Raw genomic sequence first — 55,136 nt, forward strand, 5'->3', positions numbered from 1 at the left:
CGAGCTGAACAAACGCCGGTACGAGCTGCTGATGGCGGGCGGCGGCAGCGCCGCGCTGGAATGGGACAGCGAAGCATCCGACGGCGGCAGCAAGGCCCGCGCCTGGCTGCGGACCAAGGCCAACTCGATCGAGGGCGGGACCAGCGAGGTGATGCTCAACGTCGTCGCCAAGCGCATCCTCGACCTGCCGGGGGCCTGACCCTTCGCCCCGCGAGCCCGCTGCACCGGGCCCACGAAATTCAAGGAATACTGCAATGCCGCTTTATCACACCGAAGATCAGGCCATGCTGGCGGACACCGCCCGCTCGTTCCTGGCTGACGAAGGCAACATCGCCAAGCAACTGCGCCACTGGCGCGACATCGGCTGCAAGGACGGGTTCGGCCACGCCCTGTGGAAGCAGTTCGCCGAACTGGGGCTGACTGGCGTGCTGGTGGCCGAGGCCGATGGCGGGCTGGGCATGGGCCATGTCGAAGCCGGGATCGTGCTGGAGGAAATCGGCCGCAACCTCACCCCCTCGCCCTTCCTGACCAGCGCGGTGGCGGCGGCAACGGCACTGGGCGCGGGCAGCGATGAACTGCGCGGACGTTACCTGCCGGGCCTGCTGGCGGGCGACAGCGTGTTCGCCGTCGCTATCGACGAAGGGCCAAAGCACCGCCCCGAACGGATCAAGACGCGCGCCGCGCGCGCTGGCAACGGGTTCAAGCTGGACGGCGCGAAAAGCTTCGTCATCCATGGCGGCAGCGCCGACATGCTGGTGGTCGCCGCACGCACCTCCGGCAACGATGACGATGCCGAAGGGATCACGCTGTTCGCCGTGCCCAAGGATGCGGCGGGCCTCAGCCAGGATGCTGTCCGGCTGGTCGACAGTTCGATGGCCACCCACGTGAAGCTGGACGGCGTGCTGGTCGATGCCGATGCCGTGATCGGCGAAGTCGATGGCGGGCGCGATCTGCTGAACAAGGTGCTGGCCGCCGGCCGGATCGGCGCGGCGGCGGAAAGCGTCGGCGTGGCGGGCGGCGCGTTCGACATGACCACCACCTACCTCAAGCAGCGCAAGCAGTTCGGCAAGCTGATCGGCGAATTCCAGGCGCTCCAGCACCGCGCCGCGCACCTGTACTCTGAAATCGAGATTGCCCGCGCCGCGACGATCAAGGCGCAGCAGCTGCTTGATGCTGGCTCGGACAAGGCCGAGCTGATGGTCTCCGTCGCCAAGGCCAAGGCTGGCAAGGCCGCCGGGCTGGCGGTGAAGGAAGGCGTCCAGATGCACGGCGGCATCGGCATGACCGACGAATACGACATCGGCCTCTACATGAAGCGCGACCGCGCGCTGGCCGAGTTCATGGGGGACGTTTACTATCACGCCGAACGCGTCGCGCAGCTGACGGGGTATTGAGCCCACGCCAGTTTACGTCACCCCGGACCTGATCCGGGGTCCCGCTACCTTCCTGCGGCGGGCGAAGAACAAGCGGGATCCCGGATCAAGTCCGGGATGACGGGAAAAGGATAAGCTGATGGACTTCACCAAACTGTTCAGCCTGGAAGGCAAGATCGCGCTGATTACCGGCGGGTCGCGCGGGATCGGCAAGATGCTGCTCGAAGGCTACCTCGCCGCCGGGTGTGAGCGGGTCTACATCACCGCGCGCAAGAAGGCGCAGCTGGATGAAACCGTCGCCGAATTCGAGGCGCAGTATCCCGGCAAGGTGATCGGCCTTGCGGGCGACATCAGCCAGATGGACGGGGTGAAGCAGCTGGCCGAGGAACTCGCCGCCCGCGAGTCCCGGCTGGATGTGCTGGTGAACAATGCCGGGGCCGCATGGGGCGGTGATTTTGACGAATTTCCCGAAGTGGGCTGGGACAAGGTCATGGACCTCAACGTCAAGTCGCTGTTCTTCCTGACGCAAAAGCTGCACCCGCTGCTGAACGCGGCAGCCAGCTTTGACCGTCCGGCCAAGGTCATCAACATCGCCTCGATTGACGGGCTGCGCCCCAATCCGTGGGAAACCTATTCCTATCAGGCATCGAAAGCGGCGGTGATCCACCTGACCAAGCGGATGGCCGCGCGGCTGATCAAGGACAACATCGTCGTCACCTGCATCGCGCCGGGGGCCTACCCCAGCGAAATGAACAAGGCCGCGGCGAAGAATCCCGAAGGCAGCGCCAAGGGCATCCCCTACAAGCGGGTCGGCGTGGCCGAGGATATCGCGGGCGGCGCGATCTACCTGGCCAGCCGCGCGGGCGATTACGTGGTCGGCACCACGATCCCGATCGACGGCGGGATCGTCAACGCGTGGATTCCGGAAACCTTCCAGGACCCGTCGGGCGGGCATTGAGGCCATGAAGCACCGCCTGCGCACCCTCGCCCATCAGGTCTATTTCGGCGAGGGGCCGCGCTGGCGGAACGGTCGCTTGTGGTTTTCGGACTTCTACGCGCACCGCGTCTGCTCGGTCGATCTGGCGGGCGATCTGCGCACGGAGCTGGAGCTTGAAGGTCGCCCATCGGGCCTTGGCTGGATGCCCGATGGTTCGTTGCTGGTGGTGCGGATGGAACTGCGCCAGCTGTGGCGGCGCTGGCCGGACGGGCGGTTTGCCTGCCACGCCGATCTGACCGGCCTTTCCGCGCACCTCTGCAACGACATGGTCGTCGATGCGCAGGGCCGCGCCTATGTCGGCAACTTCGGGTTCGATCTGGACGCGGCAATCCACGCGCGCGGGGCGGAAAGCGTGATCGCCGACCATCCTCAGACCTGTCTGGCACTGGTGCAGCCAGACGGCACCGTCAGCGACGCCGCGCCGGGTGAGCGGTTCAGCTTTCCCAACGGCATGGTCATCACCCCCGATGGCAACACGCTGATCCTCGGCGAAACGCTGGGCGGACGGCTGACCGCGCTGGACATCGGCGCGGATGGCAGCCTGTCCAACCGCCGCGAATGGGCCCCCACCTGGCCGCGCGTGCCCGATGGCATCTGCCTCGACGCCAGCGGCGCAATCTGGATCGCCAACCCGCTCGCCCCCGAATGCGCCCTGATCGCGCCGGGCGGCGAAGTGCTGGATGTGGTCGAAACCGGCGGCCTGCCGTGCTTCGCCTGCATGCTGGGCGGGCCAGAAGGCAAACACCTGTTCATGCTCGTCGCGCCGAGTTCGGACGCAGGCGAAGCGGCAAAGGCCCCGCTGGGCAAAGTGCTGGTGACCGAGGTTGCAGTAAGCCGCGCGGGATTGCCCTGAGGGGCGAGGCATCCGCCAAGCCCTCCTGTCGTCGCCCCGTGCTTGACACGGGGCTAGGCTAACTGGCGGTCATCCGCTGGGGCCCGTGTGATCCAAAGGCTGTGCGAGAAGCAAAGCCTAGCCCCGGATCAAGTCCGGGGCGACGGGGCGGAGCGGCTGCATAGCTCGCCTACTTGCCACAAGCTGCCGTTCCGGAAACGGCAACATTGCGGACATTTCTCAGGTGCGCTTTAATGGCGCGATGGAAATACTCCCTGAGCCGCCCCCGTCTTACGAGCAAATTATCACTCAGAAGCTCGTGGAGTGCGGTCTATCCTCGCGGGGCCTGAAAGTGTCCTACGAGGATGATTTTCAATCTTACGAGATTGTCATCGGTCCATCGGCGAACGCCATGGCAGAAATGTTCTCATGCACTCGCGACGCCGCGGCTGGCGAGATTGTGTCATTCGACGATCAGGAGTTGATGAGCGGGTATCATGCCTTCTTGGCGGAAGGGTATCGCCCGCAAATGATAGCGAGTGCAGAGAGTGAACTTGCCAAGCGCGGCCTGCTCAAGGGGTTTCCCCGTCGCGTAGATTTCGCAAGCGACGCCCTCTTTGCCGAAGCTTTGGAAGAGCACTGCGGCTTGGTGAAAGGAGAGGTAATCCAACCATTCGGCGATAAGCTGGTCGTTCAACCGCCGCCTGAGGCTCTGCGTGACTTCAAGGCCACCATGGAACGATACTCTTGCCTGTATTCCGCGATCCAGTTGGCGAGCGCGAGGGGTGAAGGAAAGTTCGGCTTCGTTGGCAACCAGGCTAGCGCTTTGTCTGACTGACTGTTCGCGATGTCAGCTTCCCCAACACGCCAGCCACACCCCACCACCCTCAGTCCGTCATCAACCCCCGCACAAACCCGATCAGCCCGGTCTGGCGGGCGCGTTTCATGCGTTCGGCGGCGAGGATTTCGCAGACTTTGGCAAAGCAGGCCTCGATATCGTCGTTGACGATGACATAGTCATAGCCGTCCCAGTGGCTGATTTCGGCACGGGCGCGGTCCATGCGGGACTGGATCACTTCGGCGGGATCGGTTCCGCGCCCGGTCAGGCGGCGGCGCAACTCGTCGATGCTGGGCGGCAGCAGGAACACGCGGACGACGTCGGTTTCCATCTTCTGATAAAGCTGCTGCGTGCCCTGCCAGTCGATATCGAACAGGAAATCCTGGCCCTCGCGGATACCGGCTTTCACTTGCGCCTTGGGGGTGCCGTAGCTGTTGCCGAACACGGTTGCCCACTCGAGGAACTGCCCGTCCTCCACCATCCGGTCAAATTCGGCCTGGCTGGCGAAGATGTAATCCTGCCCGTCCACTTCACCGGGACGCGGCGGGCGGGTGGTGACGGATACCGACATGCGGATTTCCGCGTCATGGGCCAGCAGCTTGCGCGCAATCGTAGTCTTGCCTGCGCCGGACGGCGAGGACAGGATGAACATCAGGCCGCGGCGTTGAAGGGTATCGGGTGAAGCCATGCGCCCCAATCGCGCAATGGCACGGGCAGATCAAGTGGCGGGCGTGTCTTTCGCGGTCTTGGCCGCCGTACCCGACTTCGCCGCCTTTGTCGCCTGGCGCCGGTCATAGAGCTTCTTGGCGATCAGCCCGGACCCGACGACAATCGCCCCCGGCACCGATTTGGTCGCCACGCGCAGCGCGACGAACCCGGCCACGCCGGCCAGCAGGTTCTTCTTCCTGCCCGCGGCCTCCGCCGGTTCATCGGGCAGCGCCTTGGCAATCGCGGTGTTGAGCAGGCGTCCGCCGCCCTGACGCAGGATCGTGGCGAGAATCCGGTTCGTCGCCATCGGCCGCCTACTTCTTCTTGCCGAAGTCCACAGTGACGACGTTCGACCCGTCATCGCTACTGATCACCGGCGAATCGTTTTCGGCATCGTCATGCGGCGGCGGCACGTCATCAGGCACGATGGCCTGGAACTGCAGCCCGAAATCGACCGCCGGATCGACGAATGCGGTGATCGCGGCAAAGGGAATGTCCAGCTTGCTGGGAATCTGGTTGAACGACAGGCCCACCGAAAACCCGGTTTCACTGACCGCCAGGTCCCAGAACTTGTTCTGGAGCACAATGGTCATCTCGTCCGGGAACCGTTCCTTCAGGTGCGGGGGGATCACCACGCCGGGCGCCTGGGTCTTGAAAGTGATGTAGAAGTGGTGCGCACCCGGCAAGTTGCCGCCCGCCGCCACAACTTCGCCCAGCACGCGGCCAACCACGGCGCGCAGCGCCTCCTGCACGATTTCGTCGTAGGGGATCAGGCTATCGGGCATATCGTCGCTCATCAGGGGGACAAGTGGCGTCGCGAGGCCACATGGTCAAGGGGAAAGGGGATGCGGCAATCGCGCGAACAAACATTGATTCCTGCGCCGTCCAGCCTATAGGCCCAGCTTATGCGTACTGGCCGGATCGCTCGGAAAACCCACGAAACCGACATTCTCGTCGAAGTGAACCTCGACGGGACGGGGGCGTATGATGTCTCCACCGGGATCGGGTTCCTCGATCACATGGTGGAACAGTTCAGCCGCCATTCGCTGATCGACATCACGTGCCACGTGAAGGGCGACCTTCATGTCGACCAGCACCACACCACTGAAGACAGCGCCATTGCCATAGGCCAGGCGATTGCCCAGGCCCTTGGCGACAAGGCCGGGATCGGCCGCTATGGCGAGGCGCATTCCGCGATGGACGAAGCGCTGTGCCGGGTCGCGCTGGACATTTCGGGCCGCCCCTGGCTGGTCTGGAAGGCCGCGTTCACGCAGGAGCGGCTGGGCGAGATGGATACCGAGCTGTTCGAGCACTGGTTCCAGTCGATCGCTCAGGCCGTGGGCATCACGCTGCACATCGAGTTGCTCTACGGCACCAACAACCACCACATCTGCGAAGGCATCTACAAGGGCTTTGCCCGCGCGATGCGGCAGGCGGTGGAGCTGGACCCGCGCAAGGGCGGCGCAATCCCCAGCACCAAGGGCCAGCTTGGTGGCTGAGATTGTCGCGCTGATCGATTACGGCGCGGGCAACCTCCATTCGGTCGCGAACGCGCTGAAGGCCGCTGGCGCCGAAGGCGTGGCCCTGACGTCCGATCCTGATGTCGTGCGCGCGGCGGACCGTATCGTCCTGCCCGGCGTCGGCAGTTTCCGCGCCTGCGCCGAAGGGCTGCGCGCGATCCCGCACATGGTCGATGCGATGGCCGAGCGCGTGCTGGTGGGCGGCGCCCCGTTTCTGGGCATCTGCGTGGGGATGCAATTGCTTGCCACCAGCGGGGTTGAGCATGGCACCACGCCGGGCCTTGGCTGGATTGACGGCGAAGTCCGCCTGATCGAGCGGACCGACCCGGCAATCAAGATTCCGCACATGGGCTGGAACGATGTCCTGCCCGCGCCCCATGCCCCGCTGATCGAACCGGGCGAGGCCTATTTCCTGCATTCCTATCACTTCGTCCCCGCCGACGGGCACCACGTCGCCGCGATGACCGATCACGGTGGCGGGCTGGTTGCGGCGGTGGCGCGCGACAATGTGGTGGGGGTGCAGTTCCACCCGGAAAAGAGCCAGGCCTATGGGCTGGCGCTGCTGTCCAACTTCCTCGATTGGCGGCCATGATGAGAGAATTGGCATGATCGTATTCCCGGCCATCGACCTCAAGGGCGGCCAGGTTGTCCGCCTGTCCGAAGGCGATATGGACCGCGCCACCGTCTATGGCGACAACCCCGCCGCGCAGGCGCTCCTGTTTGCCGAGGCCGGATCGCAATTCCTGCACGTGGTCGATCTGGACGGATCGTTCGCGGGCCGCGCCGAAAACCGCGCCGCGGTCGAAGCCATCCTTGAGGCGTTCCCCGGCCATGTCCAGCTGGGCGGCGGCATCCGCACCCGCGAAGCGGTAGAGGGCTGGTTCGATCTGGGTGTCAGCCGCGTGGTCATGGGCTCCGCCGCGCTGAAAGACCCGCAGTTCGTGAAGGACATGGCGGCGGAATTTCCCGGCGGGATCGTCGTTGCAGTCGATGCCCGCGACGGCATGGTTGCGACCGAGGGCTGGGCCGAAGTGTCCGACGTGGCGGTGGTCGATCTCGCCCGCCGGTTCGAGGATGCCGGGGTCGCCAGCCTGCTGTTCACCGACATTGGCCGCGATGGTCTGCTGAAGGGCGTCAACATCGACGCCACGGTCGACCTCGCCCGGCAAGTTGATCTGCCGGTCATCGCCAGCGGCGGCGTCAAGGGCCTCGACGACATTCACATCCTCTCGCTCCACGCAGTGGACGGGATCGAAGGCGTCATCACGGGGCGTGCGCTCTATGAAGGCCGGCTCGATCTGGCCGCCGCCATCGCCATGGCCAACCGGGCCTGATCCGATGACTGTCCGCGTCCGCGTCATCCCCTGCCTCGACGTCCGCGACGGGCGTGTGGTGAAGGGCGTGAACTTCGTCGACCTGCGCGATGCCGGTGATCCGGTCGAACAGGCCCGCGCCTATGACGCGGCAGGTGCGGACGAGCTGTGCTTCCTGGATATTTCCGCCAGCCACGAAGGGCGCGGCACGCTGCTTGACGTTGTCCGGCGCACGGCGGAAGTGTGCTTCATGCCGCTGACCGTGGGCGGCGGGGTGCGGAGCGTCGAGGACGCGCGCGCGCTGCTGCTGGCCGGGGCAGACAAGGTCGCGGTCAATTCCGCCGCGGTCAGCCGCCCGGAAGTGGTCGCCGACATCGCGGAAAAGTTCGGCAGTCAGTGCGTGGTCGCCTCGGTCGATGCGCGCCGGACGCCGCGTGGCAACTGGGAAATCTTCACCCACGGCGGACGCAAGGCGACCGGGATCGACGCGGTGGAACACGCGATGAAGCTGGCGCAGCTGGGCGCAGGCGAACTGCTTGTCACCTCGATGGACGGCGATGGGACCAAGGCCGGATATGACCTGGCGCTGACCCGCACCATCGCCGATGCCGTATCGGTGCCGGTGATTGCCAGCGGCGGGGTCGGCACGCTGGACCATCTGGTCGAGGGTGTGACGCAAGGCCACGCCAGTGCGGTGCTGGCCGCCTCGATCTTTCACTTTGGCCAGCACACCATCCACGAAGCCCACGCCGCCCTGCGCGCCGCCGGACTGCCCGCGCGGGGCTGAACCGTCGGCGCTGTTTACACCCGTGTCAGCCGGAAACCCGGTGTTAACCATCGCAAGCCGCCGCCCTGCGTGATCTGACCGCGCTGGCATGGGGTTTGCGTAAACCACTATCCATGAAGGACAAATTCGAGGGTCGCAGCCCAATTCCCGTCCTGGCAATCACCGCGGTGGCGCTCTGCGCGGCCGGGCCCGCGCTTGCGAGCAGTGGTGCCAGCATCCCCGATCCCAGCAACCTGGCCTTGTTCGCCATCGGCGTGCTGGGGCTGATCATCGGTCGGCAGGGTTCACGCAACCCGCCATCGGATTGACGCAGGCTGCGGCTTGACCTTGGCCGCGACGCACCGCATGGCCATGGGCATGGACCGCCCGGATACCCTTGCCCGCCTGGCCGCGACCATCGCCGCGCGCCGCCATGCCGACCCCGCCAGCAGCTGGGTCGCGAAACTCCATGCGCGCGGGGTGCCGGTGATCGCCCGCAAGCTGGGCGAGGAAGCGGTTGAAACCGTGGTCGCCGCGCTCAGCGGCAGCCGCGAGGACCTGGTTGGCGAAGCCGCCGACACGATCTTTCACCTGATGGTCCTGCTCGATGCCAAGGGCGTCGATTTTGCCGAAGTGCTCGCCGAACTCGACCGCCGCGACGGGGTGAGCGGGATCGCCGAAAAAGCCAGCCGGAGTGAATGATGCCAATCGACCCTCGCCTGCCGTACGACGACCAGAACGTTTTCGCCAAGATCCTGCGCGGGGAAATCCCGAACAAGACCGTCTATGAGGACGAATGGGCGCTGGCCTTTCACGACATCAACCCGCAAGCCCCGCTGCACGTGCTGGTGATCCCCAAGGGCCCCTACGTCAGCTGGGACGATTTCTCGGCCCGCGCCAGCGAGGCGGAAATCGCCGGGTTCATCCGCGCCGTCGGCCATGTCGCACGTGAGGCCGGCCTGGTTGAACCGGGCTATCGCCTGCTCGCCAACATCGGCCAGCACGGCCATCAGGAAGTGCCGCACCTGCACGTCCACGTGTTTGGCGGAAGGCAATTCGGGGCCATGCTGCCGCGCTGAGCAAGTGTTTAACCGCGCCAGCGCCCCTCCCCCCTTGCCCTTCGAGTCGCGCAGCGGCTAAACCCGCCGCAATGACGTCACTGCCCGCCCCGCCCTCCGGCCTGATCGATGGCCCGGTGCACCACTTTGCGGTGCGCGCCTATTTCGAGGACACCGATCTGTCGGGCGTGGTCTATCACGCCAATTACCTGCGCTGGTTCGAGCGCGCCCGATCGGATTTCGTGCGGCTGCTGGGGATCGACCAGCGCGCGGTAAACGAGGCGGGCGAAGGCGCTTTTGCCGTCGCCGATCTCACCATCCGCTATGCCGCCCCGGCGCGGCTGGATGACGGCGTGCGGATCGAAACCACTTGCGAGGAACTGGGTGCGGCCAGTTGCCGGATGCACCAGAAGGCCTGGCGCGAGGATGGCACGCTGCTGGCCGAGGCGCGGCTGCGCGTCGGCTTTGTCGCCCCCGATGGCCGCCCGCGCCGGATGCCCGCCCCGTGGCGCGCGGCATTTGCCACGATTTTAATTGAAGGACCGCAATGACTGCTCTCGATATTCTGGCCGCCGCCGGTGCGCCGACGCGCCTTGATCCGGTGAAGCTGTTTCTGGATGCCGATATCGTCGTGCAATTGGTGATGGCCGGGCTGGTGCTGGCCAGCGTCTGGGTGTGGATGATCGTCGTCGGGTTCAGCCTGCGTATGGCTGGCATCCGCAAGCGCTGCGACGCTTATGAGCGCGATTTCTGGAAGGCCGGCAACATCGACGAGTTTCAGGCCGAGCGCGGGAAGGGCGACATCCCTTCCGCCCGGGTCGTCGCCGCTGGTCTCGCCGAATGGCGCCGTTCCACTGCGGGCAAGGTAATTGACCGCGACGGCACCCGCCAGCGGCTGGCCGGGGTGATGGACAGCGCCGTCGCGCAAGAGGCAGACAAGCTGGCCGAGCGGCTGAACTTCCTGGCCACGGTCGGTTCGGTTGCGCCGTTCGTGGGGCTGTTCGGCACGGTCTGGGGGATCATGAACAGCTTTTTCCAGATCGGCGCGCAGCAGAACTCCTCGCTCGCGGTGGTGGCCCCCGGCATTTCCGAGGCGCTGTTCGCCACCGCGATCGGCCTGTTTGCGGCGATCCCGGCGGTCATCGCATACAACCGCTTTTCCCACCGGGTCGACCAGCTGGAAGCGCGACTGCAGCGTTTTGCTGACCGTTTCCATGCCAGCCTGAGCCGCGAGCTGGAGGCGGTCTGAATGGCCTTTTCCGCTCCCAAGCGCCGGGGCCGCAGGGGCCGCGCGCCCATGGCCGACATCAACGTCACGCCGCTGGTCGATGTGATGCTGGTGCTGCTGATCATCTTCATGGTCACCGCCCCGCTGCTCAACGCCGGGGTGCCGATCGACCTGCCCGACAGCAATGCCAAGCCACTGGCGCAGGAGCCCGCGCAAGTGAACCTGTCGATGAGCCGCGATGGCCGCGTCTATATCGACCAGTCCGAAGTCGATCCCGGCACACTGGCCGACCGGCTGGCCGCGCTGCCCAGGGGCACGGACGGCAAGCCGCCGCTGGTGACGCTGCGCGCCGACAAGACGCTGGAATATGGCCGGGTGATGGGCGTGATGGGCGAGCTGAACGCGGCCGGGTTCAATGCAATCTCGCTGGTCACCAACGGTTCAGTTGAGGCGCCCTAGGCTCGATTGATGGCAGTTTCCGCGCTCAACCGCGAAGAACGCATCGGCCTGGCGATTGCGCTGGCCGCGCACGTCGCCCTTGGCGCGGTGCTGATCGCGCGCCCGGCCGCTGCGCCAACGATCCCGCTGCCCGAACGGATGACCGTGACGTTGAGCGAGGATGTGGGGCTGACTTCGACCGCGCCTAGCGTGGCCGATCCCGCGCCTGACGAAGCCCTCGAATTGGGCGAGGCCGCGCCGGAACCCGCCCCCCAGCCCACGCCAGTCCCGCCCCGGCCGGAGCCCAAGGTCCAGCCGAAGCCCGAACCGAAAGTGCAGCCAAAGCCGGTTGTGACCAAGCCCAGGCCGGCTCCGACAGTAGCCGCCAAGCCTCTGCCGCAGCCAACCAAGGCCGCGACCCCGCCCAAAGCGGCACCGAAAGCTGGACCGGCACCAAAGCCCAGCAACGCGCCCACGACTGCACCGAAAGGTGCCACCAGCACGGCACGAACGCCCAACGCCGCCGCGACCCAGCCCGCCAAGGCCGGGGGCAGCCGGATCGGCAGCGATTTCCTGAAAGGGGTGAGCGGCGCGACCGGCAAGCAGGCCACTACCGCGCCGCCCGCCGCCACAGTCGGCCCGGCGGTGCGATCAGCGCTGGCCGGGGCGATCTCCCGCCAGCTCAAGCCGAAATGGGCCGCACCGCAGGGGGTCGATGCCGAGTTGCTGGTGACGGTGCTGTCCTGGGATCTCAACCCCGATGGCACCTTGGCCGGATCACCGCGCGTGGTGCGGCAGGATGGGATCACCGATGCCAACCGCGCGCAGGCCCAGCGCCATGCCGAACAGGCGATGCGCGCGGTGCGGCTGGCCGCGCCGTTCAACCTGCCGCCCGAATATTACCCTGCCTGGAAGCGCGTCAGCGACTTCCGCTTCGACCGAAAGCTATCGCAATGAACCTTCGCCTGATTTCCGCGTTGGCACTCGTGCTGGCCGCGCCCGCCGCCGCGCAGCAATCCCTGCCCACGCCACAGCCAACCGAGCAGGTGCCCGAAGAAGGACTGTCCGGCGCGGTGTCGGACGACAGCGACTGGCAGGACCTGGGCATTGCCATTCCGGCCTTTGCCACCGATGCCGATGTGCCGACCCAGACCAGCGCCGGATCGACCGCGGCGCTGGGGATGAGCCTGGCGCGGGTGATCAACGATGACCTGAAGAACAACGGCCTGTTCAAGCCGGTCGGCCCCGATGCCCTGCCCCGCCCGGCCTTTGGTGAAGTGCAGGCCCCGGCCTATGACACGTGGGCGGGCCGCAGTGCGGAAATGCTGGTGCAGGGCTATGTCCGCGCAGCAGCCGGCGGGCAGGTGACGGTGGGGTGCTACCTCTACGACGTCGCGCTGAAGCAGCAGCTGGCCAAGGCCGGGTGGACCGTCGCCCCCGGGGACTGGCGCCGTGCCGCGCACAAGTGCGCGGACATGGTCTATTCGCGGCTGTCCGGCGAAAGCCCGTTCTTTGACAGCCGCATCGCCTACATCGCGGAAACCGGACCGAAGGACCGCCGGATGAAGCGTCTGGCGATCATGGATTCGGACGGGGCGAACCACCGCTATCTGACTACCGGGCAGACCACGGTGCTGACCCCGCGCTATTCGCCGGATTATCGCTCGATCCTGTATCTCAGCTATTTCAACGGCAGCCCGCGGATCTACATCTACGACCTGGAAAGCAACACCCAGCGGCTGCTGCTGCAATCCAGCAACGCCGTGTTCGCGCCGCGCTGGTCGCCCGATGGCAAGTGGGTGCTCTATTCGATGGCCATTGCCGGCAATACCGACATCTACAAGATGCCGGCGGGCGGTGGTGCGGCGGTGCGGCTGACCGACAGCCCCGGCATCGACATCGGCGGCAGCTTCAGCCCGGATGGCACCCGGATCGTGTTCGAAAGCGACCGGGGCGGCAGCCAGCAGGTCTATGTGATGAATGCGGACGGCAGTGATCAGCGCCGCATCACCTTCTTCGGCGGGCGCAGCGCCACGCCGGAATGGAGCCCGCGCGGCGACCAGATCGCCTTCACCCACATCGCCGGCAATTTCCGCATCGCGGTGATGACCCCGGAAGGGCGGGAAATGCGCTACCTGACCGACAGCTGGCAGGATGAGGCGCCGACCTGGGCGCCCAACGGCCGGATCATCCAGTTCTTCCGCACCACGCGCGGCAGCGGCAAGGCCGGAATCTGGCAGGTCGACCTGACCGGGCGGAACGAGCGCAAGCTGGCCACACCGGTCGACGGGTCGGACCCCGCCTGGGGGCCCCTGCGGCCGTAAGGGAAACGGCCGCACTGCGACCGATTCGCAAGATTGACTCCGGGGGCGTTAACACCGAACCTGCGACTTAAGGAGAAAGCCCGATGACTTCACCCCGCACCATCCGGACCGCGATCCTGCTGCTGGCCAGTTCCGCCGCGCTGGCCGCCTGCGCCAGCAAGGCCCCCAAGCAGTTGCCGCCCGATCCGGGCGCCAACGTATCCACCAACACCGCGCAGGAACCGGTGCAGGGCAACACCATCACCCCCGGCAGCCAGGCCGATTTCGTGGCGCAGATGATGGGCCAGGACACGATCTATTTCGATACCGACCGCTACAACATCGACAGCGCCGACATGACCGCGCTGCAGGCACAGGCGCAATGGCTGGCTCAGTATCCGGGCAAGCGCGCCACGGTCGAAGGCCATGCGGACGAGCGCGGCACCCGTGAATACAACCTTGCGCTGGGCGAACGCCGCGCCAACGCGGCCAAGAACTATCTGGTCAGCGTCGGCATCGACGCCGCCCGCCTCTCGACCGTCAGCTACGGCAAGGAGCGCCCGGTCGCGCTCGGTTCGGACGAAGCGAGCTGGGCGAAGAACCGCCGTGCGGTAACGATCACGATCGACTGACACGAAAAAGGCCGGAGCGGATCGCCGCTCCGGCCTGTTCATTTCGGCCTGTTCACTTCGAATTGCCGGGCAGCGTTACTGCAGCGCGGGCAGCAGGCTGCCAAGATCGGGCAGGCTGGCGGCTTCCGCCGAATAGCCCACCTGCGGGAGCAGGGCGATGTTGCCGCCAACGGAAATCAGGTCGGTGCCCAGCAGGGCGAAAACGGCCATTGCCAGCACCGAAACGGCGGCGGACATGGTCAGCTGCTTGCTCATGACGGTGAACTCCCTGAAGCCAGTGAACCCGATATGGGGTTCGTCGATGATATTGCAATGCACCATTGCGATGTGAAACTTAATACGGGATGAAGGCCATGCTGGCTTGCACCGCCCCGGCCCTTCGGCCTATCGGACAGGCATGAGGCGTTCCGGGCGAACCAATGACTGGGGCTTTCCCCGCTGGCGCGGGTATGAAGGCGCGCGCGATGCGGCGACGATCCGGCTGTGCGACCGGCACGGCTGCACCGAACGCGGCGATTGCCCCGCGCCGAAATCGCCCAACAGCCCCGAACGCTGGATGTTTTGCCAGAAGCACGCGGCCGAATACAACCAGGGCTGGGACTACTTCGCCGGGCTGGATGCCGAGGAAGCCGCCCAGCGCGAAAGCAGCGAGCGCCAAACCCATTCCGGCTACGCCGAATCCGCGCATTATGGCTGGGCCTCCAGCGGCGACGGCACGCGCAGCCGCGACGAGCTGCGCGCGCTGGAAGTGCTGGGCCTGTCGCCCGATGCCGACTTTGACGAAGTGCGCAAGGCCTGGCGAACCAAGGCCAAGAAAGTCCACCCGGACGTGCGCCCCGGCGACAAGGACGCCGCCGATGCCTTTACCGCGCTGCAACTGGCCTATGAAGTGCTGCGCCAGGCCGAAGAACGGCGGGAGTGGCGGGGTTAGGACTTCGTCCTGAACCGCTTGATCGTGCCGGAAAAGGCCAGCACGTTCCGCTCCCCCTCCGCGATCATCCCGCGCACGAACACCAGGCTGCCCCCGGCGCGCACCACTTCGCCGCGCGCGGTCAGCAGCTTGCCCGGTTCCGCCGCACCGACGAATTCGCAATTCATCGTCACGGTCACGCCATGCACCGCCGTGTCCATGCCGCCCGCGATCATGAACAGGGCATAGTCGGCAAACGTCATCAGGGCGCCGCCGTGGATATTGCCGCCACCGTTGCGGTTCTTCGCCTCGGGCATGAACGCGCACTCGATCCCGTCGCCGTCCGGGCGGCAGAAGAACGGGCCGGCGTGTTCCTCGAAGTGATCGACCGGTTCCCAGCGATACCAGCCCGCCCACGGCCCTTCGGTCATCTGCGCCAGGCCCGGACGCAGCGACGGCAGATCGGGCTGAAGCTTGTCATGCGGATGTTCGGACATCGGTTGCGCCTTCAAGGGGGGAAACAGGATCCGCCAGCGCATGCGGGCTGGAGCGGGTAGCGGGAATCGAACCCGCATAGCCAGCTTGGAAGGCTGGTGCTTTACCACTAAGCTATACCCGCGCATCAGCGCTGCTGATCGGACGGCGGCGCTTGCCACCAAGTCCGGTGCGCCGTCAATCACTTTACCGCGCGCGAAAGTCAAGGTCGCCCGCGCCAGCCGCCGCGCTGCTGCCCCGCTGCTGCGGCCCTGCATCAAACCGCCTTGACCAAGTGAACGTTATCAGTTAGGTGAACGTTCACAATCGGCGGTCCTGCACTTGGATCGCACGAGAAACGGGAGGAGAATCGGATTATGAGAGGTTTGCGCGAACTCGCCTTGGGCCGCCTGATGCTGGGTGTTTCCGCCGCCGCGATCGCCATGGCCGCACAGCCCGCGCTGGCTCAGGATGACAGCGCCGCCGCGGCCGAGGAAGGCGATGCGATCGTCGTGACCGGCATCCGCGCCAGCTTGCGCGCCTCACTGGACGTCAAGCGCGAATCGCAGGGCGTGGTCGATGCGATCTCCGCCGAGGACATCGGCAAGTTCCCGGACACCAACCTCGCCGAATCGCTCCAGCGCATCACCGGCGTGTCGATTGACCGCAACAGCGGTGAAGGCTCCACCGTCACGGTCCGTGGCTTTGGCCCGGACTTCAACCTGGTGCTGCTGAACGGCCGCCAGATGCCCGCATCGGGCCTGGGCAGCTGCTGCGAAGCGCCGGCCTCGCGCAGCTTCGATTTCGGCAACCTCGCCGCCGAAGGCGTTGCCGGGGTGGAAGTGTACAAGTCTGGTCGCGCAGCCCTGCCCACGGGCGGCATCGGCTCGGTCATCAACATCAAGACCCCGCGCCCACTGGATCGCCCCGGTTTCAAGGGCAGCATCGGCGTGAAGGGCGTCTACGATACGTCGCGCTTTGAAAGCACGCCGGTCACTCCGGAAATCTCGGGCATCCTGTCGAACACCTTTGGCGATGGCACCATCGGCATTCTGGCGACCGCGTCGTACCAGCGCCGCAAGGCCAGCCAGGCCCAGTTCAACGCGGGCTGGCGCGAAGGCTACCTCGGTTCGGAAAACAACTGGGGTTCGCTGCCGCTGGACGCCAACGACTGGCGCGGCAACTTTGCCCGCACCGAAAACCGCCCGGACCCGACCGACATCTATCAGGTCACCCAGAACGCCGGGTATGACTTCACCGACCTGGACCGCGAACGCATCAACGGCCAGCTGGTGCTGCAGGTGAAGCCCACTGACACGCTCTCGCTGCTGGTCGACTACACTTATTCGCAGAACACCATCAACGCCCGCACCAGCAGCGTCGGGGTGTGGTTCAACCACGATCAGACCAGCAGCAGCTGGACCGACGGCCCGGCCGCCGGCCCGAACTTCTATTCCGAAGCCTTCGCCCCCGGCAAGGACCTGGCGATTACCGGCGCGCTGGCCGCGAACCGTTCGATCAACCGCTCGATCGGCGGCAATCTGGAATGGGACGGCCCCGGCGGGCTGCGCCTCGTCCTCGACGGGCATCACTCGACCGCCGAGAGCAAGCCGACCTCGCCCTATGGCAGCAACATCGCGGTCGGCAGCGCGATCTTCGGCGTGCAGTCGCAGAAGGTGGACTTCACCACCGACATGCCGGTCATTTCGGTCAACATGTATCCGGGCAGCGCGGCTGACAACGCGGTCAACATCCGCCCGGCCGGCAACGCGTTCCGCAATGCCTACATGCGCGACGAGATCAACGAAGTCTCGCTGAAGGGCGGCTATGACTTCGACACCTCGTTCATCAAGAGCCTGGATTTCGGCGCCACCTTCACCGACAACAAGGTCCGTTCGGCCTATGGCTTCATCCAGAGCGACAGCTGGGGCGGCACCCTGTCCGCCGCCGAAACGCCCGACAACCTCTACACCCCGGTGGGTCTGCCCGGCCGTCTGGCGGGCATGAACGGGTCCAACGGGACCGGCATTCTCCAGAACTACTTCAAGGTCGATACCGCGGCCCTAATCACCCTGCTGGAAAGCAAGGTCGGCATCTGCTCGGCCCCGTGGACCGGCAAGGCCGCGCCCGGCACCTGCCTCGCGCAGTTCCAGGCCGACCGCCGCGTGCACGAACAGACGATTGCACCCTACCTGCAATCGACCCACCAGTTCGACCTGTTCGCCAACCCGGCCAACCTGCGCCTCGGCATCCGGTACGAAAAGACCAAGGTCAATTCGTCCGCGCTGGTGCCGATCCCAACCGGCACGTCGTGGGTGGGCGATAACGAAATCGCCATCGTCTATGGCAACGCACAGGACTTCGTGACCCAGAAGGGCGAATACGAAAACTGGCTGCCCGCGATCGATTTCGACATGGAGCCGATCGAGAACGTCAAGCTGCGCGCGGCCTATAGCCACACGATCACCCGTCCGGACTATGCCAGCCTGCAGGGTGGCACCACGCTGGACGCTCCGATCCGCGTGGGCGGCAGCACCGGCCGCAGCGGCAATCCCGGCCTGCTGCCCTACAAGTCGAAGAACATCGATGTCTCGGCCGAGTGGTATTACGACCGCGAAAGCTATGTCTCGGTGGGCTTCTTCCACAAGCGGGTCGGCAACTTCATCAGCAACACCACGGTCAACATGCCCGCGTTCGGACTGACCAACCCGGCGGCCGGTCCGCGCGTGGCCGAAGCGCAGTCCGCGCTGGGGGCGGGCGCCACGACCTCGCAGATCCGTTCGTGGATCGCCGCGCGCTATCCGGCGCTGGTCGATACGGCCACCGGCGGCATTCGCGGCCAGTCGAACGATCCGCTGGTGAACTTCGTGGTGACCCAGCCGGTCAACAGCGACCAGAAGGCCAAGCTGTGGGGCTGGGAATTCGCGATCCAGCACCGCTTTGGTGAAACCGGCTTCGGCACGATCCTGAACTACACCGTGGTCAGGAGCGATACGAAGTTCGACAACACCCAGCGCTACACCGTGCCGCAGTTCGCGGTGAACGGGGTCAGCGACAGTGCCAACGCCGTGCTCTATTATGACAAGAACGGCATCCAGGCGCGTGTAGCCTACAACTGGCGCGACGGGTTCCTGTCGGGCTACGGGTTCGATCCGTACTATGTCGAAGCCTATGGCCAGTTCGATGTCAGCGCGAGCTATGAGTTCCGCAAGGGCATGACCGCCTTTGTCGAAGGCATCAACATCACCAACGCCGACCGTCGCGGTCACATGCGCAACGAGAAAACCGCCTTCTTCGCGGCTCCCGGTTATGCGCGCTATGCGGCTGGCGTGCGGTTCACCTTCTGATCGGCCCAGACCGATCCGCAAGGTGAGTTGAGGACAAGAGCCGCGCTGCCCCCGCAGTGCGGCTCTTTTTCTCTGGCGACAGGCAAATGTCCGGTATGGTCGGGGCGTGATGACGGGTTCGATTCAACGCGTGGTGATTGTCGGCGGAGGCACCGCCGGGTGGCTGGCGGCCGGGCTGCTGGCCGCGCGCCGGCCCGATTTGTCTGTCACCCTGATCGAAGCCCCCGATATCCCGACCATCGGCGTCGGCGAAGGCACCTGGCCGACGATGCGCGAAACGCTGGCCAGCATCGGCATCGCCGAGGAGGAGTTCCTGCGCGAATGCGACGCCAGCTTCAAGCAGGGCTCACGCTTTGACGGCTGGGTCGATGGCACCGCGGCTGACAGCTACCTCCACCCCTTCACCGCCCCGCCGCCGGGGGACATGCGCGACCTGCTGGCCGCGTGGCGGGCAAGCTGCCCGGATGCGCCCTTCGCCGCCGCGATGACCCCGCAGGCCGCCGCCTGCGCGCGCGATCTGGCCCCGCGCCAGCGGGCGATGCCGCCTTATGCTGGCGCGCTGAACTATGGCTATCACCTTGACGCGGGCAAGTTCGCCGCGCTGCTCGCCCGCCATGCCACCACCCGGATGGGCGTGACGCGGATCGCTGCCGAAGTGACCGGCGTGATCGCGGCCGACAATGGCGACATTGCCGCGCTCACCCTGCGCGATCAACCAGCACTGGCGGGCGACCTGTTCCTCGATTGCTCCGGCCAGGCCGCGATCCTGATCGGCGGACATTGCGATGGCGGCTGGATCGACCGCAGCGACGTGTCCTTCAACGACCGCGCGCTGGCCGTGCAGGTGCCGACCGCGCGCGATGCGCCCATTGCCGCGCAGACTGTCGGCACCGCCCATGCCGCTGGCTGGCTGTGGGACATCGCATTGCCCACCCGGCGCGGGATCGGCTGCGTCTATGCCGCGCGCTTCATGGATGAGGAAGCCGCGCGGGCCGTGCTGCTCGACTATGTCCGCACCCACGTTCCCGGCGCTGATGCAGACCAGTTGCAGCCCCGCCAGCTGATTTTCCGCACCGGCCACCGCGAGCGGTTCTGGGATCGCAATTGCCTGGCCATCGGCCTGTCCGCCGGGTTCATCGAGCCGCTGGAAGCATCGGCCATCGTCCTGATCGAACTGTCGCTGAACGCGCTGATCGAAAACTTTCCCGCCAGCCGCGCCGCGATGACGATCCATGCCAGCCGCTTCAATGAACTTTTCCGCTATCGCTGGGACCGCATCGTCGAGTTCCTGAAACTGCACTATGCCCTGAGCCGCCGCAGCGAACCCTACTGGCTGGCCCAGCGCGCTCCGGACACGATCCCGGCCCGGCTGGCCGAACAGCTGGAACTGTGGCGAGACCAGCCGCCGTCCAGCTGGGACTTCCCGCGCGTGGACGAGATCTTTTCCGCCGCCAGCCAGCAATACGTCCTTTACGGCATGGGCTGGCCCGCCCCGCCTGCCGCCGCGCCATCACCCGCCGCTGCTGCGCGGCTGGTCGAAGTGCGCGAGCGCGCCCGCGCGCTGGCCGCCGCACTGCCCGCCAACCGCACCTACTTCACCGCCGCAGCCGCTGCTGCCGCGCCGCACGAAAGACTTGTCCGGACATGAGCAACCACCAGATCCTGAACCCCGCCGATCACGGGACCTTGCGCGTCCACACCGGGGCGGGTGCGCAGTTTGGCGATACGGTGATGGCCTGCCTGACCGTGCCGCTGGAATTCCGCGCGGTGCAGGCCCACTACCCCATCGTGTTCCGCCGCGATGCCGCCAGCGGGCAGTTTTCCGCGCTGGCGATGTTCGGGTTCGACAACGGTGAGAACCTGTTCCTTGAAGGGGACCGCTGGGATGCGCGCTATCGCCCGCTGGCGATGGCGATCCAGCCATTCCTGATCGGCCGGCCGGCCGCTGGGAGCGACACGCCGCAAGTCCACATCGACATGTCCCACCCGCGCATCGACCACGGCGGCGAAGGCACCCGCCTGTTCGACGAGGACGCCCGCCCCACGCCTTACCTCGAAACGATGGCCGGGCGGCTGGGTGATCTGGACCACGGCTACCGCCAGTATCCCGCGTTCTTCGCCGCGCTGGAACGGCACGACTTGCTGGAGCCTTTCACATTGGACGTGCCGCTGGACAACGGCGCGCGCCATTCGCTGGTCGGCTATCACGTGATTGCCGAGGACCGGCTGGCCGCGCTGGATGGCGGCGCTCTGGGCGAATTGCAGCTTGAAGGACAGCTGCTGCCGATCTTCATGGCGGTCGCCTCGCTGGGGCGGTTTGCCGATCTGGTGGCGCGCAAGAATGCACGGGTCGCCCTTGGCTGAAACCGCCGCCTCGCCCCTGAGCCGCCTGCCCGCCGTGGCAGAGCGCAGCGCGGCTGATGCCGCCGCGCTCGACGCCCTGCTGCGCGGCGCGCGTGAGCCATTCGTGCTGCGCGGGCTGGTGGCGGACTGGCCGCTGGTCCGGGCCGGGCTGGAATCCCCCCGCGCGGCCCGCGCCTATCTGCTGGAACGCGCCCGCGAAGTGCCGTTCGCCGTGTCCATCGGCGAACCGGGGCACGACGGACGGATGTTCTATGACGCCGCAATGGGGATGAATTTCCGCATGGCGCGCGGGCGGCTGGCGGATATCTTCGCCGGGATCGACGCCAACGAAGGGCGCGCCGACGCGCCCACCATCTACCTCGCCTCGATCGATGTGCCGGGCCATTTCACCACGGTCGATGCCGAAAACAGCGTCGAACTGGGCGACCGCGACCCGCTTGCCAGCCTGTGGATCGGCACCCCCACCACCATCGCCGCGCATAACGACTTTCCCGACAACCTGGCCTGCTGCGTGGCCGGTCGCCGCCGCTTCACCCTGTTTCCGCCCGATCAGTTCGCCAACCTTTACCTTGGCCCGGTGGACAACACACCCGCTGGCCGCGCGGTCAGCATGGTAGATTTCCGCGCGCCGGACTTTGCCGCCCACCCCCGCTTCGCCGCCGCGTTGGAGCAGGCCCAGGTGGCGGAACTGGAACCGGGCGATGCGCTGTTTGTGCCGTCGATGTGGTGGCACCATGTCGAAGGGCTGGCCCCGTTCAACATCCTGCTCAACTACTGGTGGCGAGACACGCCGCGCTGGCTGGGCCAGCCGCAGGACGCGCTGAACCACGCCATGCTGGCAATTCGCGACCTGCCCGCCGCCGACAAGGCGATCTGGCGCGAACTGTTCGACCACTATGTTTTCGACAACGGGCCGCTCGTTACCGACCATATCCCGGCCGGTGCGCGCGGCGTGCTGGACCCGCTGACCGCCGAATCCGCCGGACGCCTGCGGGCCTTTCTGCTGAGGACCCTGAGCCGATGAAAAGCGAATATACCAGCCGCCGGATCGTGATCGCCGGGGGCGGCACCGCCGGATGGATGGCCGCCGCCGCACTGGCGCGGACGATGGGCCACGCGATCGACCTCACGCTGGTCGAATCCGATGCCATCGGCACGGTCGGCGTGGGCGAAAGCACGATCCCGCCGCTGGTCACCTACAACCGCCTGCTGGGGATCAGCGAGGCCGAATTCATGCGCGAGACGCAGGCCACCTTCAAGCTGGGGATCGAGTTCGAGAACTGGAAGCAGCAGGGCGAGAAGTACTTTCACTCCTTCGGGCTGACCGGGCGCGATCACTGGTCGGCAGGGTTCCAGCATTTCTGGCTGCACGGGCTGACCAAGGGCCACACCGCCAGTTTCGACGATTACTGCCTGGAGCTGAAGGCAGCCCATGAGGGCCGGTTCGCCCACCTGCCCGACAACCGCATGAACTATGCCTATCAGCTCGATTCCACGCTCTATGGCCGGTACTTGCGCAAGCTGGCTGAAGCGGACGGGGCCAAGCGCGTGGAAGGGCGGATCGCGCAAGTCGAACTCGCGCCGGAAAGCGGCAATATCGCCGCGCTGGTGCTGGACGGCGGGCAGCGGATCGAGGGCGACCTGTTCATCGACTGCACCGGCTTTCGCGCGCTGCTGATCGAGGGGGCGCTGCACGTCGGCTATGACGACTGGACGCATTACCTGCCATGCGACGGGGCCATCGCAGTGCAGACCGCCAGCGTCCGCGCGCCGATCCCCTATACCCGCGCCATTGCGCACGATGCGGGGTGGCAGTGGCGCATTCCGTTGCAGCACCGCCAGGGCAACGGCATCGTCTATTGCAGCCGCTATCTGGAGCGTGACGCCGCGCTCGACCGGTTGCTGTCCACTGCCGAAGGCCAGCGGCTGACCGAGCCGAACTTCATCCGGTTCACCACCGGTGCGCGGCGCAAGCAGTGGCACCGCAACTGCATCGCCGTGGGCCTGTCAGGCGGGTTCCTGGAACCATTGGAATCGACCAGCATCCACCTGATCCAGCGCGCGATCCTGCGCCTGATCCGGATGCTGCCGATGGGCGAAGTGAGCGAGCGCGACGTTGCCGAATTCAACGACCAGCAGCTGACCGACATGTATCAGGTCCGCGATTTCCTGATCCTGCACTACAAGGCCACCGAACGCCGCGACAGCCCGTTCTGGCGGCAATGCGCGGCGATGGAAATCCCCGACAGCCTGACCCAGAAGATCGAACTGTTCCGCGAAACCGGCCGCGTGTTCCGCCGCAACGAGGAACTGTTCGCCGAGAACAGCTGGGTCCAGGTGATGATGGGTCAGGGGATCATGCCCAAGGCTTACCACCCGGTCGCCACCAAGCTGAGCGATGCCGAACTGGAGCAGCTGCTGGCCGGCCTGCGCGACAGCGTGGAGAAGACCGTCGCCAGCCTGCCGGAACACCACGCCTATGTGGCGCGCTATTGCGGCGTGGTGGATGCCGCAGCGGCATGATCCGGAGCGGGCTGGCCGTGCTGGCGCTGGCCGTCAGCCATCCCGTCTGGGCTGAAGAGTGGCAGCTCGTCTGGGCCGACGAGTTCGACGGCACCGCCATCGACCCCGCCAAGTGGGGCTTCGAGGTCGATTGCTGGGGCGGCGGCAACAATGAACGGCAGTGCTACACCGCCAGCACCCGCAACGCGGCGGTGGTGGACGGCAAACTGGTCATCACCGCGCGCCGCCAGCGCGCCACCGGCCCCGCCCTGCCCAAGGCGCTGCGCACTGCCGGGACCGATCAGAACGCGGTGGTCAGCCGTGATTTCACCTCGGCCCGCCTGACCACCAAAGGCAAGGCCGCGTGGCGCTATGGCCGGATCGAGGTGCGCGCCAGCCTGCCGCAAGGGCAGGGCACCTGGCCCGCGATCTGGATGCTGCCAGAGGCTGACCGCTATGGCCGCTGGGCCGCATCGGGCGAAATCGACATTCTGGAAGCCGTCAACCTGGGCGTGCCATGCGCGGCCTGCCCCGGCGGGCGGGAAAACACAATCCTCGGCACGCTGCACTTTGGCGGCGTCTGGCCCGCCAACGCCCAGGCCAGCACCGAAGTCCACGCGCCGCAAATGCTGGAGGGCTTTCACACTTACGCCATCGAGTGGCAGCCAGACCGGATCGTCTGGCAGATCGATGGTCGCACTTTTGCAGAGCGGCGTTCCAGCGAATGGTGGTCCGCCGGGTCCACCGCGCCGGGGGCGCCGTTCGACCAGCCGTTCCACCTGATCCTGAACCTCGCCATCGGCGGCAAACTGGCTGAAACGCGAGGGGCTGGCGGCATCTCGGACCGCGATTTCCCCAAGCAGCTGGCGATTGACTGGGTTCGCGTCTGGCAAAAGCCTGCCGACCCGGCTACCGCTGCGGCTGGCGAGGCCAACCGGGGGGGCAAGTAGCGCATGGCGAGGCGGCGGCAGGCTGTCACCATCAAGCACGTGGCTGCGGACGCTGGCGTGTCCCTGCAGACGGTCAGCCGCGTCATCAACAACGAGCCGAACGTCCGTGCCGAGATGAAGCAGCGGGTGCAGGCCTCGATTGACAAGCTGGGCTATGTCCCCTCGATCGCCGCCCAGCGGATGAGCGGATCGCGCTCCTACCTGATCCTCGCCATCAACGACCGCGAACGCACCATTGCCGACTGGCGTGCCCGGCAAGGGACCGACTGGGTCGACCAGATGCTGCTGGGCGGAATGCTGAAATGCGCCGAGCACGGCTATCGGATGATCTTCGAGCTGATCGACACCCATGACGACCATGTCGAGCGCGAACTGCTGGCCGCGATTGCCGCCTTGCAGCCCGATGGCATCATCCTGACCCCGCCGCATTCCGACAATCCCCAGATCGTGGCGTTCCTGGCCGGTCAGAACATCCCGTTCGTGCGGATCGGATCGCACGAGGACGGCGCGGGCATTCCGCTGTCGATGGATGATGAAGGGTCGGCCCGCACCGCCACCCGCTATCTGATCGGGCGCGGCCATGCCCGCATCGGGTTCATCGCCGGATCGGACGAATACAACCTCAGCGGCTGGCGCGTCGATGGCTGGCGTGCGGCCATGGCCGAGGCGAACCTGCCAACCGAGGCGCTGCTGGAAGCGGGCGATTTCAGCTATGCCTCGGGCGAGCGCGCCGCCCGCCGCCTGCTGCAACTGCCGCAGCGCCCCACCGCGATCATTGCCAGCAATGACCAGATGGCACTCGCCACGCTGGAAGTCGCGCGCGATCTGGGGCTGACGGTGCCGGATGACCTCTCGGTCATCAGTTTCGACAACACCCCGCTGGTCCACTTCACCCAGCCGCCGCTGACCGCCATCGACCAGCCGATTGCCGCCACGGCATCGCGCGCGGTCGAACTGATCATCGCCGCACAGAAGGGCGAGGAACGCCCCGCCGAACTGACCGTGATTTCCGCCGATCTGGTCGAGCGCGGCTCGGTCGCCCCGCCGCCCGCCAGCATCCGTTAAGGCCGCGATGCCCCGGTTCCTGCTGCTCTACGCGCTGGCCTGGGCGGGCGCGGCAATTGCCTATGTCCCGTTCCTGTCGATCCTGCTGCCAGTGCGGGTGGCCGGACTGGCGGGCGCGGCGGATGTCAGCTGGCTGGCCTATATCGCCTTTGCCGGAGCGATCGCGGCCAGTGCCGGGCATATCGCGTTCGGCTATTTCAGCGACATCACTGGCAACCGCCGCGGCTGGATCTGCGCGGGCCTGATCCTGTCCTGCACGCTGCTGTTTGCCATCACCCGCGCGCGCGATCTGCCCACGCTGATTGCGCTGATCGTGGGATGGCAGTTGGCGCTGAACATGATGCTGGCCCCGCTGGCGGCACTGGCGGGGGACTGCGTTCCCGATGCGCACAAAGGCCTGCTGGGCGGGCTGATGGCTTTCGCCCCCGGCCTCGGCGCGCTGTCGGGCGCGGCGGTGACCATTCCCGGCCTTGCCTTGCCCGATGCGCGGCTGGCGCTGGTGGCGGGGATTGTGGCGTGCTGCGTCATCCCGGTGCTGCTGGTGCGCCTGCCCCCACGCGTGCCCGATCCGCCCGTTGCCCATGACGCCGGTCCACGCCACCTGTGGCAGGGGGCGATGCCGCGCATGTGGGTGGCGCGGCTAGCCGTGCAGATCGCCGAGGCCGCACTGTTTGCCTATCTGTTTGTCTGGCTCCGCTCGATCGACCCGGCGATGAGCGACAACCAGACCGCCCGGGTGTTCAGCGCCGTCCTGATCCTGTCCGCACCGCTGGCGCTGCTGGCCGGGCGCTGGGCCGACCGGCAAGAGCGTCCGCTGCTGCCGCTGGTGCTCTGTGCCGCGATTTCTGCCTGCGGGCTGGCGGGCATGGCGCTGTCGGGAACGCTGCAAACGGCCATTGCGGCCTATGCCCTGTTCGGAATCGCCAGTTCGGTATTCCTGGCGCTGCATTCCGCGCAAACCCTGCGCGTGCTGCCTCGCTCCGACCGGCGCGGGCGCGACCTGGGGCTGTTCAACCTGACCAACACCCTGCCCTCGCTGATCATGCCCTGGCTGACGCTGGCGCTGGTGCCATGGTTCGGGTTCACCGGGCTGTTCGTGGTCTTCGCCGCGCTGGCGTTGGGCGCGGGCCTGCTGCTTGTGCCACTGGCCCGCCGCACCTGATTTCCCCATTGGCTGGCGACGCTTGATTTTACCGGCGGCGCGTGTCAGAGAGATTTGAGAACGTTCACACAGAGGCGTGAAAGAGGATTCCCATGGTGATCAGGCGCTCGTTTTTTGCGGCAACCCTCGTGCTGGCAGGCTGCGCCGCCCCCGCGCTGGAAAGCGGGCTGGCTGCACAGGCACCCACAACGCCGCAGGTCCGCCCGGAAGCCCGCGCCAACCCCGCCGCCTGGCCCGCCGCGCGCAGCCCCGCCGCGATCACCGATCCCGCGACCGAGGCGCAGATTGCCGCGATCCTGCGCAAGCTGACGCTGGAGCAGAAGGTCGGCCAGATGATCCAGGCCGACATCAGCGCGATCACCCCCGCCGATCTGGCGCGCTATCCGCTCGGCTCGATCCTGGCGGGCGGCAATTCCGGTCCCTATGGTGATGAGCGCGCCGATGCGGCCAAGTGGGGCAAACTGGTCGAAGAATTTCGCGCGGCATCGCGCGCAAGCGGCGCGGGCGTGCCGATCCTGTTCGGGGTCGATGCCGTCCACGGTCATTCCAACCTGCCCGGCGCCACGATCTTTCCCCACAACATCGGCCTTGGCGCGGCCAACGACGCCGACCTGATCGAGCGCATCGGGCGCGTCACCGCTGCCGAAGTGGCCGCCAGCGGGATCGAGTGGACCTTTGCGCCCACGCTAGCCGTGCCGCAGGACTTGCGCTGGGGCCGGACATACGAAGGCTACGCTGCCGATCCGGCGCTGGTCGAGCGCTATGCCACGGCCATGACCATCGGCCTGCAAGGCACGCTGCTGGCCGGACGGCCCCTGCCTGCCAACCGCGTGGCCGCCACCGCCAAGCACTTCCTGGCCGATGGCGGCACCAGGGACGGCAAGGATCAGGGTGACGCCGCGATCAGCGAAAGCGAACTCGTCTCGGTCCACGCGCGTGGCTATCCCGCCGCGATCGATGCCGGCGCACTGACCGTGATGGCCAGCTTTTCCAGCTGGAACGGGGTCAAGCACCACGGCAACCCCACCCTGCTGACCGACGTGCTGAAGGGTCGGATGGGCTTTGCCGGGCTGGTCGTGGGTGACTGGAACGGCCACGGCCAGGTCGCGGGCTGCACCGTGACCGACTGCGCCGCCAGCTTCAACGCCGGGCTGGACCTCGCCATGGCGCCTGACAGCTGGAAGGGCCTGTTCGAAGCCACCCTGCGCGATGCCCGCAGCGGCGCAATCCCGCTCGGCCGGATCGACGATGCCGTCACCCGCATCCTGCGGGTCAAGGCCAAGCTGGGCCTGCTGGGCGATGCCCCGGTCCAGCGCGGCGCTCCGGCACAGGTCGGCGCGCCGGAACATCTGGCGGTTGCGCGCGAAGCGGTCGCCAAATCGCTGGTCCTGCTGAAGAACAATGGCGGCGTCCTGCCACTGCGCCCCGGTGCGCGGGTGCTGGTTACCGGCCCCGGCGCAGACAGCATGGCAATGCAGTCCGGCGGGTGGACCGTGACCTGGCAGGGGACAGACACCAGCCCCGCCGACTTCCCCAACGGCCAGACGATCGGCCGCGCGATTGCCGATGCCGTCGGCGCGGCCGGGGGCAAGGCCGTGCTGGCCACCGATGACGCCGCAACCGCGCAGGCCGATGTGGCCGTGGTCGTATTCGGCGAGAAGCCCTATGCCGAGTATCAGGGCGATATTCCCAATCTCGCCTACCGCTCCCACGCCGGAGAGCTGGAGCTGATCGCCAGGCTGCGCGCGCGCGGGATGAAGGTCGTCTCGGTGTTCCTTTCGGGCCGGCCGATGTTCACCGGATCGCTGATCAATGCGTCAGACGCCTTCGTCGCCGCCTGGCTGCCCGGCACACAGGGCGCGGGCGTGGCCGATGTGCTGGTCGCCGCCCGCGATGGCAAGCCGCCGCGCGACTTCACCGGCCGCCTGCCCTTCGCCTGGCCTGCCGATGCCGCCTCGCCAATTACCGCCCCGCTGTTCCCGGCGGGTTACGGGCTGGACTATAGCCGTGCCAGCACGCTCGGCCCGGTCAACGAAGACCCGCGCGTCGATCTGGCCGCCTCCACCAGCGAGGATGCCTACCTGACGCGCGGCGTCATCCCGTCGCCCTGGCGGCTGGGGCTGGACAGTGCCGTTCTGGCCCGCGCGACGGACCTTTCCGCACAGGAAGACGCACGCCAGTTCCGCTGGACCGCGCCCGGTGCCTTCGCCATCGATGGTCCGCCGGTCAACCTGATGCGCCAGCTCGATGGCGGGTTCGTGCTGCAACTGGACTGGCGGGTCGATACCGCGCCAACCGGCCCGGTCAGCCTGTCGCTGGGCGGCGGCGCGCTCGACCTCGGCCCGGCGCTGCGCGCCGCGAAGCCGGGTGAACCAGTGCTGACCCGCATTCCGCTGCGCTGCTTCAAGGATGCGGGCGGCGATCTTGCGGCGGTCGGCACCCCGTTGCGGCTGCGCGCGGACACGGGCCTCGTCGTGACGATCCGCAACATCCGGCTCGATTCCGCCGGCCTGCCGGTGCCCTGTCCGGCCAAGGCCGCGAACTGACCTAAAGCCGCTATTGCGGGACGGGGGGCGGCGCGCGCATTTGCCCCCATGTCCCGCACGCTTGTCCTGATCCTGGGTGACCAGTTGTCGCCGGCACTGTCGTCCCTGCGCGGGCTGGACCCGGCGCGGACGACCGTGCTGCTGTGCGAAGTGATGGGTGAGGCCAGCTATGTGGGCCACCACCAGAAGAAGATCGCCTTCATCTTCTCTGCGATGCGCCACTTCGCGCAGGAGCTGCGGGGCGCGGGCTGGACAGTCGATTACGTCACGCTGGACGATCCGGCCAACACCGGGACGCTGGTGGGCGAAGTTACCCGCGCCATCACTCGCCATCAGGCAAGCAAGGTACGCGTCACCGAACCCGGCGAGTGGCGCGTGCTGGCGGATCTGCAGTCCCTCACCCCCGTCCCCGATATCCTGCCAGACGACCGCTTCCTGTGCAGCCACGCCGAGTTTCAGGACTGGGCGGAGGGGCGCAAGGCGCTGCGGATGGAGTATTTCTACCGCCTGATGCGCCGCAAGACCGGGCTGCTGATGGACGGGGACGAACCCGCTGGCGGGCAATGGAACTTCGACCACGACAACCGCAAGCGCGCCGCGCCCGATCTGTTTATGCCCCAGCCGCCGCGCCACGCGCCCGATGCAATCACCCGCGACGTGCTCGATCTGGTGGCGCAGCGCTTTGGCAGCAATTTCGGCACGCTGGAGCCATTCTGGCTGCCCGTCACCCGCGCCGATGCAGAGCGCGCCGCGCAGACTTTCATCACCGCCGCCCTGCCCCACTTTGGCGACTATCAGGACGCCATGCTGACTGGGCAGAAGTTCCTCTACCACAGCCTGTTGTCCCCGCTGATCAACGTTGGCCTGCTCGATCCGCTGGCCATGTGCCGGATGGCGGAGGCAGCGTGGCGCGATGGGGCCGCGCCGCTGAACGCGGTGGAAGGGTTCATTCGCCAGATCATCGGCTGGCGCGAATACGTGCGCGGGATCTATTGGCGCGAGGGGCCGGATTACGTCCGACGCAACGCGCTTGACGCTGTTCGCCCGCTGCCCGCGCTATACTGGACCGGACGGACCGGCATGGCCTGCATGGCCGCCGCGATCGGCCAGACGATCGAGGAAGCCTATGCCCACCACATCCAGCGGCTGATGGTGACCGGCAATTTCGCGCTGCTCACGGGCATCGATCCCCACGCGCTGCACGAGTGGTATCTGGCGGTCTATTTCGATGCGTTCGAATGGGTCGAAGCGCCCAACACCATCGGGATGAGCCAGTTCGCCGACGGCGGCCTGCTAGCCTCCAAGCCCTATGCTGCCAGCGGCGCCTATATCGACCGGATGTCGGATTATTGCGGCTCGTGCCGCTACAGCGTGAAGCTGAAAGTGGGCGACAAGGCCTGTCCGCTCAACGCGCTCTACTGGGATTTCATCGCCCGCCACCGCGATCGGTTCGCGGGCAACCCGCGCATGGCGCAAATAGTGCGCACGTGGGACAGGATGGCCGAAACCCAGCAGGCGGCGCTGCGCCAGTCCGCCGCGCGATTCCTAGAGCGACTGGACGAAACCGGCACCGATTTGTGAACGTCAGAAGCTGAATTCACCCTGCCCCGGCGTTGGGGCGGGCTTTGGCGCGCGGCGCTTGCCGGTGGGCGGCAGACCCGCCTTGCGGCTGCCGTGGCGCTGCTGGATACCATTGGCGGTCTGGCGAAAGTCTGCGCCTTTGCGCACTGTATAGATCCGCTCCCGCGCGAACCGCGCCGCCGCGACGTGATCGACCAGCGGGCGCGGATAGGTCACCCCCGGCTCCACCCCCCAGCCGCGCAGCACGGTATCCGGCGCGGTCCATGGCTGGTGCAGGAATTCGATCGGCACGGCCGCCAGTTCCGGCAACCAGCGGCGGATGAACACGCCGTCCGGGTCCTGATCGAGCGACTGCTTGACCGGGTTATAGATCCGCGCGGTGTTCACGCCGGTCGTGCCCGATTGCATCTGCGCCTGCGGGAAATGGATGCCGGGCTCGAAATCCGTGAACAGCCGCGCCAGTTCCTGCGCGGGGCGGCGCCAGTCCTGCCACAAGTGATAACTGGAAAAGGCCATCACCATCGAGCGCATCCGGAAGTTGAGCCACCCCGTCGCGCCGAGCGAGCGCATGCAGGCATCGACGAAGGGAAACCCGGTCTGACCCTGTCGCCAGGCCGCGACCAGCGCTTCGTGCTCCGGCCCGACCGGGCGCAAGTCGGCATAGGCCGGGTGCAGGTTGGTGTGCTCGATCGAGGGCTGGTCTTCCAGCTTCTGGATGAAGTGGCAGTGCCAGTGCAGCCGCGCGATGAATGAGCGGATCGAGCCGGTCCAATGCTTGTCCTCGCGTTCGCTCCAGCGCAGCAGCGCGCGCGTTGCGGCCTGATGGGACTCGCGCATGGAGAGGCATCCGAAGGCGAGGTGGGCGGAAATGCGCGAGCAGGCCTCGGCCCCCTCGAGCGGGCTGGACATCGCGCTGCGATAGAACTGCCCGCGCTCGGTCAGGAACGATCCAAGCAAGGCAATCCCCTCGCGCCGCCCGCCGCGCTGACGGTCGGGGCAGGGATCGTCCGCCAGCCACAGTTCGGCCGCATCGGGCCAGGGGTCTGACGGCAGGATAGCCGGCCGCGTCAACGCGGGCCGGGGCAGGACGGGAGCGGCCATCATCCGGTCCCACCGTGCCGCCCAGCCATCGCGCCGGTTCAACGCGCGCCAGACGCCGTGCTGGCGATGCTCCACCAGTGGCACCCCGGCCTGCCGCGCCCAGCGGCGCACCGCCTTGTCGCGGGCGAAGGTCCATTCCAGCCCAGTTTCCTCGTGCGCGTGGATCTGCGCGATGCCGTGGCGGGCGTGGAGATCGGCCAGCACATGCACCGCATCGCCCGTGCGCCGCACCAGCGCGCCCCCGCAGCCGCGCAACTGCCGGTCCAGATCATCCAGGCATTCCCCCAGGAACGCGAACTGCCGCCCGGACAGCGCGGGTTGCCGCCACAGCTCCGGCTCGACGATATAGAGCGCCAGCACCGGGTGCCCGCTCGCCACCGCGGCGGTGAGCGCGGCGTGATCGTGAACGCGCAAGTCGCGCTTGAACCAGACGACGCTGATCACACCCGGCCCCGTTATACCAGACCGGCGACCAGTTTGGGGATGTGCTGGCGGAAGGCGAAAAAGCCCTTGGTGGCGAGCGGCCAGCACTGCGTGTCCCACGCGCGCCTGACGCGGACCAGCCGGATCGAGACAAGGGCCAGCGCGCGCTCGATCTCGTCCAGCACCGGGGCAGAGGGGCCAAGCGGGGCACACGCCGTGACCACCTCGCTCACCCCTGCGTCCAGCGCCCATGCCGCGACCGCTTCCGGGGCAAGCAACTGCCCCGCCAGACCAAACTGCGCCCCCGCCCGGTCCAGTCCATCGGCCAGCGCCCCGGCAGCGAACCGCCCGGCCGGACTGTCGGCTGACGGCGTGGTCAGCGCGGCGAGCGCGACCACCGTTGCCCCCACCGGCAGCGTTTCGGGCGAGAGGTCTTCCTCGGTCAGCAGCAGGGCAACCCGGTCCGTCGCTGGCACCTGCGCTGGCGGGATCGCGCCCGGCGGCGGGTTGGGTGCGACCATCGGCACAGGCAGAGCCTGTTCATCCAGTTGTCCCGCCGGATCGAACCGCCCCAGCGTGTTCAGGCGGATGTTCTCCGCCCGCGCAAGGTAGTGCTTGCCCGGCGTCTGCAAGCCCGCAACCCAGCGCCACGACAGCGTGTTGGAAGCCGGGTCCGCATCGAGCAGATGCTGCGCCATGAACGCCGCGCCCAGTTCCCACGGCAGGCGCAGGGTAAAGATCCAGATCGAGGCAAACCACATCCGCGCGTGGTTGTGCAGCCAGCCGGTCCGGACCAGTTCCGCCGCCCAGGCATCGAAACAGGCGATTCCCGTCTGCCCGCCCCGCGCCGCCGCCAACGCGGCGCTGTCCGCCCATTCCGCTGAAAGCCGCGCCGCCGCCGCGTGGTAATCCGCCAGCACGCCGGGGCGCAGTTCCAGCCATCCTTTCCAGTAGGTCCGCCAGCAGACCTCCTGAATGAACTTGTCCGCCCGCGCGAAGCCGTGGCGGCGCAGCACGGCGGCGATCACTTCCTCCTCGGTCAGGATGCGGCGGCGAATCCACGGCGACAACGCGGAAACATTGCTGCGATCATCCGGCCCCCGATCGATGTTGCGCAGCCGCGCGTAATCGGCCCCGGCATGGGGCAGGAACTCTGCCAGCCGCTCCAGCGCCGCCGCGCGGGTCGGAGTCCAGTCAGTCAGGCCGGGCATGAGGCCGCCGCCTCTGCCATTGCGCGCGCCAGTTGCTGGCCAGAGAGCCACGCGCATTCCACACGCGGGGCGAGCAGCCAGTCACCGCACGCACCCAGCCCCAGCGCCGGATTCCACAGCGCCCCCCGGCCCAGCGCGGCGCTTTGCGCATAGCGCCAGCGGTGCGCGCTGGCGGTAACCGGTTCAGGCAGGTCCGCACTTAGCGCCCCGGCCAGTTCCGCCAGCAGCCGCGCGGCAATATCGGGCGCGTCGCCTTCCAGATTGGCTTCGGACCAGTCCGGGCTGCCTTGCACCACCCAGGCTTCCGGGCCGGTGCGTCCCGGCTTGGCGCTGTTGCGCGCCGCCCAGCCAATCGCGCCGCAATCGCGCAGGATATCGCGCCCGCCCGGCAGCGGTTCTGCAAAGGTGAACATCGCGGTCCAGCACGGCTGCGAGCGGGCGACCAGAGCCGCGCCCGCCATCTCGAAATCATGCAGCGAGAGGAACGGCAGCGCCTGCTCCGCCGGGATCGCCAGAACCAGAGCATCGAACGGCCCCAGCGGCCCGGCGTCGGTATGAACCAGCCAGCCCCCGTCCTGCCGCACGATCCGTTCCGCCCGCGTGTTCCAGCGCACGTCATGCGCAGAGGCGAGCGCCTTGATCACGGCATTCATCCCCGGCGTGCCGACCCAGGCATCCGCGCCCGCGACTGGCCACGGCGCCGCGACGCCTGCCGCCGCCCACTCTGCCACCTGCTGGCGAAAGCCGGGATCGCGCGCCGTGAAATATTGCGCGCCGTGGTCGAACGCGGCCTGCCCCAGCGGCGTCTCCATCCGCCGGGTCGACATCCGCCCGCCCGGTCCGCGCGCCTTGTCGATCAGCGTCACTGCATGGCCGACGCTGGCCAGCGCGCCAGCGCACGACAGCCCCGCCATGCCCGCGCCGACAATCAGGACGCTGGAAAATGCGCGGGTTGGCGTGGGTTCGGGGCTGGGCATGGGCGATAGTCCTTCAAACGCGTTGCTCCCGCCTTGGCCTTGCCGCCTTCAAGCCGCAACATGACCAAAGGGCCAGCGCTCAGGCTGGCTCCGCCGTTCCCGCAATCGAATCCGCCACCATTTCGCGCAGCGGCAGCCTTGCCTGCATCCGCACCGCCAGCAGCGCGGTGCCGCTGACCTTGCGCTGGACAAACAGCGTGTCGGCGGGCGGAATGTGCCAGGCCGCGCGATCAGCCGCGATCCCTTCGGCATGGCGGCGCACCTGCTCCACGAACGAACGGTCCGCGAAATCGAACAGCCCCGGCTTGCCCAGATGCGCCATCAGCACCGCGATCATGGCGTCGAGGGCGGCGCCGTGGCGTTCCAGCGTGGTGGAAGTGACGAAGCCGACCTCCACCAACGCGGCGCGCAGGGCAGCCTGATCCTCGGCCAGCCCGGCCTGCATCAGCCGGCGATAGGCCGCCGTGGTGGCTGCGGGAACGGCCCGCGCCGCGCCAAAATCCAGCAACACGATCCGGCCGGTGTCCGCCTGCCAGCGATAATTGGCAAAGTTGGGATCGGTCTGCATGAAGCCGAATTCGAACAATTCGCGCAGCACCAGCCCCAGCAGCGCGCCCATCGCCGCATCGCGGGTTTCAGCCGGAGCCTCCTGCAACGTCTCGATGCTCTGGCCCGGCACGAAATCCATCGCCAGCACCCGCCCGGTCGACAGGTCATCCACCGGCGCGGGCAGGACGAAGGCCGGATCGCCCGCCAGCAGCGTGTGATAGCGGCGCATCTGCTCCGCCTCGCGGCAATAATCGGCTTCCTCGTGCAGCTGTCGCTTCGCCTCCGCCAGCAGCGGCGCGATGTCGAGCGAGGCGGGCAGCAGGCTGGACAGGCGCAGCAGCGTGGCGACATTGTCGACATCGGCATCGATGCTGTCGGCCACGCCCGGATACTGCACTTTCACTGCCAGCACGCGCCCATCGGCCATTTGCGCGCGGTGGACCTGTCCGATCGAGGCGGCGGCCAGCGGCGTCGCCTCGAACCGGGCGAACCGCCGCCGCCAGTCCGTCCCCAGTTCTGCCGCCAGCACCCGGTTGAGCTGCGCGGGCGGCATGAAGTGCGCGGAATCGCGCAGCCTGGCCAGGATCGTGGTCAGTTCCGCGGGCAGCAGATCGCCCGCGTCCATGGAAATCATCTGCCCCAGCTTCATCGCCGCACCACGCAGGCGCGACAGCTGCTCGGTCACGCGCGCCGCATTGGCCGGGGTCAGCAGCAGTTGCGACAGCTGCGGCCGCTCCCCCGCCGCCAGCCGCCGCGCCCCTTCGGCCAGCACCCCGCCCGCGATCCCGCCCGCCATCTGCCCGAACGAGGCCAGCCGCGACAGGCGAGCGGAGGGAACCTTGCGATAGCGGGAATCGCTCATGCCAGCAGTCTTTGCAGTTGGGGGCGAACTTTCAGAAACGCCAGATAGGCCCGCTCGAACAGAGCGGCGAACACGGGCAGCCGCGCCAGCAGGCCCAGCGGGCGCAGCAGCGGGATGGCCCGCCACATCGCGGCAAACGCCGCCGCCCCGCTCAGCATCACGCCGTTTTCCTGCGCATGGAACCGCGAGAGCAACACTGCCCGGTCAAGCGGGCACGAGGCGTCGCCCTTTGCCGCGTCGATGAACCGGATGCGCCCGGCCCGGTCCAGCCGCCGCATCAGCGCGATTTCGCGCTGGCACAGCGGGCAGGCGCCGTCATGCCAGACAGTCAGGGGTTCGGCCTCGGTCATGAACTACCCCTAGGCCGCGCGCCCGCAGGCTGCGAGCCGCCTTTTGGACCATGTCCTGCTTCAACGCGCCGTGACCGGTTCCTCGAACATCAGCGACCGCACGTATTTCGCGGGCGGAGAGCCGTACGACAGCACCGTATCGTGATAGCGCCGCAGGGTGAAATCCTTGCCCCAGCGGCGCTCCGCCTCGGCGCGCAGATCCTTGTGTTCCTCGTAGCCGGTGAAATAGCTGAGCAGCTGGACCGAGGTCAGGCTGGCGCGCACCCACTTGCCCGCCGCTTCGCGTTCCTGCTGGAACGCCCCGCGCATCATCAGGTCCATCGCCGCCTCGCGGCCCATCCCCTCGGTATGGATGCCGATGTCGAGCAGCGTGTTGGTGATCGAACGCAGCCGCATTTTCAGCACTGTCAGCGCGAACAGCGGATCGCCGTTCAGATAGCCCGCGTCCTTCATCACCCCTTCGGCATAGACCGCCCAGCCTTCCACGAACGGCCCGGACCACAGGACCGCGCGCAGCGTGCTGGGGCTGCGGTTGGAATGATCGAGCTGGGTGTAATGCCCCGGCATCGCCTCGTGGATGCCCAGATCGTGGATCATGTAGTCGTTGTATTCGGACAGGTAGCTGGTTGCCTGCTCCTCGCTCCACTCCGCCGGAACGGGCGAGACGGCGTAGAAGTTCTGCAAGTGCCGCTCCAGCGGCCCCGGCGGATCGTTGTAGGCGACGGAGTTGCCTTGCTGGAACTTGGGCATGGTGATGACCCGCACCGGCCCGTCTGGCATCCGGATCAGGTTGTTCGCGCGGACGAATTCGGTCGCTTCGGCCAGGGTTTCGCGAGCGCGCTGTTCCAGCTGGTCGCGCGGCGGACGCTTGGCATAGGACAGCGCCAGCGCCGCCTCGATCACCGCCTGCTGCTGCGCGGCGTTGGGCGCATCGGGCATTTCGAGCGTGCTGTTCCTGTCGGCCAGCGCCTTGCGCGACAGGGCGTACATTTCGGCGCGGGTCGCGGCAAAGGCGGCCTCGGCCCGCTGCTTCAGCTGGGGCCGGGTAATGTCGGACAGCAGCGCGAACTGCATCTTCTGGTCGTAGATCTGCGCGCCCAGCCGGAAATCGCCCTTGGCCTGCGGGACCAGCACCGTATCCAGCCAGACCTGCTGCTCTGCCACCGCCTGCTTGAGGTTCTTCAGCGCCGTGTCGAAGCGCGCCCGGTCGGCGGGCTTCAGCACCCCGGCCTGCGGGGCGAGCATCCCTTCGGCGATCTCCACGATCCCGCCGTTCTGGCTGGCGACGACTTCGGCGAACACCCTGGGCACGCGCGCGGGGACCAGCTGGCGGCGGCTTTCACGCAGGAACCGGGGCAGCGCCTCCATCCGCGCGGTCGCGGATTTCAGGCGGACGTCCCACGGGGCAAAGTCGCGCGCGGCTAGGCCATAAAGCGCCCCGGCGGCGATATCGTTGTAAACCTGCGCGTTCCACGCCCAGTCCTGCACCGTGTCCTGCATCCACAGCCGATAGCGCAGCTCGTTCTCCAGCATGGCCGCATCGACCTGATTCTCGCGCGAGAGCTGCGCCCGGTCGATCCGGCCGAGGGCGCCGAGTAACTGCCGCCAAGCTGCGGCGCGGGCGGCGCGGCCCTTGGCGGTCACATCGGGCAGCAGGTGGTCGTGGCGGTGTTCGCCCAGCACCGTCGCCTCGACCGGGGACAGGCGCGTGGACAGGGTGATGAACAGGTCGGCGATGCCGGCGAACTGCGCGTCGGCGGTCTGCGGTTTGGCAACCTGCGCCGCCGGGGCGGCCAGGGCGGGGCTGGCCACCAGTGTGGCGGCGGCAAGGGCAAATGCGGTGCGAAGCGTGGTCATGCCGCGCAGGCTAGCGGGCGATCACGCCGCCGTCGATGGTTTCCCGGACCCGCGCACCAGAACGAGACCAGCGGCGACCAAGGCCATACCGATGGCGTCCAGCGGGCTCAGCACCTCGTCAAACCAAACCCAGCCGACCGCCACCGAGACCACCGGCTGGGTCAGCAGTGCCAGCCCCACCACCAGCGGCGAAAAGTGGCGCAGTGCAAACACCAGCAGCCCCTGCCCGATCAGCTGGCTGGTAATCGACAGCGCGACGACCGGCGTCCAGTCCGTCGGCCAGAACGGTTCGCCCAGCGCAAGCGCCACGCCGACCATCACCGGCAGGCCCGCCAGGCTCGACCAGAACAGCAGGCTCCAACTGCCCAGCGTCTCGCGGCCCTTCTGCGCCAGCAGGATGTAGAAGGTGTAGAGGAACCCGGCGAGCAGACAGAGCAGATCGCCGACCAGCGTGGTGTGATCGATTTCCAGGCTGCGCCCCAGCAGGATCGCGCTGCCCACAATCGCGGCGGCAAAGGCCAGCCATTCGTTCGCGCGCGGCGCGCGGCGCAGCACGAACAGGCCCCACGCGACGATCAGGATCGAGCCGGAATTGCCGAACAGGGTGGCGTTGCCCAGCCGCGTGAGCTCGATCCCCAGATGCCAGCTCGACAGGTCGAGCGCGAAGAAGATCCCGCCAGCCATGACCGCCAGCAAGACCCCGCGCGGCACGCCGCCCAGCCGCTGGCCGTTGGCGCGGGCCAGCAGCGCGAAGAACGGGATCGCCAGCGCCAGTCGCCAGAAACCGGCGGATACCGGCCCGGTATCGGCCAGCCGCACCCACAGCGGCCCCAGCGCCAGCGCCACGTTTCCGCCCAGCAATGCGGCAAAGTGCCACGCGTTCCAGCCCCGATCCGCGCCCGCGGTTGCATTCGTCATGCGGTTGCCTTAGCCGCACGATTAAATTCGCAAAACATATTTGGTGGAGGTTCCATGCACGAAGCCCTGTTCCAGCCGGTCCAGCTGGGCGCAATTTCCGCTGCCAACCGCATCCTGATGGCCCCGCTGACCCGCGGCCGCGCCGATGCGGATGCCGTGCCTAGCGCGCGGATGGCCGAATATTACCGCCAGCGGGCCTCTGCCGGGCTGATCATTTCCGAAGCGACCGCGATCAGCCGCGAAGGCTATGGCTGGCACGCCGCGCCGGGCATCTGGACCCCGGGCCAGACCGAAGCGTGGAAGCCGGTGACCGAAGCCGTGCACCAGGCCGGCGGGAAGATCGTGATGCAGCTGTGGCACATGGGCCGGATTGTCCATTCGGACTATCTGGACGGGCAGGCGCCGCTCTCCGCATCGGCCACCACCGCGCCCGATCATGCGCACACGCCCACGGGCCGCAAGCCGCACGTAGAGGCGCGCCCCGCGACCCTGGATGACATTGCCCGCACCCTCGACGATTACGCCGCCGCCGCCCGCAACGCCAAGGCCGCCGGGTTCGACGGGGTGCAGCTCCACGGCGCGAACGGATACTTCATCGACCAGTTCCTGCGCCTGTCGACCAACCACCGCGATGACGACTACGGCGGCAGCCCGGAAAACCGCACCCGCCTGCTGCGGCAGGTGCTGGAGCGGCTGGTCGCTGTCTGGGGCGCGGACCGGGTATCGGTGCGCCTTTCCCCCAATGGCGATTCACAAGGCTGCGACGATCCCGATCCCGCCGCGATCTTCAGCGAGGCGGCGCGGGTCTGCCAGACGCTCCAGCTGGGCTTTGTCGAGCTGCGCCAGCCGGGGCCGGAGGGCACCTTCGGCCGAACCGACGTGCCCAAGCAGGATGCGCTGATCCGCTCGATCTACACCGGGCCGCTGGTGCTCAACAGCGATTACACCGCCGCCGAGGCTGACGCCGACGTGTCGTCCGGCCGCTGCGACGCGGTCAGCTTTGGCCGTCCGTTCATTTCCAACCCGGACCTGCCCGCACGCATCCGCGCCGGCGCGGAATGGGCGCCCAATGTTAACGTCCCGCAAAGCTGGTATCTGCCAGGAGAGGCGGGTTATATCGACTACCCCGCGATGGACGCGGCGGGCTGAGCGGAGTGCAAGGCAAGATGGCATACCGGTCATGGCTGTTCGTCCCCGGCGACAGCGCCAAGAAGCTGGACAAGGCGGCTGGCACGGCCGCCGATGTCATCATTGTCGACCTGGAAGATTCGGTCACGCCGGACAACAAGCAGCGCGCCCGCGAACAGGCGGTGGAATGGCTGAATGCCCACCGCCGCCAGGTGACCGAGCGGCGGCTGGGGCGCTGGGTGCGGATCAACCCGCTGGACAGCCGGATGTGGCGCGACGATCTGGTGGCGGTTATGGCCGGGGCGCCCGAAGGGATCATGCTGCCCAAGTCCGCCGGGCCGGAATCGGTCCAGCACCTCGCCGCCGAACTCTATGAACTGGAACAGCGCAACGGCGTGCCGACCGGCAGCACCAAAGTGCTGGCGCTGGTCAGCGAAACGGCAGCGGCGGCGATTTCCATCCCGGCCTATGCCACCGCATCGCTGCCGCGCCTCGCCGGGTTGACCTGGGGCGCGGAGGACCTGTCCGCCGCGATCGGCGCCACCCGCAAGCGCGACAAGACCGGCAACTGGACCGACACGTTCCGGTTCGCCCGCACCCAGACCCTGCTGACCGCACATGCGCGCGGGGCGATGGCGATCGACACGCTCCACGCCGACTTTGCTGATGCCAAGGGGCTGCAGCGCGCAGCGGAAGAATCGCGCGCGGACGGCTTTACCGGGATGCTGGCGATCCATCCCGCGCAGTGCGAAATCATCAACGCCGCGTTCACGCCATCGGACGAGGAACTGGCCGAGGCCCGCGCGATTGTGGAGGCATTTGCCGCCAATCCGTCCGTCGGCGCGCTCCAGATCGACCGCCGGATGATCGACCGGCCGCACCTCAAACTGGCGCAGCGCCTGCTGGGGATTAGGGAGTAGGCGCGCTTTCGCCGGCTGCGGCAGGCGCTTCATCCGCCACGGCAGCGGCTTCCTCTGGCGCTTCGCTGGCGGCGGCCTTGGCCTTGTCCCCGCCCTCTGCCCTGGGCGCGAGCGGGGCTTGCGAGCGGACGGAATCGAGCGGAATCATCGCGTCGCTGGCCGAACCGGGCAGAATCTCGCCCGCAGCAGTACCGGCGCCTTCGTCCTTCTTTGACTGGTTGCAGCCCGTCAACGCGGTCAGCACCAGCAGCGCGGTAATCGTGGCAATGCGCATGGGTCCGCTCACTCCTGCCCGCAGGGCTTGTCCAGCGCGGCCAGAAATTCCGGTGCGCGCGCCAGCAATGCCCGATCCCAGGTATCGAAATCAACCGCGACGCCCAGCTTTTGCAGGCTGGTGACGCCAAACTCCTCGATCCCGCAGGGGACGATCCCGCTGAAGTGCGACAGATCGGGCGCCAGGTTTACAGAAAAGCCGTGCATCGTCACCCAGCGGCGGATGCGCACGCCGATGGCGCCGATCTTCGCCTCGCGCCCGTCGGTATCGCGGCACCAGATGCCGATCCTGCCTTCGCTGCGCCAGCTTTCGACACCGAAATCGCCCAGCGTGGCGATCACCCAGCCTTCCAGCGCATGGACGAACCCGCGCACGTCGCGCGCGCGCCGCTTCAAATCCAGCAGGACATAGCCGACCCGCTGGCCTGGGCCGTGATAGGTATAGCGCCCGCCGCGTCCGGCCTCCACCACTTCAAAGCGGGGGTCCAGCAGTTCGGCCACTGCCGCGCTGGTCCCGGCGGTATAGACGGGCGGATGTTCCAGCAGCCAGACCAGTTCACGCGCCTCGCCCGCGGCAATCGCGGCGTTGCGCGCGGTCATTTCATCCAGCGCGGCGCGATAGGGAACGGGCGCGTCATCGCGCCGCCATTCGATCGATTCGGGAAGGCTATCGGGCAACTTGTCCATCACGCGCGTTGCGTGGCGGCAATTGCTGTGGTTATCAAGTGACTTCAACGGGAAGAGGTGCGCAATGCGGTTTGACAGCAATCTGGCATGGAAGGACGCGGCCAGCGCCGTTTCGGCCAATCGCGATGTCCTGCTGGCGCTGGCGGGGGTGTTCTTCGTCCTGCCCAGCTTTGCCTTTGCACTGCTCTATCCCCAGCCGGAACCGCCCGCCGGCGCCGCGCCGGAACAACTGTTCGAACTGATGGGGGCGTTCTATCGCCAGGCCTGGCCGGTCCTGCTGGCCATCGCCGCCGTGCAGATGGTGGGCACCCTGGCGATGCTGACCCTGTTCACCGATCGTAGCCGCCCGACTGTGGGGCAGGCGCTGGCACAGGGCCTGAACGGATTGGTCCCCGTCATCGCAGCACAATTGCTGCTGGGCATGGGACTGGGTCTGGTCGCGCTGATTCCGCTGGTCGCCGCCGGGGCCACGGGCATTCCCGCCGCCGTCGCGCTGGTGATCGTGCTGGCCGGGGCAGTAATGCTGTGGGCCTATATCCGCTCGGCGCTGGTCAGCCCGGCCGTGGTGGTGGACGGGATCCGCAATCCGGTGGCCGCCCTGCGCCGCAGCTTCGCCTTGACCCGGGGCAACGCCGGGCGGATCGCGCTGTTCTTCCTGCTGCTGGTGGTCGCCTTCGTGATCGTCGTGGGGGTGATTTCAGCCTTGCTGGGAATGCTGTTTGAAGTGGTGATCGGCGGGGAAACCGCCACGGCGCTGACCGCGCTGGTATCCAGCGCGGGCGAAGCGGTGATGGCTGTCTATTTCGTGGCGGTGGTCGCCGCGACGCATCGCCAGCTGGCGGGGCCATCGGCAGACGCAACGGCAGCCCGCTTCGAATAGCGCAGCGGGGGCAAAACGGGGGGGAAACGATATGCGCTTCAGTGGCAGCCGGGCCTTGTCGGAGGCTCTACAGATCATGCTGGCCCGGATTGGCCCGCTGATCGCGGTGACGATCATCGGCTATGTCGCGATCTTCGCGCTCAGCGGCGGAGTGCTGGCCAGCATGTTGCCCGCCATGCTCGGCAGCGCGCAGGAGGGCACGGCGCAAACGCCCGACGCCCTGTTCGCACAGTTCGGCGGCGGGATATTCCTGCTCTACATCGTGATCTACGCGGTCAGCTTTGCCCAGCAGGCGGCCTCTTGCCGGCTCTGTTCCGACCGGCACGAAGCCTCGATCGGCGGGGCAATCAGCGCCGGGATCAAGTGCGTGCCGACCCTGTTCGGGGTGGCGATCCTGCTGCTCATTGCCCTGCTCGCGCTGGCGCTGGTGGCCAGCCTGGGCATGGCCGGGATCGTGGCCGGAACCGAATCGGCGGGGCTGAGCTTTGTGCTGGCGCTGCTCATGCTGGCGGGTTTCATCTATGTCTTCGTGCGCCTGTCGATGATCCTGCCGGTGGTGGCCATCGACGATGTCCGCAACCCCATCACCGCCATCGGCAATGCCTGGCGGATGACCGGCGGCAACGTGCTGCGGCTGGTGCTGGTATACCTGCTGGTCCTGGTGGTCATGGGGGTGCTGTTCATGGTGCTGAGCGCGCTGACGCTGGGTTCGTTCAACCCCGGCGCGGCCCCGTCGCTGGGCAACATGGTCGGCTTTGGCGTGCTGATGCTGGTCTATGGCCTGACCGTGGGGCTTTATTTCCTGGCGCTGGTCGCCGCGATCCATCGCCAGCTGGCCGACACTTCGGTCAGCGCGGTGGAAGAGACCTTTGCCTGACCTGCCCGGCAGTCCGGGGTGGCCGGTGGCCGCCCCGGTTCAGTCCTTCCAGCCCCAGTAGAGCTTGCACGGCAGCACATTGAGCGGTTCGAAGCCGGCATCGATGTGGGTAAAATGCCGCGCCATGTAATCGCGCGCGGCAGCCGTGAACTGATAGACCAGAAACGCGCCGCCCGGCCGCAGCACCTTGTGGGTCGCCGCCGCGATCGCTTCACCCACGCCGTCCGGCAGCGTGGAAAACGGCAGGCCCGACAGCACGTAATCGGCATGGTCGTGCCCGTGGGCGCGGATGATTTCCTCGACATCGGCCGCCGACCCCAGCACCGGGATGAAGCGGCTATCGGTGATCGTCGCCTTCAGATAGTCGATATAGAGCGGGTTCGTATCGATCACGATCAACTGCCCGTCGCGCGGCAGGCGTTCCAGCACCGGGCGACAGAATGTGCCGACGCCGGGACCGTATTCAACGAACAGCTTGCACTCGTTCCACTTCACCGGGGCCAGCATCTTGGCAATGGTGAAACGGGATGACGGGATGATCGATCCGACCATCACCGGCTCCTTCAGAAAGCCTTCCAGGAAGACCCCCCAGGGGCCGGCCATCCGCTTGATTCGGCGCGCAAACCGCTGTGGCCAGGCCTCTTGGGCAAGCTCGGTCGTGGTCATGCTGGATCGCTGGTCCCGTAATGGAAACTGTCAGCCCGGTCGTTTGCAAATTTGACCAGCCATTGCAAGGCGCATCGGACCGGACTAGCCACAGCAACGATGACCAGTAGCAACCTGCAACCGGACGCCCCGCCCAACCAGCCGACCACCGCGACCCTGCCGCGCGGGCGGCTGGTGCTGTTGTTCATGGTGATGCTGGTGACGGCCGCGGGCAACACCGCGATGCAATCGGTCATGCCCGCCATCGGCACCGCCCTGAAGGTGGAGGATTTCTGGATCAGCCTGGCCTACACTTGGTCGGCGCTGCTCTGGATGATCTGCGCACCGTGGTGGGCGCGCAAGTCCGACCAGCGCGGGCGCAAGGCGATGATGGCCATCGGGCTGATGGGCTTCATCTCCAGCTTCGGGCTGTGCGGGCTGGCGCTTTATCTGGGATTGCATGGCTACCTTGGCGCGCTGGGCACCCTGCTGCTGTTCGCGTTGTGCCGTTCGCTTTATGGCCTGTTCGGATCGGCTGCGCCGCCTGCGGTGCAGGCTTATGTCGCCAGCCGCACCAGCCGGGCGGAGCGGACGCAGGCGCTCTCGCTGATCTCGTCCAGCTTCGGCCTTGGCACGGTGCTGGGCCCGGCGCTGGCTCCGCTGCTGATCCTGCCGCTGCTGGGGCTGGTCAGTCCATTCCTGGCCTTCACCCTGATCGCGGTGATCGTGCTGATCGCACTGCGGCTGCGCCTGCCCGACGATACCCCCGCCTTTGCCGGGCGCGGCGATGTGATGGCCGCGCCGTTCAGCGCCAATTCCAACGCCAGCCGCCAGTCCGATGATGATGACACCGAAGCCGAAATCGCCGACGCCGCCGCGCCGCCGCCGGACAAGCTGTCGTGGAAGGACAGCCGGATGCGGCCCTGGCTGGTCGCCGGATTGCTGGGCGGGCATGCCCAGGCGGCGGTCATGGGGATCATCGGCTTTCTGGTGCTCGACCGGCTGGGCCTGCGCGCCACGCCAGAGCTGGGTGCGGGGCCGACCGGGCGCATCCTGATGATGGGCGCGCTGGCGACGCTGCTGGCGCAGTGGGGGCTGATCCCGATGCTGAAGCTGGGGCCGCGCGCATCGTGCCTGTGGGGTATTGCCCTGGCCGCGATCGGGACGGGGCTGCTCGCCTTCGCCCACGCCGAACACACCATCATGGTCTGCTTCGCGCTCGCTTCGCTGGGGTTCGGGCTGTTTCGCCCCGGCTTTACCGCCGGCTCATCGCTGGCGGTCAGCCGCGCGGAACAGGGGCAGTCCGCCGGGATCGTGGCCTCGGTCAACGGCGCGGCCTATATCTTCGCGCCGGCCATCGGCGTGTGGCTTTATGGCCATTCGCAGTGGATCGGCTTTGCCGTGATCGAGGCGCTGTGCCTGGCCGTGATCGTGCTCGGCTGGCGCTCGCTCAGCGTTGATGACGGCTTGACCGGCGCGCGCTGAAATCCGCGCCTACAGGATTTCGTGGACCTTTTCCTGCGGACGGCACAGGCGCACGCCCTTGTCCGTCTCAACCAGCGGACGTTCGATCAGCTTCGGCTCTGCCGCCATCGCCGCCAGCACGGTGGCGTCATCGGCCTGCGGCAGGCCGCGCTCCTCCGCATCGGTGCCGCGCAGGCGCAAGCCCTGCTGCGGGTTGATCCCGGCATCGCGATAGAGCTGCGCCAGCTTGTCCGCGCTGGGCGGGTTCTGCAAGTACTCGATCACTGTCACGTCCAGCCCCGGCGTCTCCTGCAGGATCGCCAGCGTCTTGCGCGAAGTGCCGCACGCCGGGTTGTGCCAGATGGTTGCCTGCATGGTTGCCGTTCCTTTCGTGCCAGCCAGTTCTGCCGCGCCTTTGGCACAAAATCGGTCAGCGGGAAATTTGATCCTTGTCAATGAGAGCGATTCGCATTAGCGGCATCATCGTTGTTGCAAATCATTCGCATTAAGGATCCCATGACCCACACCCCGCGCCTTCGCCAGTTCGCCCTTCTCTGCACCAGCGCGCTGGGAACCCTGGGCTGGGCCGCCCCCGCGATGGCCGAAATGGCGGCCGATGCGGCGGATTCGCCGACGATCATCGTCTATGGCCGCCCCGACGGCTACGACACCGAAAAGACCCCGACCGCAACCAAGACCAGCACCCCGCTGGTCGATGTGCCGCAGGCGATGAACGTGATCAGCCGCGAACAGCTGAACGATCAGGGCATCGATTCTCTGGGCGATGCGCTGCGCTTCGTCCCCGGCGTCGTGCTGGGCCAGGGCGAAGGCCACCGCGACCAGATCACCCTGCGCGGGCAAAGCTCCACCGCGGATTTCTTCGTCGATGGCCTGCGTGACGATGCGCAATACTACCGCCCGCTCTACAACGCCGAGCGTGTCGAAGTGCTGAAGGGCGCCAACGCGCTGATCTTTGGCCGGGGTGGCGGCGGCGGGGTGATCAACCGCGTATCCAAGGCCCCCGAATATGACCGCACCCGCGTGGGCGCCAATGCCAGCGTTGACACGTTCGGTGGCTGGACGCTGTCGGCGGACCTCGGCGCGCCGCTGTCCGACACCATCGGCACCCGCATCAACGCCGCCTATGAGGAATTCGACAACCACCGGCAGAACTATGGTGGCCACTTCATCGGCGTGACGCCCACGATCGGCGCACAGCTTGGCGAAGCCACCACGCTGACCGTGACCTATGAATACGCCGAGGATGACCGCCTGACCGACCGCGGCGTCCCCTCGCGCGCGGGCCAGCCGCTGACCGGCTATGACGCCACCTTCTTCGGCAGCGTCGATCTCAACCGCAGCGAAGTGACCGCGCATCTCGCCCATATGCGGCTGGACCACGCCTTTTCCGACAGCCTGAGCGCCAATTTCAACGCCCAGTACGCCCATTACGACAAGTATTATGGCAACGTCTTCCCGCGCGCGGCGGTGACCGCCGCCAATACGGTGGAGCTGACCGGTTACAATAGCACCACGGTGCGCGAAAACGGGATCGTGCAGGGCAATCTTGTCTGGACCGGCGACACCGGCGGAATTGGCCACACCTTGCTGCTGGGCTTTGAAGCCGCAACCCAGGACACCGCCGCTACCCGCGCCGATGCCAGATTTGGCGGTGCGACCGTGACCTCCGTGGCTTTGGCCAAGCAGATCACCTTGCCGAGCGGGATCACGTTTGGCCCGATCACCAGTTCGTCCGTATCCGATGTTCGCGCGCTGTCCGCCTATGTGCAGGACCAGATCGACATCGGTGAGCACCTGAAGCTGGTCGCCGGCCTTCGCTATGACGACTTCCGCATCACCTCCACCAACCGGATCAACGGGTTCAAGGGACAGCGCAGCGACGGCAAGTGGTCCCCCCGGCTGGGCGTGATCGTCAAGCCGCAGGACAACCTCTCGCTCTATGCCAGCTATGCCAAGAGCTTCCTGCCGCAGTCGGGCGACCAGTTCACCGTGCTGGACGCCACGACCCAGGCGCTGGCCCCCGAATCGTTCCGCAATCTGGAAGCCGGGGTGAAGTGGGATATTTCGACCGCGCTGGCCTTTACGCTGGCCGCCTATCAGCTGGACCGCACCAACACCCGCGCGACCGATCCCGTCACCGGCAACGTGGTGCAGACGGGCAAGAGCCGGACCAAGGGCATCGAGGCATCACTGGTCGGGCAGCTGACCGACGGGCTGCAAGTCTCGCTCGGCTATGCCCTGCAGGACGGCGAAATCCGCGCCACCACCACCGCTGCCCCTGCCGGGCGCCGTCTGGCGCAGCTGCCGCGCCACCAGCTGTCGGCCTGGGGCCGCTATCAGCTCACGGACAAGCTGGGGATCGGACTGGGCCTGCTGCACCAGTCTAGCCAGTTCTCCACTATCAGCAGCGCGGTGCGCATGCCCGCCTTCACGCGCCTCGATGCCGGGGTGTTCTATGACGTGTCGGACCGGATCGCGCTGCAGCTGAACGTCGAGAACCTGACCGACGCGGACTACTTCCCCAGCGCGCATACCGATAACAACATCACGGCCGGCGAACCGCTCAATGCAAAACTGACGCTGCGGGTGAAGTACTGAGGGGCGCTGGCCCCTACTCCCCCCGCATCGCCGGAACCGCGCGGGCGGCGTCTTCGGGCGTCAGGCCCGGAGCGGGGGCCGCGCTGATCGTTTCCAGCCGCCGCATCACGCGCCCGGCGCGCTGGATCGCGCGGACCAGCCGGGGATAGACCCCGCATCGGCACAGGTTCGGCACGGCAGCGGCGATATCTTCCGGCGTGGGATCGGCATTGCGCGCCAGCAGCGCGGCGGCCGAAATGGCGATGCCGGGGGTGCAGAACCCGCACTGGATCGCCTGTTCGGCCACCAGCGCCTGCTGCACCGGATGCGACCGGTCGGGCGAAAGCCCCTCAATCGTGGTGACGACCCGCCCTTCCGCTTCGCCCAGCGTGATCAGGCAGCTGCGCAGCGCCGCGCCGTCGACCAGCACCATGCACGCGCCGCAATCGCCCGATCCGCAGCCATACTTGGTCCCGGTCAGGTTCGCGGCGCTGCGCAGGCCCCACAGCAGCGGGGTCTGCGGGTCCATCCGAAATTCGAGCGGACGGTCATTGACGGTCAGGCGGGTCATCTAGCGCGAAATCAGTCGCGCCAGCTGCGGTCGATCTTGTCGATCCGGCGGGTCCACGCCTCGAAATCGCCCTGCCCCGGCAGCTTGCCCGGCACCTGCCCCTGCGCCAGATCGCGCTGGTGGACGGCCACGACCTCGTCCGGCACCAGCACGGGCTTGCCCATCGCCAGCGTCGCCATCTGGATTTCGCACGCGCGCTGCAGCGACCAATGCTGGATGAAGATTTCCGGGATCGAGCGGCCCAGGATCACAGGGCCGTGGTTCTTCAGCATCAGGATGCGCTTGTCACCCAGGTTGGCGAGCAGCCGCTCCCCTTCCTCGGCGCGCACGGTGATGCCTTCGAAATCATGATAGGCCAGCTTGCCGATGAAGTTGCAGGCATAAAAGTTCACCGGTTGCAGCCCGCCTTCCAGGCTGCACACCGCCATCGTCGCGGTGGTGTGGGTGTGGACGATGGCATGGGCCCACGGCACGTGGCGATGGAAATAGCTGTGCTGCACGAACCCGGCCTTGTTCACCGGATAGGGGCTGCCATCCAGCGTGTTGCCATCGATGTCGATCTTGACCAGGTTCGAGGCGCAGACTTCGGAATAGAGCAAGCCGAACGGGTTGATCAGGAACGCGTTATCCTCACCCGGCACGCGCACCGAGATGTGGTTGTAGATCGACTCGGCCCAGCCAAGGTGATCGAAGATGCGATAGCACGCGGCCAGTTCCTGCCGCGCCTGCCATTCTTCCTCGCTGCATTCGATGTTGCGCGCATGCGCGTTCAACTGGGTGGCCATCGGCGTCTCCATCATTTTGTCGTTGAGGCGGCACCGGAGCGGGGGAGCGGGCCGGTGCCGTCTGTTGCGCCAGCAACACTAAGCCAAATCAACGCCCGATGGAAACGCTCAATCCGGCCCAGACCGTGCGGGGCGTGCCCAGGTCGATGGAGCCGCCCTGATTGCGGGTGACGATGGTTTCGTCGGTCAGGTTCTCACCCCGCAGCACCACTGTGAAGCGCGGGCTGAGCGGCACGCGGATCACCGCGTCGAGCGTGGTCGCGGACGGCTGGAGATCGGTTTCCAGATCATCCTCATACTGCGCACCGATGTGCCGCAGCGTGGCCGACAGCAGCCAGCCATCGCGCGGCATCCACGCCACCGTTGCGCTGGCGGCCAGCTTGGCGACTTGCGCGGGACGCTTGCCATCCAGCGCCAGCGAGGCCCCGCTGGCCTGCACTTCGGCATCGGTCAGCGCCAGCGCGCCATCGAACCGGACCGTCCCCAGCCTGGCCGAGGCCGCCAGTTCCACCCCGCGCGAATGCACCGCATCGACATTGCGGCGCTCGCGCAGGTTGGTGCCAATGGTGACGTTGGCGATGGCGTTCTTCACCTTGTTGTCGAACGCGGTCAGGTTCAGCGTCACGCCGTCAACCGGGGCGAGGTCCACGCCCGCCTCGAACCCCAGCAATTCCTCATTCCGCAAGGCCGCATTGGCGCGCGTGGTGACGGGGAACACGGCGAAGGGCCGGTAGAGTTCGTTCAGGGTCGGCTGGCGCAGACTGGTATAGGCCGCCGCCCGCAGCGCCACGCCTGCTGCCGCCTGCACCCGCGCGCCGCCACGCCAGCTGACGTCCCAGCCCGCGCGGTCTGCAAAGATGTTGTTGATGGTGGTCGTCCCGGCAGCGTTCGCCTCGGTGAAGCTGCCATCGCGGATCGTCCAGCGATCGGCCCGGACGCCGCCGGTCAGCGTCAGCGCGTCCAGCGTCCAGCTGTCCTCCAGATAGAGCCCCAGATCAGTGTTGCGCCCGCCTGCGCGGCGGCGCGCGGTGACGAGGCCGGTAACCCCGCTGTAGGCCTCTTCCTGCGTGCGCCCGGTCATGCTGCGCCAGTCCGCACCCAGCCGCACTTCATGCCCGCCGCCCACCGGTGGGCGCAGTTCCAGCTTGCCGCCGATCCCGGTGGCGGGGGTGCGGCGCTGGTGCAGCGTCTTGCGGAAACTGGTGGAGCTGATCACGATATTGGAGAAATCGCGCGCCTGCACATAAGCCAGCGCATCGAACTGCCACGCGCCCCGGCCGACCAGCCGCACGCTGGCGTCCTGCCCGCGCGTGGCGGTATCTGCCCCGGCAAAGCGCAAGGTGCGCTGATCGTCATAGGCCAGCCCCCGGACCTGCAGTTCCACTGTGTCGGTCAGCGGCGCGACCGCGCGCAGCCCTGCCGACCAGCTGTCATAGCGCGCCCGTGCGCTGGCCGCGACGCGCTGGGCCACGGGCGTGGTCCAGAACCCCTGCCCCCGGTCCCAGCGCCCGCTGAGCACGGCAAAGCCCTGCCCCAGTTCCGGTGCGAGCGTGGCGGACAACTCGCTTTCGCCCCGGTCGTTGACCAGCACGCTGGCGTTCAGCAGGTCCAGTTCATCCGCGCCCGCGCTGACCATTTCGATGGTTCCGGCCACCGCCCCCGCGCCGAATGCGCCAGATCCGCCCCCACGCGTCACCAGCACGCGCGACAGGCGTTCGGGCGCGATGCCGGAAAACGGGATGTAGCCAAAGAACGGGTCGGCCTGCGGCACGCCGTCGAGCAGGATCAGCGTGCGGCTGGAGGCATTGCCGCCCAGCCCGCGGAACGTCACCCCTTGCGCGGACGGATTGGCCGAGCGGCTGTCCGAGCGGCGAAACTGCTGAAACCCCGCAGCGGACGCCAGCACGTCCTCCAGCCGCCCCGATGCCGCGCCAGCGATCCGGTCACGCGCGATCGCCTGTACGCCATAGATGCCGTCTTCGGCAGTGCGGTCCAGCCCCTGTCCGGTAACGACGATGGTCTGGTCATCCGCCGTTTCGGCGTGGGCGGAAACCGGCAGGGCGAGAAGGGCGACGGGGATCAGGACATAGCGCATAGCGTGATGCCTTTGCCGCAATCCCCGCGCTTTTCAATGCGGACTTAGGCCAGTTCCATCGAATAGCCGGCGGCGCGCACGGTGCGGATCAGGCTTTCCTCGTCCGGCCGGTCGATCGCCTGGCGCAGGCGGCGGATGTGGACGTCCACGGTGCGCTCGTCGATCTCGCGGTCCATGCCCCAGACGGCGTCGATCAGCTGCTGGCGGGAATGGACCCGGCCCGGCCGTTCCATGAAGTGGCGCAGCAGGCGGAACTCGGTCGGCCCCAGCTTCAGCGTCTCGCCCGCCCGGCGTACGCGGTGGGCGACCGGGTCCAGTTCCAGATCGGCCACTTTCAGCACGTCGCCTTCCAGCGCGGGACGGCTGCGGCGCAGCAGCGCCTCGACCCGGGCGAGCAGTTCACGCGGGGAGAACGGCTTGGTCACGTAATCGTCGGCGCCGGTCTTCAGGCCGCGAATGCGGTCTTCCTCCTCGCCACGCGCGGTCAGCATCAGGATCGGCACGCGGGCGCTGTCCTTGTGGCGGCGCAGCTGGCGGCAGACCTCGATCCCGGACAGGTTCTCGATCATCCAGTCGAGGATGATCGCGTCGGGCACGCTCTCGCGGACCATGACCAGCGCTTCCTCGCCATCGGGCGTGACGCGCACGTCATACCCTTCGGACTTGAGGTTCCATTCCAGCAACTCGGACAGTGCCGCATCGTCCTCGACGATGAGGATCGAGGCGGCCATCAGTCGGCCTTCTCGACCCCGGCAGGCAACTCGCGCGAGGCGTGGTAGATGCCGGTCGCCGCGAAATAGACCATTTCCGCCACGTTGGTCGCATGGTCGCCGATGCGTTCCAGGTTGCGCGCCACGAACAGCAGCTGCGCCGCGCTGGAAATCGTCGCCGGGTTTTCCATCATGTGGGCCACCAGGTTGCGGAAGATGCTGTCGTAGAAGTTGTCGAGCTTTTCGTCGCGCGCGATCACTTCCAGCGCCAGTTCCGCATCGCGCGAACCATAGGCGTTGAGCACGTCGCGGACCATACCCTGGGCGATTTCCGCCATGGCGGGGACCAGGATCAGCGGTTCGAACTTCTTCAGCCGCTCGATCTGGCCGACGCGCTTGGCGATGTTCTTGGCATAGTCGCCAATCCGCTCGACCACACCGGAAATCTTGAGCGCGGCGATCACGTCGCGCAGGTCGTCCGCCATCGGCGCGCGCAGCGCGATCACGCGCACGGCCAGCCGGTCCACTTCTGCTTCCAGCGCGTCCAGCTTGGCGTCGGCCTGGACCACGGTCTGGGCCAGCACTTCATCGCGCTGCACCAGCGCTTCCACCGCGTCGCGGATCGCGACTTCGGCCAGTCCGCCCATTTCGGCGACCAGCCCGCGCAACTGCGCGATTTCGTTATCGAATGCCTTGACGGTATGTTCGGCCATGATCGTTTCCTCAGCCGTAGCGGCCCGTGATGTAATCCTTGGTGCGCTCTTCGCGCGGATTGGTGAAGATGTCCTCGGTCACGCCGTATTCGACGACCGTGCCGAGGTGGAAGAACGCGGTGCGCTGTGACACGCGCGCAGCCTGCTGCATCGAGTGGGTGACGATCACGATCGCGTAGCGTTCCTTCAGATCGTCGATCAGCTCCTCGATCCGGGCGGTGGCGATGGGGTCCAGCGCAGAGCACGGCTCGTCCATCAGGATCACTTCGGGGCTGACCGCGATGGCGCGGGCAATGCACAGGCGCTGCTGCTGGCCACCGGACAGGGCAGTACCGGATTCGGCCAGCCGGTCCTTGACCTCGTCCCACAGGCCGGCGCGGCGCAGCGACTTTTCGACAATCGCGTCCATGTCGGCCTTGTTGCCGGCCAACCCGTGAATGCGCGGGCCATAGGCCACGTTTTCATAGATCGACTTGGGGAACGGGTTGGGCTTTTGAAACACCATGCCCACCCGCGCGCGCAGTTCGACCACGTCCATGCCGCTGGCGTAGATGTCCTGCCCGTCCAGCGCGATCTGGCCTTCCACGCGGCATCCCGCGATGGTGTCGTTCATCCGGTTGAGCGTGCGCAGAAACGTCGACTTGCCGCAGCCCGACGGGCCGATGAACGCCGTCACCACGCCGGTCGAGATGTCGATCGAGACATCGTTGATGGCCTGCTTCGCGCCGTAGAACACGTTCACGTTGCGGGCCGCGATCTTGAGTTTCTGTTCTGTCATGGGGTTACCAACGGGTCTCGAACTTGTTGCGCAGATAGATGGCCAGGCCGTTCATCGCCATCAGCAGCACCAGCAGCACGATGATCGCGGCGGAGGTGTTCTGGACAAAGGCCTGGTCGATTTCGTCCGACCACAGGAAGATCTGCATCGGCATGACGCTGGCCGGATCGGTGATCCCGCCCGGCGGGGTGGCGACAAAGGCGCGCATCCCGATCATCAGCAGCGGCGCGGTTTCACCCAGCGCGCGGGCCATGCCGATGATGGTCCCGGTCAGGATTCCGGGCAGCGCCAGCGGCAGGACATGGTGGAACACCGCCTGCACCGGGCTGGCGCCGACGGCCAGCGCGGCATCGCGGATCGACGGCGGCACCGCCTTGATCGCGTTGCGCCCGGAAATCACGATCACCGGCATCGTCATCAGCGCCAGCGTCATGCCGCCCACCAGCGGCGAGGAGCGCGGCAGGTGCATGACGTTGATGAACACCGCCAGCCCCAGTAGGCCGAAAATGATCGAAGGCACGGCCGCAAGGTTGTTGATCGATACTTCGACCCATTCCACCCAGCGCCGGCCCTTGGGCGCGAACTCTTCCAGATAGACGGCCGCCAGCACCCCCAGCGGGAACGACAGCGCCAGCGTGACGCCCATCGTCAGGATCGAGCCCTTTGCCGCCCCCCAGACCCCGGCGACGGTCGCGTCGGTGGAATCCGATCCGGTCAGGAACGCCCAGTCGATCCCGCCCAGCCCCTGCCGCAGCATGGTGAACAGCAGGAACGCCAGGAACAGCAGGCTGGTGGCGATGGCGACCAGGCCCAGCGCCTTGAACCGGCGCTCTGCCGCATGGCGGCGGGCCAGCCGC

Annotated in this window: 58 protein-coding genes and 1 tRNA gene (2 of these 59 cut by a window edge); 35 read left to right on the forward strand and 24 right to left on the reverse strand. The window is 67.2% G+C overall.

Translation table 11 applies throughout. From position 1 onward, the window contains the following. The 5 genes from IE113_RS12690 to IE113_RS12710 form a co-directional block, all read left to right on the forward strand. A protein-coding gene (locus tag IE113_RS12690; protein ID WP_189542072.1) for an acyl-CoA dehydrogenase family protein crosses the window boundary here: on the forward strand, positions 1–199 show its 3' portion. The gene continues 962 nt to the left of window position 1, outside the view; 199 of the gene's 1,161 nt are visible here — the last part of the coding sequence; its start codon lies off the left edge, out of view; its stop codon occupies positions 197–199. A 55-nt stretch (positions 200–254) separates the two neighbouring features. Further along, positions 255–1,394 carry an acyl-CoA dehydrogenase family protein gene (locus IE113_RS12695; RefSeq protein ID WP_189542074.1) on the forward strand — a complete coding sequence of 380 codons (1,140 nt, stop codon included), beginning with the start codon at positions 255–257 and terminating at the stop codon, positions 1,392–1,394. 118 nt (positions 1,395–1,512) lie between these two features. Further along, positions 1,513–2,331: an SDR family NAD(P)-dependent oxidoreductase gene (locus tag IE113_RS12700; RefSeq protein ID WP_189542077.1), complete on the forward strand. Its 819-nt coding sequence runs from the start codon at positions 1,513–1,515 to the stop codon at positions 2,329–2,331. 4 nt (positions 2,332–2,335) lie between these two features. Continuing rightward, positions 2,336–3,223: an SMP-30/gluconolactonase/LRE family protein gene (locus tag IE113_RS12705; RefSeq protein ID WP_189542079.1), complete on the forward strand. Its 888-nt coding sequence runs from the start codon at positions 2,336–2,338 to the stop codon at positions 3,221–3,223. A 241-nt stretch (positions 3,224–3,464) separates the two neighbouring features. Continuing rightward, positions 3,465–4,040, forward strand: coding sequence for a hypothetical protein (locus tag IE113_RS12710; protein ID WP_189542081.1), 576 nt, complete (start codon positions 3,465–3,467; stop codon positions 4,038–4,040). A gap of 49 nt (positions 4,041–4,089) precedes the next feature. On the opposite strand, the gene gmk is transcribed toward IE113_RS12710, so the two are convergent. From gmk to IE113_RS12725, 3 genes are read right to left on the reverse strand one after another with little or no spacing between them, the layout of a single operon-like run. After that, on the reverse strand, positions 4,090–4,728 hold the full coding sequence (gmk, locus tag IE113_RS12715; protein ID WP_229822380.1) for a guanylate kinase: 639 nt from the start codon (positions 4,726–4,728) through the stop codon (positions 4,090–4,092). A 30-nt stretch (positions 4,729–4,758) separates the two neighbouring features. Next, positions 4,759–5,055 carry a hypothetical protein gene (locus tag IE113_RS12720; protein ID WP_189542083.1) on the reverse strand — a complete coding sequence of 99 codons (297 nt, stop codon included), beginning with the start codon at positions 5,053–5,055 and terminating at the stop codon, positions 4,759–4,761. Between the two features lie 7 nt (positions 5,056–5,062). Further along, positions 5,063–5,545, reverse strand: coding sequence for an SspB family protein (locus tag IE113_RS12725; RefSeq protein WP_189542085.1), 483 nt, complete (start codon positions 5,543–5,545; stop codon positions 5,063–5,065). Positions 5,546–5,653: 108 nt separating this feature from the next. Here IE113_RS12725 and hisB point away from each other — a divergent pair, with 108 nt between their 5' ends. The 13 genes from hisB (at position 5,654) to pal (ending at position 14,006) form a co-directional block, all read left to right on the forward strand. Then, positions 5,654–6,247, forward strand: a complete 594-nt coding sequence (gene hisB / locus IE113_RS12730) for an imidazoleglycerol-phosphate dehydratase HisB (RefSeq protein WP_189542087.1) — start codon at positions 5,654–5,656, stop codon at positions 6,245–6,247. Then, positions 6,240–6,860 (forward strand): imidazole glycerol phosphate synthase subunit HisH, encoded by a 621-nt coding sequence (gene hisH, locus IE113_RS12735; RefSeq protein WP_189542089.1) that lies wholly within the window; start codon positions 6,240–6,242, stop codon positions 6,858–6,860. The genes hisB and hisH overlap by 8 nt, the downstream gene beginning before the upstream one ends. A gap of 13 nt (positions 6,861–6,873) precedes the next feature. Continuing rightward, positions 6,874–7,602 carry a 1-(5-phosphoribosyl)-5-[(5-phosphoribosylamino)methylideneamino]imidazole-4-carboxamide isomerase gene (hisA, locus tag IE113_RS12740; protein WP_189542091.1) on the forward strand — a complete coding sequence of 243 codons (729 nt, stop codon included), beginning with the start codon at positions 6,874–6,876 and terminating at the stop codon, positions 7,600–7,602. A 4-nt stretch (positions 7,603–7,606) separates the two neighbouring features. Continuing rightward, entirely contained in the window at positions 7,607–8,368 is a 762-nt protein-coding gene (gene hisF / locus IE113_RS12745) for an imidazole glycerol phosphate synthase subunit HisF (protein ID WP_189542093.1), read from the forward strand. A gap of 113 nt (positions 8,369–8,481) precedes the next feature. Next, positions 8,482–8,676: a hypothetical protein gene (locus IE113_RS12750; RefSeq protein ID WP_189542095.1), complete on the forward strand. Its 195-nt coding sequence runs from the start codon at positions 8,482–8,484 to the stop codon at positions 8,674–8,676. A 49-nt stretch (positions 8,677–8,725) separates the two neighbouring features. Beyond that, the gene (locus tag IE113_RS12755) at positions 8,726–9,049 is read left to right on the forward strand and encodes a phosphoribosyl-ATP diphosphatase (protein ID WP_189542097.1); all 324 of its coding nucleotides are present in this window, start codon (positions 8,726–8,728) and stop codon (positions 9,047–9,049) included. After that, positions 9,049–9,426 carry a histidine triad nucleotide-binding protein gene (locus IE113_RS12760; RefSeq protein WP_189542099.1) on the forward strand — a complete coding sequence of 126 codons (378 nt, stop codon included), beginning with the start codon at positions 9,049–9,051 and terminating at the stop codon, positions 9,424–9,426. Before IE113_RS12755 ends, IE113_RS12760 begins: the two co-directional genes overlap by 1 nt. A gap of 71 nt (positions 9,427–9,497) precedes the next feature. After that, positions 9,498–9,956, forward strand: coding sequence for a YbgC/FadM family acyl-CoA thioesterase (locus tag IE113_RS12765; protein ID WP_189542100.1), 459 nt, complete (start codon positions 9,498–9,500; stop codon positions 9,954–9,956). Further along, positions 9,953–10,654 (forward strand): protein TolQ, encoded by a 702-nt coding sequence (tolQ, locus tag IE113_RS12770; RefSeq protein WP_189542101.1) that lies wholly within the window; start codon positions 9,953–9,955, stop codon positions 10,652–10,654. Before IE113_RS12765 ends, tolQ begins: the two co-directional genes overlap by 4 nt. Then, positions 10,655–11,092: an ExbD/TolR family protein gene (locus tag IE113_RS12775; RefSeq protein ID WP_229822395.1), complete on the forward strand. Its 438-nt coding sequence runs from the start codon at positions 10,655–10,657 to the stop codon at positions 11,090–11,092. A gap of 9 nt (positions 11,093–11,101) precedes the next feature. After that, a complete protein-coding gene (tolA, locus tag IE113_RS12780; RefSeq protein WP_189542102.1) occupies positions 11,102–12,028 on the forward strand; it encodes a cell envelope integrity protein TolA in 927 nt (308 codons plus the stop codon). Beyond that, positions 12,025–13,395: a Tol-Pal system beta propeller repeat protein TolB gene (gene tolB / locus IE113_RS12785; RefSeq protein WP_189542103.1), complete on the forward strand. Its 1,371-nt coding sequence runs from the start codon at positions 12,025–12,027 to the stop codon at positions 13,393–13,395. The genes tolA and tolB overlap by 4 nt, the downstream gene beginning before the upstream one ends. An 83-nt stretch (positions 13,396–13,478) precedes the next feature. Continuing rightward, on the forward strand, positions 13,479–14,006 hold the full coding sequence (gene pal / locus IE113_RS12790; RefSeq protein ID WP_189542104.1) for a peptidoglycan-associated lipoprotein Pal: 528 nt from the start codon (positions 13,479–13,481) through the stop codon (positions 14,004–14,006). A 75-nt stretch (positions 14,007–14,081) separates the two neighbouring features. Here the strand turns inward: pal and IE113_RS12795 are convergent, their stop codons facing one another. Then, the gene (locus tag IE113_RS12795) at positions 14,082–14,261 is read right to left on the reverse strand and encodes a hypothetical protein (RefSeq protein ID WP_189542105.1); all 180 of its coding nucleotides are present in this window, start codon (positions 14,259–14,261) and stop codon (positions 14,082–14,084) included. 142 nt (positions 14,262–14,403) lie between these two features. Here IE113_RS12795 and IE113_RS12800 point away from each other — a divergent pair, with 142 nt between their 5' ends. Then, the gene (locus IE113_RS12800; RefSeq protein ID WP_189542106.1) at positions 14,404–14,937 is read left to right on the forward strand and encodes a J domain-containing protein; all 534 of its coding nucleotides are present in this window, start codon (positions 14,404–14,406) and stop codon (positions 14,935–14,937) included. Here IE113_RS12800 and IE113_RS12805 read toward each other — a convergent pair. Together IE113_RS12805 and IE113_RS12810 are read right to left on the reverse strand one after the other, a co-directional pair. After that, a complete protein-coding gene (locus IE113_RS12805) occupies positions 14,934–15,413 on the reverse strand; it encodes a PaaI family thioesterase (RefSeq protein WP_189542108.1) in 480 nt (159 codons plus the stop codon). The two genes, IE113_RS12800 and IE113_RS12805, sit on opposite strands and share 4 nt — an antisense overlap. 48 nt (positions 15,414–15,461) lie before the next feature. After that, positions 15,462–15,535 (reverse strand) — tRNA-Gly (locus IE113_RS12810). A gap of 232 nt (positions 15,536–15,767) precedes the next feature. Between IE113_RS12810 and IE113_RS12815 the strand changes: the two genes are divergently transcribed. The 10 genes from IE113_RS12815 (at position 15,768) to IE113_RS12860 (ending at position 30,907) form a co-directional block, all read left to right on the forward strand. Next, positions 15,768–18,737, forward strand: coding sequence for a TonB-dependent receptor (locus IE113_RS12815; RefSeq protein WP_189542110.1), 2,970 nt, complete (start codon positions 15,768–15,770; stop codon positions 18,735–18,737). A 109-nt stretch (positions 18,738–18,846) separates the two neighbouring features. Next, the gene (locus IE113_RS12820) at positions 18,847–20,385 is read left to right on the forward strand and encodes a tryptophan halogenase family protein (RefSeq protein ID WP_189542112.1); all 1,539 of its coding nucleotides are present in this window, start codon (positions 18,847–18,849) and stop codon (positions 20,383–20,385) included. Continuing rightward, the gene (locus tag IE113_RS12825) at positions 20,382–21,101 is read left to right on the forward strand and encodes a SapC family protein (protein ID WP_189542114.1); all 720 of its coding nucleotides are present in this window, start codon (positions 20,382–20,384) and stop codon (positions 21,099–21,101) included. Before IE113_RS12820 ends, IE113_RS12825 begins: the two co-directional genes overlap by 4 nt. Continuing rightward, entirely contained in the window at positions 21,079–22,125 is a 1,047-nt protein-coding gene (locus IE113_RS12830; RefSeq protein WP_189542116.1) for a cupin-like domain-containing protein, read from the forward strand. The genes IE113_RS12825 and IE113_RS12830 overlap by 23 nt, the downstream gene beginning before the upstream one ends. Next, on the forward strand, positions 22,122–23,624 hold the full coding sequence (locus tag IE113_RS12835) for a tryptophan halogenase family protein (RefSeq protein WP_189542118.1): 1,503 nt from the start codon (positions 22,122–22,124) through the stop codon (positions 23,622–23,624). Before IE113_RS12830 ends, IE113_RS12835 begins: the two co-directional genes overlap by 4 nt. Further along, positions 23,621–24,553 (forward strand): glycoside hydrolase family 16 protein, encoded by a 933-nt coding sequence (locus IE113_RS12840; protein WP_189542120.1) that lies wholly within the window; start codon positions 23,621–23,623, stop codon positions 24,551–24,553. The genes IE113_RS12835 and IE113_RS12840 overlap by 4 nt, the downstream gene beginning before the upstream one ends. A gap of 3 nt (positions 24,554–24,556) precedes the next feature. Next, a complete protein-coding gene (locus IE113_RS12845) occupies positions 24,557–25,618 on the forward strand; it encodes a LacI family DNA-binding transcriptional regulator (protein WP_189542121.1) in 1,062 nt (353 codons plus the stop codon). A gap of 7 nt (positions 25,619–25,625) precedes the next feature. Beyond that, on the forward strand, positions 25,626–26,780 hold the full coding sequence (locus tag IE113_RS12850) for an MFS transporter (RefSeq protein ID WP_189542123.1): 1,155 nt from the start codon (positions 25,626–25,628) through the stop codon (positions 26,778–26,780). Positions 26,781–26,872: 92 nt separating this feature from the next. After that, positions 26,873–29,326 (forward strand): glycoside hydrolase family 3 protein, encoded by a 2,454-nt coding sequence (locus IE113_RS12855; RefSeq protein ID WP_189542125.1) that lies wholly within the window; start codon positions 26,873–26,875, stop codon positions 29,324–29,326. A 48-nt stretch (positions 29,327–29,374) separates the two neighbouring features. After that, entirely contained in the window at positions 29,375–30,907 is a 1,533-nt protein-coding gene (locus IE113_RS12860) for a cryptochrome/photolyase family protein (RefSeq protein ID WP_189542131.1), read from the forward strand. A 3-nt stretch (positions 30,908–30,910) separates the two neighbouring features. On the opposite strand, the gene IE113_RS12865 is transcribed toward IE113_RS12860, so the two are convergent. The 7 genes from IE113_RS12865 to IE113_RS12895 all read right to left on the reverse strand — a co-directional run bounded on the left by IE113_RS12865 (position 30,911) and on the right by IE113_RS12895 (position 39,155). Then, positions 30,911–32,452 carry an FAD-binding domain-containing protein gene (locus IE113_RS12865; protein ID WP_229822398.1) on the reverse strand — a complete coding sequence of 514 codons (1,542 nt, stop codon included), beginning with the start codon at positions 32,450–32,452 and terminating at the stop codon, positions 30,911–30,913. Between the two features lie 11 nt (positions 32,453–32,463). Beyond that, positions 32,464–33,642 carry an FAD-binding domain-containing protein gene (locus IE113_RS12870; RefSeq protein ID WP_189542133.1) on the reverse strand — a complete coding sequence of 393 codons (1,179 nt, stop codon included), beginning with the start codon at positions 33,640–33,642 and terminating at the stop codon, positions 32,464–32,466. Beyond that, positions 33,630–34,619, reverse strand: coding sequence for an NAD(P)/FAD-dependent oxidoreductase (locus IE113_RS12875; protein ID WP_189542139.1), 990 nt, complete (start codon positions 34,617–34,619; stop codon positions 33,630–33,632). Before IE113_RS12875 ends, IE113_RS12870 begins: the two co-directional genes overlap by 13 nt. Positions 34,620–34,698: 79 nt before the next feature. Beyond that, entirely contained in the window at positions 34,699–36,030 is a 1,332-nt protein-coding gene (locus IE113_RS12880) for an ABC1 kinase family protein (RefSeq protein ID WP_189542141.1), read from the reverse strand. Further along, a complete protein-coding gene (locus IE113_RS12885; protein WP_189542143.1) occupies positions 36,027–36,380 on the reverse strand; it encodes a thiol-disulfide oxidoreductase DCC family protein in 354 nt (117 codons plus the stop codon). Before IE113_RS12885 ends, IE113_RS12880 begins: the two co-directional genes overlap by 4 nt. A gap of 60 nt (positions 36,381–36,440) precedes the next feature. Continuing rightward, positions 36,441–38,237 (reverse strand): DUF885 domain-containing protein, encoded by a 1,797-nt coding sequence (locus IE113_RS12890; RefSeq protein ID WP_189542145.1) that lies wholly within the window; start codon positions 38,235–38,237, stop codon positions 36,441–36,443. Between the two features lie 21 nt (positions 38,238–38,258). Beyond that, a complete protein-coding gene (locus IE113_RS12895; protein WP_189542146.1) occupies positions 38,259–39,155 on the reverse strand; it encodes a DMT family transporter in 897 nt (298 codons plus the stop codon). Between the two features lie 54 nt (positions 39,156–39,209). Between IE113_RS12895 and IE113_RS12900 the strand changes: the two genes are divergently transcribed. Both IE113_RS12900 and IE113_RS12905 read left to right on the forward strand, forming a co-directional pair. Beyond that, a complete protein-coding gene (locus IE113_RS12900) occupies positions 39,210–40,304 on the forward strand; it encodes an alkene reductase (RefSeq protein ID WP_189542149.1) in 1,095 nt (364 codons plus the stop codon). Between the two features lie 17 nt (positions 40,305–40,321). Further along, entirely contained in the window at positions 40,322–41,203 is an 882-nt protein-coding gene (locus IE113_RS12905; RefSeq protein WP_189542151.1) for an HpcH/HpaI aldolase/citrate lyase family protein, read from the forward strand. Here the strand turns inward: IE113_RS12905 and IE113_RS12910 are convergent. Beyond that, positions 41,193–41,477 (reverse strand): hypothetical protein, encoded by a 285-nt coding sequence (locus IE113_RS12910; protein WP_189542152.1) that lies wholly within the window; start codon positions 41,475–41,477, stop codon positions 41,193–41,195. The two genes, IE113_RS12905 and IE113_RS12910, sit on opposite strands and share 11 nt — an antisense overlap. Before the next feature lie 8 nt (positions 41,478–41,485). After that, complete coding sequence (gene lipB, locus IE113_RS12915) at positions 41,486–42,163, reverse strand: lipoyl(octanoyl) transferase LipB (RefSeq protein WP_189542153.1); 678 nt, start codon at positions 42,161–42,163, stop codon at positions 41,486–41,488. A gap of 64 nt (positions 42,164–42,227) precedes the next feature. Between lipB and IE113_RS12920 the strand changes: the two genes are divergently transcribed. After that, positions 42,228–43,043, forward strand: a complete 816-nt coding sequence (locus IE113_RS12920; protein WP_189542154.1) for a DUF7847 domain-containing protein — start codon at positions 42,228–42,230, stop codon at positions 43,041–43,043. A gap of 31 nt (positions 43,044–43,074) precedes the next feature. Next, the gene (locus IE113_RS12925; RefSeq protein WP_189542156.1) at positions 43,075–43,920 is read left to right on the forward strand and encodes a hypothetical protein; all 846 of its coding nucleotides are present in this window, start codon (positions 43,075–43,077) and stop codon (positions 43,918–43,920) included. Between the two features lie 39 nt (positions 43,921–43,959). Here the strand turns inward: IE113_RS12925 and IE113_RS12930 are convergent, their stop codons facing one another. Continuing rightward, entirely contained in the window at positions 43,960–44,586 is a 627-nt protein-coding gene (locus IE113_RS12930) for a class I SAM-dependent methyltransferase (RefSeq protein ID WP_189542158.1), read from the reverse strand. 99 nt (positions 44,587–44,685) lie between these two features. On the opposite strand from IE113_RS12930, the gene IE113_RS12935 reads away from it, so the two are divergent. Next, positions 44,686–46,050 (forward strand): MFS transporter, encoded by a 1,365-nt coding sequence (locus IE113_RS12935; protein WP_189542160.1) that lies wholly within the window; start codon positions 44,686–44,688, stop codon positions 46,048–46,050. A gap of 9 nt (positions 46,051–46,059) precedes the next feature. Here the strand turns inward: IE113_RS12935 and IE113_RS12940 are convergent, their stop codons facing one another. Then, a complete protein-coding gene (locus IE113_RS12940; RefSeq protein WP_189542163.1) occupies positions 46,060–46,404 on the reverse strand; it encodes an arsenate reductase family protein in 345 nt (114 codons plus the stop codon). A gap of 141 nt (positions 46,405–46,545) precedes the next feature. On the opposite strand from IE113_RS12940, the gene IE113_RS12945 reads away from it, so the two are divergent. Beyond that, positions 46,546–48,648: a TonB-dependent receptor gene (locus IE113_RS12945; protein WP_189542165.1), complete on the forward strand. Its 2,103-nt coding sequence runs from the start codon at positions 46,546–46,548 to the stop codon at positions 48,646–48,648. 13 nt (positions 48,649–48,661) lie between these two features. On the opposite strand, the gene IE113_RS12950 is transcribed toward IE113_RS12945, so the two are convergent. From IE113_RS12950 to pstA, 7 genes are all read right to left on the reverse strand, one after another. Continuing rightward, entirely contained in the window at positions 48,662–49,198 is a 537-nt protein-coding gene (locus IE113_RS12950; protein ID WP_189542167.1) for a (2Fe-2S)-binding protein, read from the reverse strand. A gap of 11 nt (positions 49,199–49,209) precedes the next feature. Next, entirely contained in the window at positions 49,210–49,983 is a 774-nt protein-coding gene (locus tag IE113_RS12955; protein WP_189542169.1) for a class II aldolase/adducin family protein, read from the reverse strand. Between the two features lie 88 nt (positions 49,984–50,071). After that, on the reverse strand, positions 50,072–52,078 hold the full coding sequence (locus IE113_RS12960) for a TonB-dependent receptor (protein ID WP_189542171.1): 2,007 nt from the start codon (positions 52,076–52,078) through the stop codon (positions 50,072–50,074). 44 nt (positions 52,079–52,122) lie between these two features. After that, the gene (phoB, locus tag IE113_RS12965) at positions 52,123–52,812 is read right to left on the reverse strand and encodes a phosphate regulon transcriptional regulator PhoB (protein ID WP_373297875.1); all 690 of its coding nucleotides are present in this window, start codon (positions 52,810–52,812) and stop codon (positions 52,123–52,125) included. After that, positions 52,809–53,501 (reverse strand): phosphate signaling complex protein PhoU, encoded by a 693-nt coding sequence (phoU, locus tag IE113_RS12970; protein WP_189542175.1) that lies wholly within the window; start codon positions 53,499–53,501, stop codon positions 52,809–52,811. The genes phoB and phoU overlap by 4 nt, the downstream gene beginning before the upstream one ends. A gap of 10 nt (positions 53,502–53,511) precedes the next feature. Continuing rightward, positions 53,512–54,279, reverse strand: coding sequence for a phosphate ABC transporter ATP-binding protein PstB (pstB, locus tag IE113_RS12975; protein WP_189542177.1), 768 nt, complete (start codon positions 54,277–54,279; stop codon positions 53,512–53,514). A 4-nt stretch (positions 54,280–54,283) separates the two neighbouring features. Continuing rightward, a protein-coding gene (pstA, locus tag IE113_RS12980; protein WP_189542179.1) for a phosphate ABC transporter permease PstA crosses the window boundary here: on the reverse strand, positions 54,284–55,136 show its 3' portion. 38 nt of this gene lie beyond the right edge of the window; 853 of the gene's 891 nt are visible here — the last part of the coding sequence; its start codon lies beyond the right edge, outside the window — the gene reads right to left on this strand; the stop codon is at positions 54,284–54,286.

This window comes from Novosphingobium arvoryzae (assembly GCF_014652615.1).
Taxonomy (GTDB): domain Bacteria; phylum Pseudomonadota; class Alphaproteobacteria; order Sphingomonadales; family Sphingomonadaceae; genus Novosphingobium; species Novosphingobium arvoryzae.

Coding starts and splice junctions, on each gene's coding strand:
- IE113_RS12695 (WP_189542074.1), top strand. CDS start 255: ATGCCGCTTTATCACACCGAAGATCAGGCCATGCTGGCGGACACCGCC.
- IE113_RS12700 (WP_189542077.1), top strand. CDS start 1,513: ATGGACTTCACCAAACTGTTCAGCCTGGAAGGCAAGATCGCGCTGATT.
- IE113_RS12705 (WP_189542079.1), top strand. CDS start 2,336: ATGAAGCACCGCCTGCGCACCCTCGCCCATCAGGTCTATTTCGGCGAG.
- IE113_RS12710 (WP_189542081.1), top strand. CDS start 3,465: ATGGAAATACTCCCTGAGCCGCCCCCGTCTTACGAGCAAATTATCACT.
- gmk (WP_229822380.1), bottom strand. CDS start 4,728: ATGGCTTCACCCGATACCCTTCAACGCCGCGGCCTGATGTTCATCCTG.
- IE113_RS12720 (WP_189542083.1), bottom strand. CDS start 5,055: ATGGCGACGAACCGGATTCTCGCCACGATCCTGCGTCAGGGCGGCGGA.
- IE113_RS12725 (WP_189542085.1), bottom strand. CDS start 5,545: ATGAGCGACGATATGCCCGATAGCCTGATCCCCTACGACGAAATCGTG.
- hisB (WP_189542087.1), top strand. CDS start 5,654: ATGCGTACTGGCCGGATCGCTCGGAAAACCCACGAAACCGACATTCTC.
- hisA (WP_189542091.1), top strand. CDS start 6,874: ATGATCGTATTCCCGGCCATCGACCTCAAGGGCGGCCAGGTTGTCCGC.
- hisF (WP_189542093.1), top strand. CDS start 7,607: ATGACTGTCCGCGTCCGCGTCATCCCCTGCCTCGACGTCCGCGACGGG.
- IE113_RS12750 (WP_189542095.1), top strand. CDS start 8,482: ATGAAGGACAAATTCGAGGGTCGCAGCCCAATTCCCGTCCTGGCAATC.
- IE113_RS12755 (WP_189542097.1), top strand. CDS start 8,726: ATGGACCGCCCGGATACCCTTGCCCGCCTGGCCGCGACCATCGCCGCG.
- IE113_RS12760 (WP_189542099.1), top strand. CDS start 9,049: ATGCCAATCGACCCTCGCCTGCCGTACGACGACCAGAACGTTTTCGCC.
- IE113_RS12765 (WP_189542100.1), top strand. CDS start 9,498: ATGACGTCACTGCCCGCCCCGCCCTCCGGCCTGATCGATGGCCCGGTG.
- tolQ (WP_189542101.1), top strand. CDS start 9,953: ATGACTGCTCTCGATATTCTGGCCGCCGCCGGTGCGCCGACGCGCCTT.
- IE113_RS12775 (WP_229822395.1), top strand. CDS start 10,655: ATGGCCTTTTCCGCTCCCAAGCGCCGGGGCCGCAGGGGCCGCGCGCCC.
- tolA (WP_189542102.1), top strand. CDS start 11,102: ATGGCAGTTTCCGCGCTCAACCGCGAAGAACGCATCGGCCTGGCGATT.
- tolB (WP_189542103.1), top strand. CDS start 12,025: ATGAACCTTCGCCTGATTTCCGCGTTGGCACTCGTGCTGGCCGCGCCC.
- pal (WP_189542104.1), top strand. CDS start 13,479: ATGACTTCACCCCGCACCATCCGGACCGCGATCCTGCTGCTGGCCAGT.
- IE113_RS12795 (WP_189542105.1), bottom strand. CDS start 14,261: ATGAGCAAGCAGCTGACCATGTCCGCCGCCGTTTCGGTGCTGGCAATG.
- IE113_RS12800 (WP_189542106.1), top strand. CDS start 14,404: ATGAGGCGTTCCGGGCGAACCAATGACTGGGGCTTTCCCCGCTGGCGC.
- IE113_RS12805 (WP_189542108.1), bottom strand. CDS start 15,413: ATGTCCGAACATCCGCATGACAAGCTTCAGCCCGATCTGCCGTCGCTG.
- IE113_RS12815 (WP_189542110.1), top strand. CDS start 15,768: ATGAGAGGTTTGCGCGAACTCGCCTTGGGCCGCCTGATGCTGGGTGTT.
- IE113_RS12820 (WP_189542112.1), top strand. CDS start 18,847: ATGACGGGTTCGATTCAACGCGTGGTGATTGTCGGCGGAGGCACCGCC.
- IE113_RS12825 (WP_189542114.1), top strand. CDS start 20,382: ATGAGCAACCACCAGATCCTGAACCCCGCCGATCACGGGACCTTGCGC.
- IE113_RS12830 (WP_189542116.1), top strand. CDS start 21,079: ATGCACGGGTCGCCCTTGGCTGAAACCGCCGCCTCGCCCCTGAGCCGC.
- IE113_RS12835 (WP_189542118.1), top strand. CDS start 22,122: ATGAAAAGCGAATATACCAGCCGCCGGATCGTGATCGCCGGGGGCGGC.
- IE113_RS12840 (WP_189542120.1), top strand. CDS start 23,621: ATGATCCGGAGCGGGCTGGCCGTGCTGGCGCTGGCCGTCAGCCATCCC.
- IE113_RS12845 (WP_189542121.1), top strand. CDS start 24,557: ATGGCGAGGCGGCGGCAGGCTGTCACCATCAAGCACGTGGCTGCGGAC.
- IE113_RS12850 (WP_189542123.1), top strand. CDS start 25,626: ATGCCCCGGTTCCTGCTGCTCTACGCGCTGGCCTGGGCGGGCGCGGCA.
- IE113_RS12855 (WP_189542125.1), top strand. CDS start 26,873: ATGGTGATCAGGCGCTCGTTTTTTGCGGCAACCCTCGTGCTGGCAGGC.
- IE113_RS12860 (WP_189542131.1), top strand. CDS start 29,375: ATGTCCCGCACGCTTGTCCTGATCCTGGGTGACCAGTTGTCGCCGGCA.
- IE113_RS12870 (WP_189542133.1), bottom strand. CDS start 33,642: ATGCCCGGCCTGACTGACTGGACTCCGACCCGCGCGGCGGCGCTGGAG.
- IE113_RS12875 (WP_189542139.1), bottom strand. CDS start 34,619: ATGCCCAGCCCCGAACCCACGCCAACCCGCGCATTTTCCAGCGTCCTG.
- IE113_RS12880 (WP_189542141.1), bottom strand. CDS start 36,030: ATGAGCGATTCCCGCTATCGCAAGGTTCCCTCCGCTCGCCTGTCGCGG.
- IE113_RS12885 (WP_189542143.1), bottom strand. CDS start 36,380: ATGACCGAGGCCGAACCCCTGACTGTCTGGCATGACGGCGCCTGCCCG.
- IE113_RS12890 (WP_189542145.1), bottom strand. CDS start 38,237: ATGACCACGCTTCGCACCGCATTTGCCCTTGCCGCCGCCACACTGGTG.
- IE113_RS12895 (WP_189542146.1), bottom strand. CDS start 39,155: ATGACGAATGCAACCGCGGGCGCGGATCGGGGCTGGAACGCGTGGCAC.
- IE113_RS12900 (WP_189542149.1), top strand. CDS start 39,210: ATGCACGAAGCCCTGTTCCAGCCGGTCCAGCTGGGCGCAATTTCCGCT.
- IE113_RS12905 (WP_189542151.1), top strand. CDS start 40,322: ATGGCATACCGGTCATGGCTGTTCGTCCCCGGCGACAGCGCCAAGAAG.
- IE113_RS12910 (WP_189542152.1), bottom strand. CDS start 41,477: ATGCGCATTGCCACGATTACCGCGCTGCTGGTGCTGACCGCGTTGACG.
- lipB (WP_189542153.1), bottom strand. CDS start 42,163: ATGGACAAGTTGCCCGATAGCCTTCCCGAATCGATCGAATGGCGGCGC.
- IE113_RS12920 (WP_189542154.1), top strand. CDS start 42,228: ATGCGGTTTGACAGCAATCTGGCATGGAAGGACGCGGCCAGCGCCGTT.
- IE113_RS12925 (WP_189542156.1), top strand. CDS start 43,075: ATGCGCTTCAGTGGCAGCCGGGCCTTGTCGGAGGCTCTACAGATCATG.
- IE113_RS12930 (WP_189542158.1), bottom strand. CDS start 44,586: ATGACCACGACCGAGCTTGCCCAAGAGGCCTGGCCACAGCGGTTTGCG.
- IE113_RS12935 (WP_189542160.1), top strand. CDS start 44,686: ATGACCAGTAGCAACCTGCAACCGGACGCCCCGCCCAACCAGCCGACC.
- IE113_RS12940 (WP_189542163.1), bottom strand. CDS start 46,404: ATGCAGGCAACCATCTGGCACAACCCGGCGTGCGGCACTTCGCGCAAG.
- IE113_RS12945 (WP_189542165.1), top strand. CDS start 46,546: ATGACCCACACCCCGCGCCTTCGCCAGTTCGCCCTTCTCTGCACCAGC.
- IE113_RS12950 (WP_189542167.1), bottom strand. CDS start 49,198: ATGACCCGCCTGACCGTCAATGACCGTCCGCTCGAATTTCGGATGGAC.
- IE113_RS12955 (WP_189542169.1), bottom strand. CDS start 49,983: ATGGCCACCCAGTTGAACGCGCATGCGCGCAACATCGAATGCAGCGAG.
- IE113_RS12960 (WP_189542171.1), bottom strand. CDS start 52,078: ATGCGCTATGTCCTGATCCCCGTCGCCCTTCTCGCCCTGCCGGTTTCC.
- phoU (WP_189542175.1), bottom strand. CDS start 53,501: ATGGCCGAACATACCGTCAAGGCATTCGATAACGAAATCGCGCAGTTG.
- pstB (WP_189542177.1), bottom strand. CDS start 54,279: ATGACAGAACAGAAACTCAAGATCGCGGCCCGCAACGTGAACGTGTTC.